This window comes from Kitasatospora humi, assembly GCF_020907985.1.
Lineage (GTDB): Bacteria > Actinomycetota > Actinomycetes > Streptomycetales > Streptomycetaceae > Kitasatospora > Kitasatospora humi.
In genome coordinates this window covers 1-57671 of sequence record NZ_JAJJPA010000007.1, presented here as the reverse complement: position 1 = coordinate 57671, position 57671 = coordinate 1, and the positions used below count along the sequence as shown (strand labels likewise).

Annotated in this window: 51 protein-coding genes and 1 tRNA gene (1 of these 52 running past the window's edge); 33 read left to right on the top strand and 19 right to left on the bottom strand. The window is 70.2% G+C overall.

From position 1 onward, the window contains the following. Positions 1-2286, top strand: the 3' portion of a protein-coding gene (locus LN042_RS09695) for a SpoIIE family protein phosphatase (RefSeq protein WP_230050780.1). The gene continues 339 nt to the left of window position 1, outside the view; the window shows 2286 of its 2625 coding nt (coding positions 340-2625); the start codon falls outside the window, past its left edge; it ends in the stop codon at positions 2284-2286. A gap of 97 nt (positions 2287-2383) precedes the next feature. Here LN042_RS09695 and LN042_RS09690 read toward each other — a convergent pair whose 3' ends face one another. From LN042_RS09690 to LN042_RS09645, 10 genes are all read right to left on the bottom strand, one after another. Beyond that, positions 2384-2692, bottom strand: coding sequence for an EthD family reductase (locus tag LN042_RS09690; RefSeq protein WP_230050480.1), 309 nt, complete (start codon positions 2690-2692; stop codon positions 2384-2386). 43 nt (positions 2693-2735) lie between these two features. Then, the gene (locus LN042_RS09685) at positions 2736-4394 is read right to left on the bottom strand and encodes an alpha-keto acid decarboxylase family protein (RefSeq protein WP_230050479.1); all 1659 of its coding nucleotides are present in this window, start codon (positions 4392-4394) and stop codon (positions 2736-2738) included. Between the two features lie 13 nt (positions 4395-4407). Further along, positions 4408-5223 (bottom strand): MBL fold metallo-hydrolase, encoded by an 816-nt coding sequence (locus LN042_RS09680; RefSeq protein ID WP_230050477.1) that lies wholly within the window; start codon positions 5221-5223, stop codon positions 4408-4410. A 41-nt stretch (positions 5224-5264) separates the two neighbouring features. Continuing rightward, positions 5265-6266, bottom strand: a complete 1002-nt coding sequence (locus tag LN042_RS09675; RefSeq protein ID WP_230050475.1) for a sugar phosphate isomerase/epimerase family protein — start codon at positions 6264-6266, stop codon at positions 5265-5267. Positions 6267-6368: 102 nt separating this feature from the next. Further along, positions 6369-7283 carry a myo-inosose-2 dehydratase gene (gene iolE / locus LN042_RS09670; RefSeq protein ID WP_230050473.1) on the bottom strand — a complete coding sequence of 305 codons (915 nt, stop codon included), beginning with the start codon at positions 7281-7283 and terminating at the stop codon, positions 6369-6371. Then, entirely contained in the window at positions 7280-7789 is a 510-nt protein-coding gene (locus tag LN042_RS09665) for a hypothetical protein (RefSeq protein WP_230050471.1), read from the bottom strand. The genes iolE and LN042_RS09665 overlap by 4 nt, the downstream gene beginning before the upstream one ends. Next, the gene (locus LN042_RS09660) at positions 7786-8898 is read right to left on the bottom strand and encodes a ferritin-like domain-containing protein (RefSeq protein ID WP_230050469.1); all 1113 of its coding nucleotides are present in this window, start codon (positions 8896-8898) and stop codon (positions 7786-7788) included. The genes LN042_RS09665 and LN042_RS09660 overlap by 4 nt, the downstream gene beginning before the upstream one ends. Further along, on the bottom strand, positions 8895-10820 hold the full coding sequence (locus tag LN042_RS09655) for a GMC family oxidoreductase (protein WP_230050467.1): 1926 nt from the start codon (positions 10818-10820) through the stop codon (positions 8895-8897). Before LN042_RS09655 ends, LN042_RS09660 begins: the two co-directional genes overlap by 4 nt. Positions 10821-10901: 81 nt before the next feature. Further along, positions 10902-12182, bottom strand: a complete 1281-nt coding sequence (locus LN042_RS09650) for a glycoside hydrolase family 15 protein (RefSeq protein WP_230050465.1) — start codon at positions 12180-12182, stop codon at positions 10902-10904. A gap of 1175 nt (positions 12183-13357) precedes the next feature. Then, complete coding sequence (locus LN042_RS09645; protein WP_230050463.1) at positions 13358-15241, bottom strand: potassium transporter Kup; 1884 nt, start codon at positions 15239-15241, stop codon at positions 13358-13360. A gap of 624 nt (positions 15242-15865) precedes the next feature. Between LN042_RS09645 and LN042_RS09640 the strand changes: the two genes are divergently transcribed. The 3 genes from LN042_RS09640 (at position 15866) to LN042_RS09630 (ending at position 19016) form a co-directional block, all read left to right on the top strand. Beyond that, complete coding sequence (locus tag LN042_RS09640; protein ID WP_230050461.1) at positions 15866-16687, top strand: hypothetical protein; 822 nt, start codon at positions 15866-15868, stop codon at positions 16685-16687. After that, positions 16684-18159, top strand: coding sequence for an NADH-quinone oxidoreductase subunit NuoF family protein (locus tag LN042_RS09635; RefSeq protein ID WP_230050459.1), 1476 nt, complete (start codon positions 16684-16686; stop codon positions 18157-18159). Before LN042_RS09640 ends, LN042_RS09635 begins: the two co-directional genes overlap by 4 nt. Before the next feature lie 233 nt (positions 18160-18392). Continuing rightward, complete coding sequence (locus tag LN042_RS09630; protein ID WP_230050457.1) at positions 18393-19016, top strand: SMI1/KNR4 family protein; 624 nt, start codon at positions 18393-18395, stop codon at positions 19014-19016. A 221-nt stretch (positions 19017-19237) separates the two neighbouring features. Here LN042_RS09630 and LN042_RS09625 read toward each other — a convergent pair whose 3' ends face one another. Further along, positions 19238-19789, bottom strand: a complete 552-nt coding sequence (locus LN042_RS09625) for a hypothetical protein (RefSeq protein ID WP_230050455.1) — start codon at positions 19787-19789, stop codon at positions 19238-19240. Positions 19790-19977: 188 nt separating this feature from the next. Continuing rightward, positions 19978-20490, bottom strand: coding sequence for a MarR family winged helix-turn-helix transcriptional regulator (locus tag LN042_RS09620; protein ID WP_230050453.1), 513 nt, complete (start codon positions 20488-20490; stop codon positions 19978-19980). 72 nt (positions 20491-20562) lie between these two features. On the opposite strand from LN042_RS09620, the gene LN042_RS09615 reads away from it, so the two are divergent. The 6 genes from LN042_RS09615 (at position 20563) to LN042_RS09590 (ending at position 28827) form a co-directional block, all read left to right on the top strand. Then, positions 20563-21798, top strand: a complete 1236-nt coding sequence (locus LN042_RS09615) for an MFS transporter (protein ID WP_230050451.1) — start codon at positions 20563-20565, stop codon at positions 21796-21798. A 374-nt stretch (positions 21799-22172) separates the two neighbouring features. Continuing rightward, positions 22173-23000 (top strand): FAD binding domain-containing protein, encoded by an 828-nt coding sequence (locus LN042_RS09610; RefSeq protein ID WP_230050449.1) that lies wholly within the window; start codon positions 22173-22175, stop codon positions 22998-23000. Continuing rightward, positions 22997-25717: a molybdopterin-dependent oxidoreductase gene (locus LN042_RS09605; protein WP_230050447.1), complete on the top strand. Its 2721-nt coding sequence runs from the start codon at positions 22997-22999 to the stop codon at positions 25715-25717. The genes LN042_RS09610 and LN042_RS09605 overlap by 4 nt, the downstream gene beginning before the upstream one ends. A gap of 230 nt (positions 25718-25947) precedes the next feature. Beyond that, positions 25948-26709, top strand: coding sequence for an antibiotic biosynthesis monooxygenase (locus LN042_RS09600; RefSeq protein WP_230050445.1), 762 nt, complete (start codon positions 25948-25950; stop codon positions 26707-26709). A gap of 439 nt (positions 26710-27148) precedes the next feature. Then, positions 27149-27547 (top strand): nuclear transport factor 2 family protein, encoded by a 399-nt coding sequence (locus LN042_RS09595; protein ID WP_230050443.1) that lies wholly within the window; start codon positions 27149-27151, stop codon positions 27545-27547. A gap of 383 nt (positions 27548-27930) precedes the next feature. Continuing rightward, a complete protein-coding gene (locus LN042_RS09590) occupies positions 27931-28827 on the top strand; it encodes an aminoglycoside phosphotransferase family protein (protein WP_230050441.1) in 897 nt (298 codons plus the stop codon). Between the two features lie 320 nt (positions 28828-29147). On the opposite strand, the gene LN042_RS09585 is transcribed toward LN042_RS09590, so the two are convergent. Then, the gene (locus LN042_RS09585; RefSeq protein ID WP_230050439.1) at positions 29148-29327 is read right to left on the bottom strand and encodes a hypothetical protein; all 180 of its coding nucleotides are present in this window, start codon (positions 29325-29327) and stop codon (positions 29148-29150) included. Positions 29328-29867: 540 nt separating this feature from the next. Here LN042_RS09585 and istA point away from each other — a divergent pair. Together istA and istB are read left to right on the top strand one after the other, a co-directional pair. Next, complete coding sequence (gene istA, locus LN042_RS09580) at positions 29868-31136, top strand: IS21 family transposase (protein ID WP_230050437.1); 1269 nt, start codon at positions 29868-29870, stop codon at positions 31134-31136. Continuing rightward, positions 31136-31975 (top strand): IS21-like element helper ATPase IstB, encoded by an 840-nt coding sequence (gene istB, locus LN042_RS09575; protein ID WP_230050436.1) that lies wholly within the window; start codon positions 31136-31138, stop codon positions 31973-31975. Before istA ends, istB begins: the two co-directional genes overlap by 1 nt. Positions 31976-32585: 610 nt before the next feature. On the opposite strand, the gene LN042_RS09570 is transcribed toward istB, so the two are convergent. Beyond that, positions 32586-33794 (bottom strand): MFS transporter, encoded by a 1209-nt coding sequence (locus tag LN042_RS09570; RefSeq protein WP_230050434.1) that lies wholly within the window; start codon positions 33792-33794, stop codon positions 32586-32588. A gap of 23 nt (positions 33795-33817) precedes the next feature. After that, complete coding sequence (locus LN042_RS09565; RefSeq protein ID WP_230050432.1) at positions 33818-34036, bottom strand: DUF397 domain-containing protein; 219 nt, start codon at positions 34034-34036, stop codon at positions 33818-33820. 232 nt (positions 34037-34268) lie between these two features. Between LN042_RS09565 and LN042_RS09560 the strand changes: the two genes are divergently transcribed. After that, entirely contained in the window at positions 34269-34688 is a 420-nt protein-coding gene (locus tag LN042_RS09560) for a hypothetical protein (protein WP_230050431.1), read from the top strand. Beyond that, complete coding sequence (locus tag LN042_RS09555; protein ID WP_230050430.1) at positions 34685-37039, top strand: tetratricopeptide repeat protein; 2355 nt, start codon at positions 34685-34687, stop codon at positions 37037-37039. The genes LN042_RS09560 and LN042_RS09555 overlap by 4 nt, the downstream gene beginning before the upstream one ends. A 197-nt stretch (positions 37040-37236) precedes the next feature. Here LN042_RS09555 and LN042_RS09550 read toward each other — a convergent pair whose 3' ends face one another. Beyond that, a complete protein-coding gene (locus LN042_RS09550; protein WP_230050427.1) occupies positions 37237-37467 on the bottom strand; it encodes a DUF397 domain-containing protein in 231 nt (76 codons plus the stop codon). Beyond that, complete coding sequence (locus LN042_RS09545; RefSeq protein WP_283843655.1) at positions 37468-38340, bottom strand: helix-turn-helix domain-containing protein; 873 nt, start codon at positions 38338-38340, stop codon at positions 37468-37470. 268 nt (positions 38341-38608) lie between these two features. On the opposite strand from LN042_RS09545, the gene LN042_RS09540 reads away from it, so the two are divergent. The 4 genes from LN042_RS09540 (at position 38609) to LN042_RS09525 (ending at position 41227) form a co-directional block, all read left to right on the top strand. Continuing rightward, positions 38609-39097 carry an ATP-binding protein gene (locus tag LN042_RS09540; RefSeq protein WP_230050423.1) on the top strand — a complete coding sequence of 163 codons (489 nt, stop codon included), beginning with the start codon at positions 38609-38611 and terminating at the stop codon, positions 39095-39097. Positions 39098-39214: 117 nt separating this feature from the next. Beyond that, entirely contained in the window at positions 39215-40210 is a 996-nt protein-coding gene (locus LN042_RS09535) for an NAD-dependent epimerase/dehydratase family protein (protein WP_230050421.1), read from the top strand. Positions 40211-40304: 94 nt separating this feature from the next. After that, positions 40305-40721, top strand: a complete 417-nt coding sequence (locus tag LN042_RS09530) for a 6-carboxytetrahydropterin synthase (RefSeq protein ID WP_230050419.1) — start codon at positions 40305-40307, stop codon at positions 40719-40721. After that, entirely contained in the window at positions 40718-41227 is a 510-nt protein-coding gene (locus LN042_RS09525) for a hypothetical protein (protein ID WP_230050417.1), read from the top strand. Before LN042_RS09530 ends, LN042_RS09525 begins: the two co-directional genes overlap by 4 nt. Here the strand turns inward: LN042_RS09525 and LN042_RS09520 are convergent. Then, positions 41192-41276 (bottom strand) — tRNA-Leu (locus LN042_RS09520). The two genes, LN042_RS09525 and LN042_RS09520, sit on opposite strands and share 36 nt — an antisense overlap. Positions 41277-41725: 449 nt before the next feature. Here LN042_RS09520 and LN042_RS09515 point away from each other — a divergent pair. Next, a complete protein-coding gene (locus LN042_RS09515; RefSeq protein WP_230050778.1) occupies positions 41726-42154 on the top strand; it encodes an ATP-binding protein in 429 nt (142 codons plus the stop codon). 14 nt (positions 42155-42168) lie between these two features. Here the strand turns inward: LN042_RS09515 and idi are convergent, their stop codons facing one another. Then, complete coding sequence (gene idi, locus LN042_RS09510; RefSeq protein ID WP_230050415.1) at positions 42169-42885, bottom strand: isopentenyl-diphosphate Delta-isomerase; 717 nt, start codon at positions 42883-42885, stop codon at positions 42169-42171. A 435-nt stretch (positions 42886-43320) separates the two neighbouring features. Here idi and LN042_RS09505 point away from each other — a divergent pair, with 435 nt between their 5' ends. From LN042_RS09505 to LN042_RS09440, 14 genes are all read left to right on the top strand, one after another. Continuing rightward, positions 43321-44076 (top strand): phosphocholine cytidylyltransferase family protein, encoded by a 756-nt coding sequence (locus tag LN042_RS09505; protein WP_230050413.1) that lies wholly within the window; start codon positions 43321-43323, stop codon positions 44074-44076. Further along, complete coding sequence (locus LN042_RS09500; RefSeq protein ID WP_230050411.1) at positions 44064-45125, top strand: iron-containing alcohol dehydrogenase family protein; 1062 nt, start codon at positions 44064-44066, stop codon at positions 45123-45125. The genes LN042_RS09505 and LN042_RS09500 overlap by 13 nt, the downstream gene beginning before the upstream one ends. 85 nt (positions 45126-45210) lie before the next feature. Next, positions 45211-45948 (top strand): CDP-alcohol phosphatidyltransferase family protein, encoded by a 738-nt coding sequence (locus LN042_RS09495; RefSeq protein WP_230050776.1) that lies wholly within the window; start codon positions 45211-45213, stop codon positions 45946-45948. Then, a complete protein-coding gene (locus LN042_RS09490) occupies positions 45945-46859 on the top strand; it encodes a glycosyltransferase family 2 protein (protein ID WP_230050409.1) in 915 nt (304 codons plus the stop codon). Before LN042_RS09495 ends, LN042_RS09490 begins: the two co-directional genes overlap by 4 nt. A 135-nt stretch (positions 46860-46994) precedes the next feature. Continuing rightward, positions 46995-47930, top strand: a complete 936-nt coding sequence (locus LN042_RS09485) for an ABC transporter permease (RefSeq protein ID WP_372495703.1) — start codon at positions 46995-46997, stop codon at positions 47928-47930. A gap of 76 nt (positions 47931-48006) precedes the next feature. Beyond that, entirely contained in the window at positions 48007-48783 is a 777-nt protein-coding gene (locus LN042_RS09480; RefSeq protein WP_230050774.1) for an ABC transporter ATP-binding protein, read from the top strand. 299 nt (positions 48784-49082) lie between these two features. Further along, positions 49083-50033: a squalene synthase HpnC gene (hpnC, locus tag LN042_RS09475; RefSeq protein WP_230050405.1), complete on the top strand. Its 951-nt coding sequence runs from the start codon at positions 49083-49085 to the stop codon at positions 50031-50033. Between the two features lie 41 nt (positions 50034-50074). Continuing rightward, positions 50075-50932 (top strand): presqualene diphosphate synthase HpnD, encoded by an 858-nt coding sequence (hpnD, locus tag LN042_RS09470; RefSeq protein WP_230050772.1) that lies wholly within the window; start codon positions 50075-50077, stop codon positions 50930-50932. An 82-nt stretch (positions 50933-51014) separates the two neighbouring features. Continuing rightward, the gene (hpnE, locus tag LN042_RS09465; protein ID WP_230050403.1) at positions 51015-52421 is read left to right on the top strand and encodes a hydroxysqualene dehydroxylase HpnE; all 1407 of its coding nucleotides are present in this window, start codon (positions 51015-51017) and stop codon (positions 52419-52421) included. 104 nt (positions 52422-52525) lie between these two features. Beyond that, the gene (locus tag LN042_RS09460) at positions 52526-53596 is read left to right on the top strand and encodes a polyprenyl synthetase family protein (protein ID WP_230050771.1); all 1071 of its coding nucleotides are present in this window, start codon (positions 52526-52528) and stop codon (positions 53594-53596) included. Positions 53597-53771: 175 nt separating this feature from the next. Continuing rightward, positions 53772-55742: a squalene--hopene cyclase gene (gene shc / locus LN042_RS09455; protein ID WP_230050769.1), complete on the top strand. Its 1971-nt coding sequence runs from the start codon at positions 53772-53774 to the stop codon at positions 55740-55742. Next, a complete protein-coding gene (locus LN042_RS09450; RefSeq protein WP_230050401.1) occupies positions 55739-56410 on the top strand; it encodes a phosphorylase family protein in 672 nt (223 codons plus the stop codon). The genes shc and LN042_RS09450 overlap by 4 nt, the downstream gene beginning before the upstream one ends. Positions 56411-56412: 2 nt before the next feature. Next, positions 56413-57435: an adenosyl-hopene transferase HpnH gene (gene hpnH / locus LN042_RS09445; protein ID WP_230050399.1), complete on the top strand. Its 1023-nt coding sequence runs from the start codon at positions 56413-56415 to the stop codon at positions 57433-57435. Positions 57436-57521: 86 nt separating this feature from the next. Further along, positions 57522-57671: flavodoxin-dependent (E)-4-hydroxy-3-methylbut-2-enyl-diphosphate synthase (locus LN042_RS09440; RefSeq protein WP_504871022.1), on the top strand; the 150-nt coding region annotated here is incomplete at its 3' end.

The window sequence follows — 57671 nt, the reverse complement described above, 5'->3', positions numbered from 1 at the left end:
ACGGAGAGCGTGCACGGGCCGCTCGGTCACGAGGTCCAGGCGATCGTTCCCGTCAACGCACCCGACGGCAAGGTCGTGGGCCTGGTGTCGGCCGGACTCAAGGTCAACAACGTCACCACGGCCAGCAACCGGCAAGTGCCGGTCATCCTCGGGGCCGGCGCCGTCGCACTCGCTGTGGCGACGACCGGGACCGCCCTGGTGGCCAGGCGGCTGAAGCGGCAGACGCTCGGCCTGGGGCCGGCCGAGATGACCCGGATGTACGAGCACCACGACGCCGTGCTGCACGCGGTGCGGGAGGGCGTGGTCATCGTCGGGCAGGACGGGCGGCTGCTCCTGGCGAACGATGAGGCGAGGGAGCTCCTGGGGCTGCCGGCCGACGCGGAGGGCCGGCACCTGGGCGAACTGCACGACCTCGACCCGGACACCGCGGAGCTGCTGATGTCCGGCAGGGTGGCCACGGACGAGGTGCACCAGGCGGGAGGCCGGCTGCTCGTGGTGAACCAGCGGTCGACGGACCGCCACGGCAAGGGCATGGGAACGGTCGCCACCATCCGCGACTCCACCGAGCTGCTGGCGCTGTCCGGCAAGGCCGAGGTGGCGGCCAACCGCCTCGCGCTGCTCTACGAGGCCGGCGTCGGCGTGGGCACGACCCTCGACGTCGCGCGCACGGCCGAGGAGCTGGCCCGGGTCGCCGTTCCCGGCCTCGCGGACTTCGTCACCGTCGACCTCGCCGATCCCGTCCTGGTGGGCGACGAGCCCACCGGCACCGGGATGGACCTGCGCCGCGTCACGGTTCACGGGATCCGCGAGGACCATCCCTTCTACCCGCGCGGCAAGCTGATCGCCTTCGTCCCGTCCAGCCCGCAGGCCCGGGGTTTCGACAGCGGGCGTTCGCAGGTGGTGCCCGACCTCTCGGACGCCCCCGGCTGGCGGGCCCAGGATCCGGTCTGGACCGGGCGAATCGTCGACTACGGAGTCCACTCGCTCATCAGCGCTCCGCTGAAGGCGCGCGGCATCATCCTGGGCGTCGCCAACTTCTGGCGGGCGCAGAAGCCCGAGCCGTTCGACGGCGAGGACCTGGCGCTGGCCGAGGAGCTGGTCGCGCGGGCCGCCGTCAGCATCGACAACGCCCGCCGCTACACCCGTGAGCACGCCATGGCCGTGACGTTGCAGCGCAGTCTGCTGCCGCGCGCCCTCCCGGAGCAGAGCGCCCTGTGCGTCGCGCACCGCTACCTGCCCGCACAGTCCGGGGTCAGCGGCGACTGGTTCGACGTGATCCCGCTGCCCGGCAGCCGGGTCGCCCTGGTGGTGGGTGACGTGGTCGGCCACGGACTGCACGCCGCGGCCACCATGGGCCGACTGCGGACCGCCGTGCACAACTTCTCCGCCCTCGACCTCCCGCCGGACGAACTGCTCGGCTACCTCGACGAGCTGGTGGACCGCATCGACCAGGAGGAGACCGACGACGGCACCGGCACCGGGGTCACGGGAGCCACCTGCCTGTACGCGATCTACGATCCGGTCTCCCGGCTCTGCACCATCGCCCGGGCCGGACACCCCCCGCCCGCGCTGCTCAGGCCCGACGGCAGCGTCGTCTTCCCGGAGCTTCCGATCGGCCCGCCACTGGGTGCGGGCGGCGGGATGCCGTTCGAGACCGGCCGGGTCCACCTGGACGAAGGCACCCAGATCGCCCTCTACACCGACGGGTTGATCGAGGACCGCACCCGGGACTTCGACGTCGGCATGGAACTGCTGCGCCAGGCGCTCTCGGCCCAGCACCACCGGCAGCCGGACGAGAACTGCCAGGCCGTGCTCGATGAACTCCTGCCGGAGCGTCAACAGGACGACGTGGCACTGCTGATAGCGAAGACGCGGGTGCTCGGTGCGGAACGGGTCGCCGACCGCGAGGTCCCGTTCGATCCGGCCGCCGTCGCCGAGATACGGGCGTGGACCGCCGCGAAGCTGGACGAGTGGAACCTGGCCGAGCTGGAGTTCAGCACCGAGCTGGTGCTCAGTGAGCTGGTCACCAACGCCATCCGCTACGGCACGCCGCCGGTGCGCCTGCGGCTGCTGCGCGATCGCGGTCTGATCTGCGAGGTGGCCGACGGCAGCAACACCTCCCCGCACCTGAAGTACGCGGCGACGACGGACGAGGGCGGCCGCGGGCTGTTCCTGGTGGCGCAGCTCACCAGGCGCTGGGGCACGAGGTACTCCCCGCAGGGCAAGATCATCTGGGCGGAGCAGCCGCTGCCCCCCTCGGCCACCGAGCCGGACGGGAACGGCTGACGGACACGCAACCGCATCTGACGGACCGTCAGGAATCCCGCCCTCCAAGCGGAACGCCCGGCCGGGAGACCCCGGCCGGGCGTTCCGCGTCGGACCGTCAGGCCTCCTCGACGTCCGCGAAGAGGAGCCGCACACCGCCGGTCGCCAGCTCGAAGACCTTGGAGACGAACGCCGACGCCTCCTCGGTCGTCACGGCCCTACTGGCCGCGTCGTAGTCGGCGAAGTACAGGTCGAGCACCCGGTAGGCCGGGGTCGGGCTGCCGTCCTCCTTCGGCCACACCTTGGCGCTCTCCACCCGCTTGACGCCGGGGATCTTCTTCGCGAGCGCGACCTGGTCGTCGTGACCGGCCTCGAAGGCGTCGGGGTCCTGCGGGTTCTCGAAAATCGCTGTGATCTTCGTCGGCATCGTTCTTGTCCTTTCCTCGGTTTTACCGTCGATATTCGTCCTGCTACCGGGTCTTCCAGTTCGCGTTGTCGGGGATCGACTTGTCGGGCACCCGGACCTGGATGATGGACGGGCTGCCGGTGTTCGCCAGCGCAGCCGTCACGGCAGCGCCCAGTTCTCCGTACGTGCTGACTTCCCATCCCTGGCAACCGAATACCTCCGACAGCCTGCTGTAGTTCCACCGGTGGAGGACGCAGGACCGGTAGAAAGGCTTGTCGGTGTGGAAGACCGTCGAATCGGCGAGCCACTGCTCCACGCCGTAGACTCCGTTGTCGATGACGAAGATGATCGGATCCAGTCCGAAACGGGTCTGCGTCGAGAGGCATTGGGCGGTCATCTGGAATCCGCCGTCACCGGAGAAGACCATGACCCGCTGGTCGTGTTTCTTCGCCAGGCAGACACCCGTCGCGGCCGCTGAGATGTAGCCGATCGACGAGTAGGACGACTGGACGATGAATCCGCCCGGAGCGGGCACATCGAGCAGCAGGCTACCGAAGTAGTTCATGCTCGCGTCACTGCCGACGATGGTGTCCCGGTCGACGTACTGCTGGACGAAGTTGTAGAAACCCTGGTACGTGATCACGTCGGTCGGTCCGACGGCCGGGATGCTCCGGGCCGGCCTCTCCGGCAGCTTCCGCGCCCTGGGCGTGATCTGCTCCGCGGCCAGCAGCCCGTCCAGCAGGTGCTCCAGGGCGACCTGCCCGCCGAAATAGGTTCCGAGCTTCACCGCGTCCAGCGACGCGAACGCGGACTTGTCGAAGTCCGGGGTCCAGCCCAGTGAGTTGATGTCCGTCAGCCACACGCCGAGGGCAAGGATGAAATCGGCCGCCCCGGCCAGGTCCGTCACGGCCGTCGATGACGCCTGGCCGTCGAGGACGCCGACGAACAGCTCGTCGTCCTCGGAAAGGACGGCCTTGCTCAGGAGTTCCGTGACGAACGGCACGTTCAGTTGCCGGATCAGCCGCAGGGCCTTCTCCTGCAGGCCGAGGCGGTCGACCTCCACCCCGATCCAGATGAGCGGGTTCTCGGCGTTCTCGAGCCTGGTGCGGATCCGTGCGACCGACTCCTCCAGGCTGGTCTGGTCCGACAGGATCCGGGTCGGCTTCAGGGTCCCTCGCGGGCGCTCGCACTCCAGGTCGACCATGTCCTGGAGGAGCTCGATGTACACCGGGCGCCGCTCGCTTATGCACCGGGTGAGTGCGTGGTCTATCAGCCCCGGCGCCAGGTCGGGATTCTCGATGCGCACGGCCGCGACCGTTATGTGCTCGAACGACTGGAGATCCGTCTCGCGGCCGCTGATGAAGTGGTGCGCACTGAACCCGGTCTGCTCGAAGGTGAGGGTCTTCTTGATGCTCGGTGTGCCATTGACGAGCACCAGCGGCACCTTCTCGACGTAGGCACCCGCGACGGCGTTCACGGCGCACAACGCGCCGGCGGAATACGTGACGCAGAGGGCCCCGATGCCCTTCAGTCTCGCGTACCCGTCCGCCGCGTACCCGGCGTTGACCTCGTTGACTTCCTCCACGATTTCGATGCTGCTCGGCGTGACGTACCGGTTCAACCATTCGATCGAATAGTCACCCGCGATGGAGAACAGGTGCTCCAGGCCCAACTGGCGGAGCCGGTCCACCAAGTACTGTCCTACCGCGTAGCGCTGGTTCACGGTGACCTCCGGGTCAGTAGTCGCTCGCGCCGCCGAACAGCCGGGGCAGGTAGATGTCGAAGATGCCCGGGCATTTGCGTTCGGGATACCGCTGGAGCAAGAAGTCCTTGAAGGCGTCGCCCGCCAGGCCGTCGCCCACCGCCTGCCGGGCGGCCGAAAGGTACTCGATGTTGCGGGCGACCTCGTTCTTGTCGGCCGGCAGGCCGTGGCCCGGCAGGAACAGTTCGTAGTCCTCCAGCAGCATTTCCTGCAGGACCCGGATCCAGTGGTCCATGTGCTGCGTCAGGTACAGGTGGGTGCCGCTGTAGACCAGGTCCTGGGTGAAGTAGACGCCCAGCTCGGGAAGCTTGATGGTGAGGTGGTAGTCGATTTCGGTCTCGGTCACCCGGTCGAAGACGTACCGGACCCCGTCGATCGTCTCCTCGCCCGGACCGGCCGCCTTCTGCGGGACGACTATCCGGTCCGGCACGAGGTCGCCGAGTTTCCAGTGGTCACTCCTCGAGGCTTCCCCGTGGTCCTGGATGAAGCCCATGGTCTCGGGCAGCGCGTGGACCGTGACGTCGCTGAACGCGGCTCCCACGCCGAACCAGTGGTCGGGGTGCCGGTGGGAGACGTACAGCCTCTCGATCGGCTTGCCGAGGCCGTCCGCGTACTCCCTGAACGCCCTCGCATAGGGCACGAGGAACTGCCCGTCGACGAGGACCAGTTGGTTCTCGGTCTCGATGACATGCGTGGCGTTGGCGATGTTGCCGTACGCGAAGGACGAGACGAAGGTGTGAATGCGGACACCGCCCGTCTGCTTCACGACCATGATGATGGGATCGGACACCTGAGCTGGCATGGGGGACCTCACTGACGTGACGGAGGGACTCAGGCGGAAGGGATCTGCTCCCGCACTTCCTGCAACGCCGCCAGGGCGACGTCGTAGGCACTGGCCACGCCGGGCACCGGGGCGTCCTCACCGGGCCGCCAGAAGCGCCGGCGGGCCATGCGCATGGAACTGTCGAACGGCGGGATCGCGTTGAACACCTCGACCAGGTAGGGCCCGCGGTACACCGGCTCGATCTCGTTCACCACGATGTCCCACGGGATCCAGCTGTCCCGCACCGCACCGCGGTCCGGAGCGGACAGGTGCACGTAGCAGAGCCGGTCCTGCCGTGCGGCCCGGGCGACGTTGTCCCTGAAGACCGACGGCCCCTGACTCTCCATCACCACTTGTGCCGTGTCGATCGTGACGCCGCCCCCCGAGGGTCCGAGTCCGTCGAGGAAGTCCAGCACCTCCGAGACCATGTTGGGCGGGGGAGTCTCCCAGCTCTTGACGGGCTCGATGGCGAGCTTCACCCCTTGCGCCGCGGCGTACTCCGCCAGCTCCTCGAAGACCGAACGCGCCGCCTGGTAGCGCGATTTCATCCAATCCTGGAGGGCGTCGCCCCACATCGGCTCATTGGCGTCGGTGACGGGAAAGACCCCGTAGGGGTAGAGGAACGGCCCTGACATGATCGAGTCGCCCCCCAGGACCCGGGTGATGTCCACGCGTGACTTGAGGTAGGACAGGGCTTGTCCGCGCTGCTCCGCATAGGGCGAGGTCGGGTCGAAGGTCCGCGTGGTCCCGACGTTGGTGGTGAACTTCACCTCCGCCAGCCCCGCCTCGTCGAACGCCTTCTTGAGACCGACGTAGGCCTCGACCTCGAGCCGATGGTCGACGGTCGCGGCCCGGGAGGCGATGTGCAGGTCGAAACCGTCGTAGCCCATGTCGGTGAGGGCCTGCAGATGGTTGATCAGTACCTGGGTGTAATCCGAGTCCTGCGGCCTCAGATCGGCCGTGAACATGAAGAAGCTGAAGAACACGTCCCGCTTGAATGTCGCGTTCATCCCTGGTGTCCTCGCTGTTCTGAACGGGGTGCCGGTCCGAACCGGGTGATGCGGGCCGTCGGGCTCCGCGACCGGAACCCGACGGCGGTGCCGCGGCGTTCGCTACCAGCCCAGGACGTCGGCGAGGTAGGCGCGGGCCTTCATGGCGTACTCGAGCGGGACGGCCTTGTTCGGGTCCTGCTCGGCCTCCACGACGAGCCACCCCCGGTAGTCGGCCTCGGCCAGCACCTCGAGGATCGGCCGGAAGTCGATCGCGCCGTCTCCGGGCACGGTGAAGACACCGAGCTCGACGCCCTCCTGGAACGACAGGCCCTCGCCGCGCACCCGTTTCACGACCTCGGGCCGGATGCTCTTCAGGTGGACGTGGCCGATGCGGTCCGCGTGGGCCCGGGCCAGGTCCAGGGGATCGTCGCCGGCGAAGGCGATGTGGGCGGTGTCGAGCAGCAGATGGACCAGGGCCGGATCGGTCGAAGCCATCAGCCGGTCGACGTCGGCCCGGGTCATCACGCCGGTACCCATGTGGTGGTGGTAACTGAGCTTCATCCCGGCCGAGTTGGCGATCTTGCCGAGCTCCTCCAGGCCCGAGGTCAAGTCGTCCCACTGGGCGTCGGTGAAGACCGGGCGGTTGGCGAACACATCGACGGGCAGCAGGTGCGACGAAGCTCCGAACTCGGCCACGACCAACTCGGTGCCACCCAGCGCCTTGACCTGGCGCAGCGTCTTCTCGAAGGCGGCGATGGTCTTCTGCCGCATCCTGCCGATCGTGAAGTACGTGCTCGTCCAGGGCTCGGACACCCGCAGGCCGCGGAGGTCGAGAGCGGCCTTGAGAGCGGCGGCGTCGGAGGGGTACTTGTGCCCGATGCTGCAGCCCTGGAAGCCGGCGAGCGCCATCTCGCTGACGGCCTGGCCGAAGGAGATGCCGGCGTCAATGGTGGGGAAGTCGTCGTTCCACCACAGGGTGCAGCAGACGCCGAGCTTCACCTTGTCCGGGCTGAGGCGGTCACCCAGTTCCGTCATTTTGCTCCCCCTCGCAGGTAGCGGTCATCGATGCGGGGCGGCTGAGCCCAGGAGCCGTAGCCGGGCGCCTTGGCCCCCGGAGGGTTGGCCCCGATGGCCGGCCACAGCAGCCCCTCCTGGTAGGAGGCGGCGGTGACCGTGGCGGTCTCGGCGGCCGTGCGGGCCCCGTAACAGTCGGTCCACTCGGGTGGCAGGCCGTACCACATCCCGGCGTACCAGAGCTTGATCACATTGCGGGCCACCGGGCCGAGCCGGTCGTCGCTGAAGATCCGGTGGCGCAGGGCCCGGTCGAGCACGGCCGGGTCATGGCCTCCGACACCGTCGGCCGCGTCGGCCCGGGCCGCCCGGTGGGCGTCCAGGAGCGCGGAGACGACCTCGCCGCCGCAGGCGGCCCGCACCTTGGCCAGGTACTGGTGGGCCAGACCCGTGCCGAGCAGTTCGGTCTCCTCGAAGGCGGTGAGGTCGACCGACAGGTGGAGGAACTCCTCGAACGACTGGTCGGTCACCGCGTCACCGCCCGGGGCGTCCCGCCGACGGTCCGAGGAGCGTGCGGACCGGAGTCGACCGCGGTCGGGACCTCGAAGGTCGGCGCGGCGTTCAGGCCGCCACTGCCCGGCAGCGGGTTGCGGACCAGCCGGTTGAATCCGTCGCGCAGGCGGAACATGTACCAGACGGCGTCTTGCAGGAGGCCGGGCCTACCGTTGAACGCCTTGGTGAGCAGGGCCAGGAAGGCTCCGTAGTCGGCGTTGAACCCCCGGGCGGCGCGGGCGAGTTCGGATCCCGCCGGGTAGTCGGACAGCCGGGCGCTCACCTTCAGCCGGTACACGTCGTCCCAGCTGACGCCGAGCGGCGGCCCCGAGGGCGAGTCGGGGCGGTCGCCCACCTGGTAGTAGCGGCCGAGCTGCAGCTGCCGGAACCGGTAGTAGTGGGCCAGCTCCCCGTCCGCGTCGTGGACGCCCGAATCGAGGCCCTCGCCCTGGGCCGCGATGGCGCGCAGCGCCCGCCGGGCGGAATCCAGGTCGCGGACGGTGGTCACCGTGCCGCCTCCGGAGTAGAAGTACTCGGGGCCCACCTGCAGGGTCGGATCCCCGCAGAAGAGCCCGGGGTCGTCGGCCGCCACCTTCTCCAGCCCTTCGATGATCTCCTCGTAGAACTCACCGATGCTGTAGAAGCGCATCCCCTCGACCGTCGGGCTGGAGACCAGGACCGGCCTGGCGCGGTCCGCGGTGCGGACCAGTCGTGAGCCGGCGCCGGGGGCCTCGCCCGGCCGCTCGATCCTGCAGAACGTCTCCACCGCTTCGGGGGAGAACGGCCGCAGGTCGACGGTGAAGTCGTCCTCCCCGTCGGGGAGGTAGGCCGGATAGGTCGGCACGAAGCCCGGCAGGGTCAGGTCGGGTGTGCCGCCGATGGCGTTCAGCACGTTGGCGGCGAGGGTCAGGTGGAGCATCTCCTCCACCGCGACCACCCGGATGATGTGGGCGGCGTCGGAGTTGGTGCCGGAGCGTATGGAGTAGTACGCGGTCAGGTAGGGGGGAATGGTCGCGTGTTCCAGGGCCATCGCCGCGTGCAGGTAGCTGATCAGGTCGTCACGGTTGTCGATGGTCGACGCGGTCACTGGGCCACCTCCGGGGACCGGCCCCGGGCGGCGCCGTGAGAGGTCAGGTGGATCGGAGCGGTCTCGGACGCGAGCTGGGCCAGCATGACCCGGACGCTGCGCAGGCACAGGGCGGCGACGGTGAGCGTCACGTTCGAGGTGCCCACGGTGGGCATGCTGCCGCCGCCGACCAGGTAGAGGTTCTCGTGGTCCCAGCACCGCTGATCCGCGTTGACCACCGAGGTCGACGGGTCGCGGCCCATCACGTGGGTGCCGGCGAGGTGGTTGCCCCCGCGGATCTCGTACCCCTCGCCGGTGTGGACGGCGTAGCCCCAGAAGGCGGGATCGTACGCGGTGTGGTCCTCGGCCCCGAGGCGGGCGAAGATCCGTTTCGACAGCTGCCGGGCGTAGGCCACCCCCCGCATCGTGTACTCGGGGATGTCGTACGTGAGGATCGGCCGCATGTTCCCCAGGCTGTCGGTGATGGCCGGGTCCACGGTGACCCGGTTGCTCGGGTCGGCCGGCACCTCGACCATGAACGCCAACTGCAACTGGCGGGACACCCGGTCCACCAGGCCCTGGCGCAGGGACTCGCCGTAGCGACCACCGGCGTCCACCAGGTCGATCAGGTCGGTCATCGGCGCCCCGCGGGCCCAACCCCAGCCGTCGTTGTGGATGTCGACGCTGAACGCCGCCTGGCGGCGGCGGAAGCGGCCCCCGCGCAGGTCGGTGATGCCGCCGGTGCAGTTGGTGCCGCGGAAGGTGCCGGCCACCTCGGGTAGCAGGGCCCACGCCAGCAGGTAGGCGTGGTCCATGAAGTTGCGCCCCATCAGGCCGCTGGAGCTTCGCAGGCCGGAGGCCAGCATCAGCCGGGGGTTCTCCACCGCGTTGGCGGCCAGGACGAACAGTCGACCGCGGGCCCGCATGGTGGTGAAGCCGGGGCTGTCGGGCCGGTCGTAGCGGCGGTACTCGATCTCGGTCACCCGCCCGGTCCGCTCGTCGACGTGCACCTTGTGGGCCACCGCCTGGGCCACCAGGTCGACCCGGCCGGTCCGCAGGGCCGCGGCGAGGGTCTTGCCGGCGTTGTACTTCGCCTGCACCGGGCAGATGGGCACGCAGTTGTTGTTGCCCTGGCACCGCCCGCCCACCTCGACCTGGTACGTGCTCACGGCCCCCCGCGGCACGTAGCCCTTGCCGCCGTCGTAGGCCGGGTTCGGTATCCCGTTCCGCCCCTGGGGGAAGGGCCGCACCCGCAGCTCCCGCTTCTCCCCGTCGAGTTCGACCGGCATCCCGTCGATGTCCCCGGCCACCATCCGGTCCAGGTAGGACAGGGGCAGGCCCTTCATGGGGAACACGTAGCCCTCGTCGAAGGTGATCCCGAGGTAGGCCTGGTCTTCCACGTCGGCGGAGACACCGATCTCGCGTTCGGCCTCGGTGTAGTACGGCGCGAGGTCCTCGTAGCCGAGCGGCCAGTCGGCCCCCTCGCCGTAGAGCGTGCGCATCCGGAAGTCCTCGGGCAGCATCCGCAGCGTCTTGGCCTCCCAGTGCATCGTGGTGCCGCCGAGGACCCTCGTGTAGGTGGTGTCGGTGGCGAAGGGCCCGTTCTGGACGATGTAGGCGGAGGCGTCGGGCGCGCCCGGGAAGATGCGCCGGGCGTCGGTGCCGCGGGGCATCGGGGCGTTGGCGACGACCGGGTAGGGGGCCTGGTTGTCCTTGCTGATCGCCGAGTAGAAGCGGTCGAGGTAGGCCTCGTAGCCCCGCAGGGTGAGGTCCTCGGCCGGACCGGCTTCGAGGATCAGCACCCGCTTGCCGGCTTCTCCCAGCCGCGAGGCGACGATGGCGCCGGCGATCCCGCCACCGACGATCACGGCGTCGTAGAGCACCTCGGCCGCCGCCGCGGGGTCGGTGCGCCTCGCCGCCCCGTCGGGGAATTTCGCGTACATCGGGCAGTTACTCCTCTGCCAGGTCCCGGGCGCAGCCGGGACCGGAGCGGTGGTCGGGGTGGGAGTCGGTCGGCCACGGGGTCATACGGCCTCGGCCCGGGCGCGCATGGCGGACAGGTAGGCGGCGTAGCTCCAGGTCAGGTTGTGAACACTGCGTTCGAAGCCGCTGGTGCCGTCGAACTGCTCGGAGAGCTCCAAGTTGTCACTGTGGTAGACGACGGCCCGCACCATGGCGTCACCGGTCGCCGTCAGGGCGGCGGCGGCTGCCGCCGGGGCCGTCGACGCGTCGATGCCGGACTGGGCGAAGAAGGGCGCAGACAGGTCGTCCAGCGGCACCTTGCGGCTCGACTTGATCTCGGCGGCCAGCCTGTAGTGCAGCTCGGCGACGTTGCACGTGGACAGGGCCCAGGGGTGACCGCCGAGCACCGGGTGCGAGGTGTCACCGTCGTAGACGTCGCCCGGGTAGCGGCCGAACAGCGGCCCGATGCCGAACTGCTCCCGGTCCGCCTTGTTGACCGGGTAGCAGGCGATGCCGCCTTCCTCCCACTGAGAGCGCAACTGGGCCGCCGTGGCCAGCAGCTTGGTGTCGGTCACGGGAACGGCGCCGTAAACGGCCGACTGGACGATGTCGATGTTCGGGTCGTAACCGCTGACGACCGGGTTCTGCGGTGACGGCTGGGCCCCGTCGCCGGGGTCGGCCATCATGCTCACGTACTTGCTCCCGTCCCAGTGGCCCGCGAGCGCCTGGCGCAGCCAGTCGATGGCCGGCTGCAGCCCGACCGGCTTGTCGATCCCGACGACGGTCGAGGCCTGGATCTCCTCGAAGCAGCGCAGCTGGGCGGCGCGGGCGAAGAAGCTGAAGCCGCTGTGCTCCTCCCACAGGTTCGTGGTGGCGTCCCGGTAGACGTCGAGGAGGTAGGCCACGTTCGAGTTCACCAGCTCGACCGCCCGCTTCTGCGTGTCGAGGTCGAGCTGGTCGTAGGCGGCCAGGATGGTGATCGACTGCAGGGCCGGACCGTCGTTCTGCTCGGTCCACGGGCGGGCGTCGCCGGCGATGTTGAAACAGGCGTGACCCTTGGTCGGCACGGCGTTGGAGTGGCAGAGGTCGGCGAACTGCACGTAGTCGTTGAGCGTCTGCACCGTCCCGCCCGGGCGGGTGGGCAGGTCGGCCTTGGCCACCTCCATGGCCGTGATGGCTCCGTCGCGCACCCAGTTGAAGACGTAGTCCTCGTCGATGCCGGGCGTGTCGGCCGGGAAGGACGGGGCGGCGATGATGCAGCCCGGCTTCGAGTCCCGGGAAATGTCGCCCGGCGACTGCGGGTCGCTGAAAACGAAGCCGTCACTGGCGATGTTCCGGAACATGAACGTGTACATGATGGGAACGAGCGACGGGAGGTCGACCGCTCCCGGAGAAATGCTTTTCCGGACCTCCGCCCGGGCCCGGGAAGTTCCGTCGGGCCGGTTCGTGCGGGCGGGCATGCCGGACGTGCTGGTGGACTCGGTCATTGCTGAACCCCGTTATCCTACGAGCGGATTCATCGGACCCGATCGGCGCCTCGGCCGCGCCGATCGAAAAGCCTGGAACTGAGGCTGGCCAGCGGTGCGCGGGAACCGCCGAGATTGCCGAGTGGCCGTGGACGCGGTCCGGTCGGCTCGGCCGACCGGGGGCGCGACCTGCTCATATCCCGCGCCCTGGCGGCAGCACGGGCCTCGGGGACTCTGCGTGGAGAACGTCGCACGACCGCGCCGGCACGCCTGCGATGGCACTGCGAACCACGTGCCCGAGTCGATGACTTTCCCGGAGTCGTGCCAACAAGGAATGCACCCCCCTGCCCCCCTGTCCCTTGGTCTTTTCAGGAAGCGCGCGATGCTGCTGATTTCCGGCAGTGAGCCCCGTGGCGGCTTTTCACTGAACGGCGAAAGCTATGTCGAAGCACCGTGAGACGAGGCCGCTGAGCGATGATCACGCCCACTCGGCAGCTCCTTGCTTCCCGCGACGAAAGCTACAGGCAGCCCGTAGGTGCCGCAAGAGGAAAATCGAATGTTACGGACGGGGCTGGAGTAATCAGGCACAGCTCACCGTTGCACATTTGTGCGTCAAATTCTGATGATGCGGATGAGTGGCTCCCCGCATTCTGTTCCTGGTGGGCTCATCCCACCTCGATCCCCGGTGACTCCCGGTCACCGGGACGATCGGCGTCCGCCCCTGGCGGTACTGACGGGCGGTCAGGCCGCCCGCCCCCCGGGGGGCCTGCGCCGCGCCGGGCGATGGCCGGCCGCCCCCGTGCCCACCGGCTGAGCTGACCGGCGGCCGCACCGGGGCACGGCCGCCTCCGCTCGCAGACCACTCCGACCCGGCGTCAGGACGCGGCACCCCGGCCCGCCATCCGACGCGGTGCCGGGTGCTCCACGGACCGCGGTCCGGTACCGGTGGCCGTGCTCGCCGGCCGGAACCGGTCCGGTCGCCGCCCCCACCAGCGTCCGGGGTGCTGGATCCCAGGGCGGGGGCACCCGGCCCGCTGCCGGGTCCTACTGCCTCACACCGAGACCTGGGCGCCCATGATGACGCACCGGTCGCTGGGCAGCCCGAAGTACGCGACGGGGCTGCTCGTGTTGTTGGCGATGGTCAGGAAGAGCTTCTTGCGCCAGCGCCGCATGCCCGGCGCGTCGGTCCTGATGATGGTCATCCGCGACAGGAAGTAGGAGACCTCGTCCACCTGCAGACCGTGGATCTGGCCCGCCTCCGGGTGCTGCGCGGCGATCCGCAGGACCTGGGGGATGTTCGGGTCGTCCATGAAGCCGAAGCGCGCGGTGAGGTGCGTGATGCCGTCGTCGCTGTGGCCGAGGTCGTCGAAGACGCAGCGCTGCGCCTCGGGGATGTGCGGCACCCGTTCCACCACGACCGACAGGATGACCACGTTCTTGTGCAGGGTGTGGTTGTGCTCGACGTTGGCTCGCAGCGCCAGCGGAGTGGTCTCGATGTTGGCGTTGAGGAACACCGCGGTGCCGTCGACCCGGTGCACGGGCGGGTCCATCGCGTCGACCTCGTCGACGAACGCGCGCAGCGAACCCTCCAGCGCCGTCCGGTTCGGGGTGACGATCTGCCGTCCCCGCTGCCAGGTGATGAGGATCGTGAAGACCGTGAACGCGACCAGCAGCGGCAGCCAACCACCGTGCACGACCTTGGTGAGGTTCGCCGCGAAGAACGCGATCTCGGTGGTCAGGAAGACGACGGCGCCGAGCACGATCATCCAGACCGGCTTGCCCATCATGAGGCGGCCCACGGCCAGGAAGAGCACGGTGTTGAGCACGAAGGTGGCGGTGACCGCCACGCCGTACGCGGAAGCGAGCGCGGCGGACGAGCCGAAGCCCAGCACCAGGGCCACGACCGCGCCGAACAGACCCCAGTTGATCATCGGCGCGTAGACCTGGCCGACCTCGTGCTCCGAGGTGTGCCTGATCGTCAGGTGCGGGAGGACGCCGAGCTGCACCGCCTGCCGGGTGACGCTGAACGCACCGGAGATGACCGCCTGCGAGGCGATGACGGTCGCGACGGTCGCCAGGATCACCATCGGGAACTGCGCCCAGCTGGGCATCAGCAGGAAGAACGGGTTCGCGATCGCCGACGGCGAGCGCAGGATGAGCGAGCCCTGGCCGAGGTAGTTGAGCGTCAGGGTCGGGAAGACCAGGAAGAACCAGGCGCGGTGGATCGGCGCCCGGCCGAAGTGGCCCATGTCCGCGTAGAGCGCCTCGGCACCGGTCACGGCCAGCACGACCGAGGCCAGCGCGACGAACGCGACCATCCCGTGGTCCACGATGAACTGCAGGCCGTACACCGGCGACAGCGCCTTGAAGATCGCGGGGTGGCTCACCACCTCGCACGCGCCGGCGGCGCCGATGACGACGAACCAGACGGTCATGATCGGGCCGAACAGGTTGCCGACCAGATTGGTGCCGTAGCGCTGCAGCGCGAAGAGGACCACCAGCACCGCGATCGTCACCGGGATCACGAAGTCGCTCAGACCCGGAGCCGAGACCTTCAGCCCCTCGACGGCCGACAGCACCGAGATCGCCGGCGTGATCATCCCGTCGCCGTAGAACAGCGATGCCCCGAAGATCCCGAGCGCCACCAGGATCACCTTGGTGCGCACCGACTTGAAGGAGAGCTTCTGGACGAGGGCGGTCAGCGCCATGATGCCGCCCTCGCCGCCGTTGTCGGCGCGCAGGATGAAGGTCACGTACTTGACCGACACGATCAGGGTGATCGCCCAGAACACCAGCGAGATGACGCCGTACACCTGGTCGGGAGTCGTCCCGACCGCGCCGTTGTCGGCGGTGAAGACGGTCTGGATCGAGTACAGCGGACTCGTGCCGATGTCACCGAAAACGACTCCGAGTGCACCGAGAGTCAGAGCTGCCATGCCGGGGCGGAGGCGGCGGGATGTGTTGCCGTCGGACGCGCCGCCTGGTTCGGTGGCACCAGAGCTGTGGGGCGCGCCTTTGGCGAGTTCTATACGCATAATGAGCGAAGATGATACGCACGCCGTGACCGGGTGACGGGCCCTGGTGCCCAAGAACACATCGGACCGCCGGCCGCCCCGCGCCGGTCGTCACACGGCCGCGGGCCAGCGGCTTGCGTGCCTGGTCAGGCCGGACCTCCGGTGACTCCGGCGCCCGGGCGAGCCGTGCGTCCCGACCCCGGCCGGCGGGCCCGTCAGCGCGGCCGCCCGGGTCGGCCCCGACCGGCGAAGGGCATGACGGAACGGGTTCGCCCGGTGGCTTTGCGTGGCAGCGCGGGCCGGTGGGATGTGAGGCCAGTTACGCGGCTCTCGGCCTCTCCTACGGACGGTCGTACTCGATTCCACCCGGCTGTTCCAGCGGAGCCGGGTGTCCGCACCGCTCTCCTACGGTCGACGGTCGTACGCCCGTGCCGTTGTCCCCGGCAGGACACCCGCTAACAATGGGCCCTCTCGTGCCGCGTCGGCGGCTGCGCCCCCCGAGGTGCCGCAGCCGGTCGTGCGGCCGGATCCCACGGAAGGTGCCCCATGTCCAGCTTCGCCCCAGACGCCGCGGCCTCCCTCGGCAGCGCGTCGGCCGCAGTGGCCGACCGGACGATGGCGTTCCTGGACTACTTCGCCGGCGTGTTCACCCTGCTGTCGCTGACCGCCGTGGTGGTGTGCGGCCTCGCCGCCACCGACCGCCTGGTGCTCACCGCCCGGCTGCGGGTGGCCGTCCAGTCGGTGCACCGGGCCAGCGCCGTCGCGGCGCTCGGCTTCCTGGCCACGCATGTCGCCGTCAAGGTCGCGGAGCGGCACGCCGGTCCGCAGACCGCGGTCGTCCCGTTCACCGGCGGCACCGCCTTGGCGGTGAGCCTGGGCACGGTCGCCGCCGACCTGCTCGTCCTGGTGGCCGCCACCGGCGTGCTGCGCGGCCGGTTCGCCGGCAGCCGCCGCCCCTGGCTGTGGCGGGTGCTGCACTCGACCGCCTACGCCTGCTGGCCGGTCGCGCTGGCACACGGACTGACGGCCGGTCGCCAGGCGCACGCGTGGGTGCTGTGGGGCTACGGCCTGTGCGCGGCCCTGATGGCGCTCGCGCTCCTCGTGCGCGCCCTCGCCCACCTGGGTCGCCAGCACACCCGCACCCGGCGGCAGCGCGGCTCGAAGGCCTACCGGCCCGCCGCCGGGCGGCCGGCCGCGCTCGCCCACCTGACGGCGGCGCCCGCGCGGCGCGCTGCCCGGGGCCGGCCGATCACCCTGGCCGCCCGGTCCGGTACCGGCTCGACCCCCCAGCTGCCCAGGCAGCCCAAGCACGCCGCGCCGCCGGACTCCAGGCCGCTGCGCCTGGCCGAGCTCGGGAGGAACCGGTGAACGCCGCCGCGCTCGTGCTGCCGCAGGTGCGCTGGCTGGGCACCGCCCGGCTGACCGCGGGCCTCGACCGCCACCAGCGCCTCGACCTCGCCGCCCACACCCGCGTCCACCCGCCGCTCGCCCCGCTGGACCGGGACGCCCTGCTGACCCTGGCCGACGCCGTCGACCTGCGCGGGCGCGGCGGCGCCGGGTTCCCGTTCGGCCGCAAGGCCCGGGCCGCCCTGGCCACCGCCGACCGCACCGGCGCCCCGCCCGTCATCGTCGTCAACGGCACCGAGGGCGAGCCGCCCAGTGCCAAGGACAAGATGCTGCTCGCCCGCGCACCGCACCTGGTGCTGGACGGGGCGTGCCTCGCCGCGGCCGCCTTCGGGGCCGAGGAGATCGTGATCGGCGTCGAGGCGGGGGGCCCCGGCGAGCTCTCGATCCCGGCCGCGCTCGACGAGCGGGACCTGCCCTGCCCGGCCCGCACCGTCTGCCTGCCCGCGCGCTTCGTCTCCGGGGAGTCCGGGGCGCTGATCCGGGGCGTGAACGGCCTGCCGGCGCTGCCGGCGCCGCTGAAGGCACGCGCGGCCGACGGCGGAACGGGCGGCGTGCGCCGCCGCCCCACCCTGCTGTCCAACGCCGAGACCTGGGCACAGCTGGCCATCGCCGCCCGGCTCGGCCCGGACGGCTACGCCGAGATCGGCACCGCCGCCGAGCCCGGCACGATCCTGCTCACCGTCAATCGGCCGGGTGGCGAGCCGGTGGTGGCCGAGGTGCCCGCCGGCACCCTGCTGGGACCGGTGCTGGACGCCTTCGGCCTGGCCCCGGGGGAGGGCGTGCTGGTGGGCGGCTACCACGGAGCCTGGCTGCGACCCCTGGACGCGGTCGGCGCGCCGCTCTCCCGCGCCGGCCTGGCCGCTCTCGGAGCCACCCTCGGCGCCGGCGCGATCGTTGCCCTCCCGTCCGACACCTGCCCGGTCGGTGAGATCGCCCGGGTCGCGGCCTGGCTGGCGGCCGAGTCGGCCGGCCAGTGCGGGCCGTGCAAACGCGGGCTGCCGGACGCCGCCGAGGCGCTCGCCGCGCTGGCTGCGGGCGGAGCCGCGCCGACCGTCGTGGAGGACGCCCGGCGCGTCCTCGGCGCCGCCCAGGGCGGCGGAGCCTGCTCGCACCCGGACGGCACGGCCCGCTTCGTGCTCACCGCACTCGACGTCTTCGCCCAGGACGTCGACGCCCACCTGTCCGGCCCGGGCTGCGGTCGCGCGGTCCGAGGGGCGCTGCCCCTGCCACGCGCGGAGGGCGTGCACCTGGAGGTGGACTGGTCCCGCTGCGGCGGCCACGGCCTGTGTGCGGTGCTGGCCCCCGACCTGGTCCGGCTCGGCCCGCACGGCTACCCCGCCTCGACCACCATCCCGGTCGCCGACTGGCAGGAACACGGCGCCCGCCGCGCCGTCAACCAGTGCCCCGCACTGGCGCTGCGCATCCGCCCGTAACGCGCCCGGCGTCAGGCGCAGGCCTCGTGTCGACAGCAGGCTTCGGTCTGCTGATGCCGCCCGGGGCCGGCAAGCGCGCCTCCTGCCCCCGTCTCCCGGGGGAGTCGCTCAGTGGCGCGGTGCGGCAGCCCCTGGATCCGCTGCTCGACGGTGTCGACGGTCCGTCGGCCCCCACTGGAAGGATGAGGTGAGGAACGGAGTTCCGGTGCCGATTTCCCCGGTAGGTGGGGTTCATGGAAAGCGACATCACGGGAGTTGCCTTGGAAAGCGGTGTTCGGCGCCTTTGTGAGTTGGTATCAGTGAGGAAGGCCGACGGTGTCGATGCTGACTGGGTGGTGATCTCGGAAAGGCATGGCTTCGGTTTTCCGTCGGACTACCGTGAGTTCATCGCCACGTTCGGTGCGGGGAGCTTCGAGGACGCGATCTCAGTGATGGCTCCGAGGGGAGTCCCTGGACCGCCTGGGGTGAACACCGTGTGTCCCGTCGCGGACGAGGTTCGTGACGACAGCTCATTCTGGAGCTGGCGGGACGAGGACGGCAGGTCCTGGACCGAACGGCCGGCTCAGGTGCTGCTTTGGGGAATGAGCTCCGACGCTGACATGTTGGGCTGGTTGACCAGCGCGGAGGATCCCGACCAGTGGCCGGTGGTCGTCTGGAAGCACAGCCGTGTGCACTGGATGCTCTATAGGTGCACCATGACCCGGTTCCTCGTCAGGACCGTCACTGCCCAGTTCGCTGAGCGTCCGGTCAGTCCGAAGGGGATCTGGGGTGTCCAGTCGCCGAGATTCCTCAGCACGAAGGAGGAGGTGCGGCTCAACATGCTGGGCATCGACCCTTGGTGCGACGACGCCGGCTGATTCCGGCGGTCAACGGTGGCGGCCCCGCATCCATGCCGGGGCCGCCGCTGCCGTGCCGACCGGAGGTGCGGAGCGGGGCGATGCCCTGCCGCCGCACCCGGGAAGGCAGATGTCCCGCATCCCTCCACCCGGCGCCGCACTGTCAAGGACAGCGACGTGACGGCGCAGCTGCCGCGGTGGGTGGCCCGGTCTCGTCGGACGCCGGGACACCGGCGCTCCGCTCAAGCGGAAAGGCTTGCGGCGGTGGGGCGTTCGAGGGTCAGTCGGACGGCTTCGTCGTGAAGGGCGGCGGCGCTGACGACCGCGACCGTCGTCTCACCGATCTCGGCGGTGGTGAGCAAGTAGTCGCCGTACGAGAACCGGCTCGCGTCAACCGCCGTGCCGTCCACCACGAGTTGACCTGTTCCCGTGCTCAACTCGCCCGGCAGTCGCAGCCATTCGCCGGGCCCCAGGCGTTTCCCCTCGGGCAGGAGGAGCGCTCCTTCGGACAGGACCTGTCCGCCGGGCAGGGGGATCAGGCCGTGCGGCGAGGCGTTGACGAGGAAGTTGCGCAGGAACGACTCGGGATCCGGGGCCGAGAACACGCGAACAGGCGGGACCCGGTGGGTGATGACCTGCACCACGTTGTCGCGGTCCGCGTCGTAGTACCCGGCAGCCAGCTGGTGGAGCACGTCGTCGGCCGCCAACCAGCTTGACAGACGCCGCCACTGCGGCCGGGGTCGGGCGAGGACAGCCGCCGGTCGGCCGAACTTCCGCAGGCTCTCCGCCCACATGGGATCAGCAGAACCGAGACGGTCGAACCTGTCGGACATGACGACCCCTCAGGAAGCGCGCGGAAGCGGGGACGATCCCCGTCCATCATCTTCGGGCGTACCGGGGTGCCGCGTCGAGGGCGGCGGGCCTTGAGAACTGCCCCGGTGCCAGGCGGACCCCGCCCGGCACCGGGGCTGCGGCGGCACTGTCAGTCGGTGGTGGCCGCCAGCAGGCGGCGCAGCAGAGCGTTGAGGGTGGCGACCTCCTCGTCGGAGAACCCTGCCAGCGCCTGCTGTTGGACGGCGAGGCCGGCGCCGGCCGCGCGGTCGGCGATGTCCAGTCCCGTCGGGGTCAGGGTGACGCGCAGGCCCCGCCGATCGTGCGGGTCGGGGGAGCGGGTGACCAGGCCCGCTCGTTCGAGTTTGTCCAGGCGGCCCGTCATGCCGCCCGTGGTGAGCATCAGCGTCCTGGTGAGCTCGCGCGGCGACAGCGTGTAAGGCTCGCCGGCGCGCCGCAGCGTCGCCAGGACGTCGAACTCGCCGCGCCCGATGCCGAAGGAGGCGTAGCACTTCTCCACCCGGTCGCCCATCGCCCGGGAGAGCCGGTAGATCCGGCCGAACGCCGCCATGGCGTCGGTTCGCAGGTCGGGCCGTATCCGGCTCCACTGCTCGGTGATCGTGTCAACGGCGTCCGGCGGAACGGCGACGGTGTCGTGGTCCATGGAGGAAGTCTGGCACAGCTTGCTCGACGAAAAGTATCTTGACGGAAAGTAGCTTGGTGCTAAGTTAATCACATGCTTCCTAAGTCACCGCGTCGCTTCGACGGCGAGCGCAGCCTGCTGGCCGGACTGGCCATCGACGCGCTCGGCAACGGGATGTACATCCCGTTCAGCCTGATCTTCTTCCGTCACGTCACCGGACTGCCCCTCGCGGTGATCGGCCTGGTCCTCACCGCCACCGGCCTGGTTTCGATGGCTCTGCTCCCCTCCATCGGCACGCTCACCGACCGGTTCGGCGCACGGCGGATGCAACTCGCCCTCTACCTGGTCCGGGCGCTCGGCTTCGCCGCCTACCCCTTTGCCCACGCGCTGCCCGTGTTCGGCGCCGTCGCCCTGGTGACCACGATCGCCACCCAGGGCTTCCCCGCCGTCCAGCAGGCCCGCATCGGCGAACTGGCCCGTGGCACCGACCTGGAACGCATCAACGCACTCGCCCGCAGCCTCGCCAACGCCGGGCTCGGCGCCGGCAGCCTGCTCGCCGCCCTGCTGGTCAGCCGTGCGGGCAACGGCGGCTACACCGTCGCCGCCTGGCTCAACGGCGCGAGCTTCCTGATCGCCGCGGTCCTGGTCCGCCGGGTGCCGGCCGGCCCGGCCGCTCCCGGTGGCCGATCAGCCGAACCCACCAGCTACCGGGAGGTGCTCCGGGACCGCCCGTTCCTCAGCCTCACCACCGCCAACCTGCTGATCGCCCTGGGCTACGCCGCCCTGTCGGTGCTGCTGCCCGTGTACGCCACCGGCACCCTGCACACCCCGGGCTCGGTCACCGGGCTCGCCTTCGCGGTCAACACCGTGCTGTGCGCGGCCCTTGGCGTCCCGGCCGGACGGCTGGTCCGCCGCTTCGCCACCCGCAACCGAGCCGCCGCCGCAGGAGCGGCACTCTTCGCCGCCGGCTTCCTCGGCCAGGCGCTGCTGGTGCCGGCAGCCGGACGCTGGATCGCCGCGGGTCTGCTGGCGGCCGTGGCCGTCACCACGGTCGGCGAGGTCCTGCACAATCCGGCGGCCTCGGCGCTGGTGGCAACCGTCGCACCGGCCGCCCTGCGCGGCCGCTACATGGCGACCTACCAGCTCTCCTGGTCCCTGTCCAAGGCGCTCGCACCGTCACTGTTCACCGGTCTACTCACCGTCAACACCCGACTGCCCTGGCTGCTACTGGCCGCGGGCACCGTGCTCGGCGCGGGAATGCTGCTCCGCCTGGAACGCCGCCTCCCAGCCGAGGCCGTCCGGCCGCAAAACCTGGTGACGGCCGCCTGACCGGGCGTCAACCGCTCGAAGGGCCGGCGCGTCCCGGCCACCCCGCCTCGCACGATCCCGTCCCGTCCGGAACCCACGCGACCGAGGAGGAGTTCCTGATCGGGTGGTCGACGACCCGTCGGAGGGGCTGCGCCGGTAGGCCGCGGCAAGGGGCGCGGCGGCAGACGGCCCGAGATGCCGGTGCCGGACCGTTCTGCCTAGGCTGGTGAGGACGGAAGCTGCTGCCCGCCCGTTACCGCGGTGGCAGTTCGGCAGCGGCGCCCGGCTTCGACTCCGCAGCGCGAGGTCGCGCCGACCCCGGTGCGGCCACGGACGCGACCGACGGCACGGGCGGCCCGTTCGCGCGGTGGTCGTCGTGAGGGAGACCGGTTCTCGTGGATCTCAACACCATCACCGAGGTCGTCCGGCACCCGCCCGACCGGCCGGGCGCGGACTGGCGCGAGGGCGACGCCTGGCTCGCCGGGGGAACGTGGCTGTTCTCCGCGGAGCAGCCGGGGCTGCGCCGCCTGATCGATCTGACGGCGTTGAGGTGGGACGCGCTCGTGCCCAGCGACACGGGCCTCGAGATCGGCGCCACGTGCACCATCCGTGACCTGAACGCCTTCGTGCCGCCGGACGACTGGGGTGCGGGCGCCCTTTTCGCCACGTGCTGTGACGCGTTCCTGTCGTCGTTCAAGGTGTGGACCGCGGCGACCGTCGGCGGCAACATCTGCATGTCCCTGCCGGCCGGCCCGATGATCACACTGACGGTCGCCCTGGAGGCGACGTACGAACTGTGGGCCCCGGACGGGTCCGTCCGCGTGGTCGAGGCGCTCGACTTCGTGACCGGCGACAACCAGAACGTGCTGGCACCCGGCGAAGCCCTGCGGCGCATCAGCGTTCCGGTGAGTGCGCTGCGCAAGCGCACGGCGCACCGCCGCTTCGCGCTCACCCGGCACGGCCGTTCGACGGTCTTCCTCATCGGTACGCGGACGCCCGGCACGAACGACCTGCTGCTCACCGTCACGGCCGGCACCACGCGGCCGGTGCGCCTTGCCTTCGACACCATGCCCGACGCCCGCACCCTGGCGCAGAGCATCGACGTCGTCCCCGCCGACGTCTGGTTCGCGGATCCCAATGGGACGCCCGACCACCGTCGGCACCTGACACACCACTTCGCCGAAGAGATTCGTCGCGAACTCATGGCGGGGAGCCCGACATGACCTACCTCGTGAACGGCAGCCGGTTCGACGAAGAGCCGGCCCCCGGCCAGTGCCTGCGGACCTTCCTCCGCTCGCTCGGCCACCACGGCGTCAAGAAGGGCTGCGACACGGGGGATTGCGGGGCGTGCACGGTGTGGCTGGACGGTTCTCCGGTCCACAGCTGCATCACGCCCGCCTTCCGGGCGGAGGGCCGTGCGGTGACGACGATCGAGGGCCTGGGATCGCCCGGGCACCTGCATCCCGTGCAGCGGCAGTTCCGCGACGCCCCGGGGTTCCAGTGCGGCTTCTGCACCGCGGGGATGATCATGACATCGGCGGCGTTCACCGAGGCCCAGAAGGAGGACCTGCCACGGTCGTTGAAGGGCAACCTCTGCCGCTGCACCGGCTACCGGGCGATCGAGGACGCCGTGCGGGGGGTCGTCGGCGTCGAGACGGCCGCACCGGGCAAGGCCGTGGGGACGAGCGTCGCAGCCCCGGCGGCCGAGGACGTGGTCACCGGTCGCGCCGAGTTCACGATGGACACCCGCGTCGACGGCATGCTGCACCTCAAGGTGCTGCACTCGCCGCACGCCCACGCCCGGATCGTCTCGATCGACAAGAGCGCCGCACTCGCGGTCCCCGGCGTGCACCGGGTCTACAGCTGGGAGGACGTGCCGCGCCGACGTTTCACCACGGCGATCCACACCGACCATCTGGTCGATCCGGACGACACCCTCATCCTCGACGACACGGTCCGCTTCGTCGGCCAGCGGGTCGTCGCGGTCCTGGCCGACACGCCCGGGGCGGCGGAGGAGGGCTGCCGGCAAGTCGCCGTCGAGTACGAGGTGTTGCCGGCGGTGTTCGACCCCGAGGAGGCGATGGCCGAGGGGGCGCCGCAGCTGCACGGCAGGCACGACCCGTTCGTCCGTGACCCCCTGCGCAACATCCTGCTGGAGCTGCACGCGCACTTCGGCGACGTCGACGCGGGGTTCGCCGAGGCCGACGTGATCCACGAGGGCACCTACTCCTCGCCCCGCGTGCAGCACGCGCACCTCGAAACCCACGGCTCGATCGCGTGGATGGAGGACGGCCGGCTGAACGTCCGGACCAGTTCGCAGTCGCCGTCGATCGCCAAGAGCAAACTCGCCTACCTGTTCGCGCTGCGCCCCGACCAGCTCCGGGTGTTCTGCAAACGCGTGGGCGGCGGTTTCGGCGGCAAGCAGGAGGTGATCTCGGAGGACCTGGTCGCCCTCGCCACCCTGGACACCGGGCGGCCCGTCTGCCTGGAGTACACCCGCGAGGAGGAGTTCACCACGGCCTCGCCGCGGCATCCGATGACGTTGACCGTCAGGCTCGGTGCGACCGCGGACGGGACACTGACGGCGGTCCAGGTCCGCAACGTGTCGAACACGGGCGCCTACGGCAATCACGGCGGCGAGACGCTGTTCGCGGGCGGCGCCGCCATCATGGTCTACCGCTGCCCCAACAAGAAGTACGACGCGTATTCCGTCTACACCAACACCGTGCCGAGCGGGGCGCTGCGCGGGTACGGGCTGACGCAGCCGGCGTTCGCCGTGGAATCGGCGATGGACGAACTGGCCCGCGCCCTGCACCTCGATCCGCTCGAACTGCGACGACGCAACATCGTGCGGCCGGGTGAACCGCTCGTCGCCCTGCACGAGGGGCCCGACGACGTGCAGTTCACCGAGGACGGGCTAGCGAAGTGCATCGACCTCGTGGACGACGCCCTGGCCCGCACGGCCGGGCAACCGGTCCCGGCCGGCCCAGGGTGGCTCGTCGGGGTCGGCGTGGCGAGCTCGCTGCACGAGACCGCGCCCCCGACCGAGCACATCTCCGAGGCCTGGGTCACCCTCGGCGACGACCTCAGGTACGAACTGGCCGTGGGCACGGTCGAGTTCGGCGAGGGGACCTCCACCGCCCATGTCCAGATCGCGGCCCAGCAGCTGGGCACGACGCCGTCGCGGATCCGCCTGGTGCAGTCCGACACCGACCGCAACGGGTTCGACACCGGCGCCTTCGCCAGTGCGGGCCTGTTCGTGGCGGGCAACGCGGTTCTCCGGGCGGCCGGCGCCGTGCGCGACCGGATCCTGGAGTTCGCCGCCGCCCACACGGGCGTCCATCTCGTGATGTGCTCGATGGACGACGACGGTGTCAGGTGCGGCGACCGGAGGATCTCGCTGGCCGAGCTCGTCGCGCTGGCCCGGGCGCGCGGGATCCGGTTCACCGCCGCCCGCAAGGCCTACGGCTCCCCCCGCAGCGTCGTCTTCAACACGCAGGGCTTCCGGATCGCCGTCCACCGGGTGACGGGCGAGATCCGTGTCCTCTACAGCGTTCAGGCGACCGACGCCGCCACCGTCATCAACCCCGCCCAGGTCCGGGGACAGGTGGAGGGCGGCGTCGCCCAGGGACTCGGCTTCATCCTGACCGAGCACCACCAGGTTGGTGCCGACGGGGCGGTGCTCAACCCGAACTTCCGCAACTACCGGATCCCCGCCTATGCCGACGTCCCGCGCACCGACGTGCTCCTGGTGGCGTCGTCGGACTCCTACGGGCCCCTGCGGTCGAAGGGGATCGCGGAGTGCTGCATCAATCCGGTGGCCGCCGCACTGGCGAACGCGCTGCACGACGCCACGGGTGTCCGCTGCCGCGCACTGCCCCTGACTCCGGAACGGATCTACGACCGGCTGGGCGAGAGTCAGTCGGTGTCGGCGGTCTGAGCCCATGAACGCCGACGAACGCCCGAACACCGACCGGCAGCGGGACACCACGGCGACCGCGATCATCGGGCAGAAGGTCCTGCCCGAACACGAACGTGAGTACGAGGTGTGGCAGGGGGACGTCAACGCCGCCGCCGCCCACTACCCCGGGTTCGTCAGCGCCGAGGTCTCCCCGCCGACGTCCCGGCAACCCGACTGGGTCGTCGTCTACAGATTCGACTCGATCGCCCATGCAGGAGTGGATCAACAGCGCGACCCGGCAGCGTTTCCTCGACGCCGGCAGGAAGTACTGCGACGGCCCGGCGACCCAGCAGGTCGTCACGGGTGGCGCGCGACCAGTGGACGCGCTGGTGACCGTCGTGGTCACGCATCGCGTCCAGCCGCACCACGTCGACGACTTCCTCGCCTGGCAGCGCCACATGAGCCGGCAGGAGAGCAAGTTCGAGGGCTTCCGGGGCACCGAGCTCTTCCGCCCGATCGACGGCCTCCAGGACGAGTGGACCACGCTGTACCGGTTCGACACCGCGGAGCACCTCGATGCCTGGCTGTTGTCGGCCGAGCGGCGGGAACTCCTCGCCGAGGGCGAGAAGTTCAACTCCTTCAAAATGCGCACGATCGAAAACTCGTTCGGCAGCTGGTTCGCCTTCGAGGACCACGGCGAGGAAGCGCCGCCGCCGTCGGTTGCCAAGACCGCCATCGCGGTCTGGGTCGGCCTGTACCCGACCGTGGTGCTGTTGACCCTCGCGCTGTCGCCGCTGAGGCTCCCGCTGTGGAACGGGCTGCTGCTGGGGAACCTGCTGTCCAGCTTCATCATGAGCTTCCTGACGATGCCCTACTACGTGAACCCCCTGCTCAAGCGGTGGCTGCGGCCGTCCCCCGGGGCCGCGGCGGCGAGGACCAACCTGGTCGGCCTCGGCATCGTCGCCGCGGTGACCGCGTTCTGGGTCGCCGTCTTCTACCTGGTGACGACCGTGCTCTGGTCCCTTCCCTGACCGGACGCTCCACTCATCCGCCAGGAAGTGACTTGCTGTCAGCTTCCATGCCGCCGGTCGATGGCTCGGCCCAACCGGGTCCGGGCGTCGCGTTCGGGACATCCGCGACAGCAGCGCACCCGTGGCCCCGGCGCGCCCGCCCCGCGCCGCGATCGCATCCCGCGAAGGAAGCCATGAACGGCTCCCGCTACGTGCGTTCGCGCGTTCCCCCGCCGGTCCCGGTGGCCGAGCGCCACCATGTCCGGGTGAGCAGCCGGCTCACCGGGCCGGCCCGTTCCATTCGGCCGAGGACGGCCAAGTCGGAACGAATTGTGCGGAATTCTCAGGCGGCGGCGTCAATAAAGTGCTGTTGCGAAGTCGCCTGATCTCGCGGGTGTGACTGGATCGAATCCGCCTCGACGCCATGTCTATTGCCCGCCAACGGTGTTACTGTCGCGCAATGTCCAAGATCGAGATTGACGCGATTACCGCCGAGTTCTTTGGCGCCTTCGACAACCGCGGCGGCAGGTCCGCTGACGTCGACCGGATCCGCCGCCTGATGCTCCCGGGTGGCGTGATCGTGGTGACCCGCCCCAGCTACACCGTATACACGGTTGAGGAGTTCATCGCACCGCGCGAACTCCTGCTGTCCGACGGGCGCCTGGTCGAGTTCTCCGAGTGGGAGACCTCCGAGCGCACCGACATCGTGGGCGACCTCGCCACCCGGACCAGCGAGTACCAGAAGTCCGGCCTGTTCAACGGCGAACCGTACGAGGGCACGGGCACCCAGACCTTCCAGTTCGTCCGCACCCCGGACGGCTGGCGGATCGCCTCCTCCGCCTGGTTCGACCATCCCTGAGCACAGCAGCCCGGCAACAGCTGCAACCGCTCCACCAGCGACAACCCCGCGATGCTCTCGAGAACAGGCGACGTGGTCAGGCAGACAGTGGCAGACTGACGACACATCGAAGCTCCGGTGGTACGAGCCGACTTGGGAAGGTCACCCGGTTCAACCGGAGCTTCGTTGCGTTCGTGACGGCCCAGCCGGCGCTCCTTGGAACGCCGCGACCTCCAGGCTCACGTGATCACCGGGTCTTTGAAACGCCCCCTGGGGCCCGGCCTGTCCCGAGCCTCTGATCCGTAGCTCTCTGAAACCGAGTCGGTGAGGCCCGAGGGATCACAGTGAGATGTTCCGAAGAACGAGAGCCCGCTCCGACTGTCGCCTCAGTACTGTGACTTCGCATGACCGACATCGAGATCGAGATCACCGCGGGCCTGGTCCGCGAACTGCTGCAGGAGCAACATCCAGACCTTGCGGGGCTGGCCATCCGCGAGGTGGCGGGCGGCTGGGGCAATCAAATGTGGCGCCTCGGAGACGAGTTGGCAGTGCGCATGCAGCGCATGGACCCCACCGGGGAGCTCCAGCTCAAGGAACGGCGGTGGCTCCCCGTGCTGGCCCCGCGCCTGCCGCTCCCAGTGCCGACCCCGGTGCGGTTCGGCGAACCGTCCGAGCGCTTCCCCAAGCACTGGACCGTGATGACGTGGGTTCCCGGCGAGCCGCTGGACCACGGCTCGATCAGTCGCGGCGACCACGCGGCCGGCGCGTTGGCGGGCTTCCTCCGGGCGCTCCATGTGGAGGCGCCCGCCGAGGCGCCGATCGCTACGGACCGCGGTGGTCATCCCAGGAACTGCACGGAGGGCTTCGAGTACTTCTTCCGGGCCGTTGCCCCCGACGACATCGCTGCCGACGTCCGGGCCGTTTGGGAAGACGCCGTTGCGGCCCACGCCTGGGAGGGCCCGAAGGTGTGGGTGCACGGCGACCTCCATCCCGCGAACGTCGTTGTCTCGGACGGAACGCTCTCGGGCATCGTCGACTTCGGCGACATGTTCGCCGGCGATCCGGCATGGGACCTCGCCGCCGCATGGGTGCTGCTGCCCGCAGGCACGGCCTCACGGTTCTTCGACATGTACGCGCATGCAGACGAGGCGGCGATCCGGCGCGCCCGCGGGCTGGCCGCGATGAAGAGCCTCTTCCTGATGCTCATGGGGCAAAACGGAGATCGGGGTCTTCCCGGTGGCAAGCCGAACTGGGGGCCTATAGGCCGGGCGGCACTTGATCGTGTTCTGGAGGGCGTTTGACGCACGCTTTCTTTGAGCCCGTTCTCGATCTTGATTGAGGGCCATGCGGCCGCCCACCTTCCCCGCTGGGCGTTGATCGCCCGTCGATGGGCGATGTACGCCCGGTGGGCCTCGATCGTCTCGGCGGGGTCGACCGCCTTGTATCCGAACGCCCGGAACCTCCACCCCCGGCACGGTACCGCCCTGCGCGTCGAGAACGCCCGATCCACATCGCCGCTCTGGGAGCAGGCACCGCCCAACTCACCGCCCAGTGGATCGCCGAGACCCGGGCCGCCCGTGCCCGAGCAGAAGCCGAACTGCGTACGGCTCGGAATGGCGCATCAGCCGGGCTCACCGGCGACGACATCGCGGCCCTGACCCGCCGCCACTGCGGCCTGGTCGGCATCCTGCACGTCGTCGAGCCCGCCGAACGGGCGGAGTTCTATCGCCGACTGGGACTGATTCTGACGCTCGCCTCCGGAAAGCAAAAAGTGCTGGTCGAGATGGATCTCAACCAGCACTTTTCCGCAAGCCGTGGGCTTACGGTAGGTGTCCGAGGGGGGACTTGCACCACTGGCCAACGGGGAGTGGGCGTCCGGCGTCCTACGGTTGGACGATGTGACAGTGCAAGACTGCGGGGAGCATAGCTGACCCCCGCTCGCGCAGGGAGAACTGTCGCTCCCCGATCCGGCAAGGCCGAGGCATCGGTTGCCCTCCGCGCGCGGGGGCGGGCAGGAGACCCACATCATCCACAAAGGCCCCGGCTGGTCCCCCGCTCGCACGGGGAGGACGCACTCGAGCTGACCGGCCCGCACCAGCAGGACGGTTGACCCCCGCTCGCGCGGGGAGGAGTCCACGATCCGCCGCTACCGTGAGAGCGGGCGCGGCTGACCCCCGCTCGCGCGGGGAGGACCACCTCTTGGTGACGTTCTGTCGGGTTCTCGGCGACGGGCGAATTCTGACCGCTGAACGGCGGATGAAACGGGACCCACCGGGGTAAATCCGACCCTTCTTGCGATCGTCTGATCATCCTGATCCCTATCGAGGGTCAGGAGGAGAGGGTGATTCCCGTGGAGGACTGGGCTGAGATCCGTCGACTGCACCGGGCCGAGGAGATGCCGATCCGGGCGATCGCCCGGCACCTGGGGATCTCGAAGAACACGGTGAAACGGGCCCTGGCCACCGACCGGCCGCCGGTCTACCAGCGCCCGCTGAAAGGCTCGGCCGTGGACGCGGTCGAGCCGGCCATCCGCGAGCTGCTCAAGCAGACCCCGACGATGCCCGCCACGGTCATCGCCGAGCGGATCGGCTGGACGCGCGGGCTGACGATCCTCAAGGAACGCGTGCGCGAGCTGCGACCGGCCTACCTGCCCGTCGATCCGGTCTCCCGCACGGTCTACCAGCCCGGCGAACTCGCCCAGTGCGACCTGTGGTTCCCGCCGGTGGACATCCCGCTCGGCTACGGCCAGTGCGGCCGGCCCCCGGTCCTGGTCATCGTGGCCGGGTATTCGCGGATGATCACCGCACGGATGCTGCCCTCCAGACAGACCGGCGACCTGATCGACGGCCACTGGCGCCTGCTGGCCGGCGGCTGGGGCGCCGTCCCCAAAATGCTGGTCTGGGACAACGAGCCGGGCGTCGGCAAAGGCAAACTGACCAGCGAGTTCGCCGCGTTCGCCGGCCTGCTCGCGGTCAGGATCCATCTGTGCCGGCCCCGCGATCCGGAGGCGAAGGGCCTGGTCGAGCGCGCGAACGGCTACCTGGAGACCAGCTTCCTTCCCGGACGCACGTTCACCGGCCCCACCGACTTCAACACCCAGCTGACCGCGTGGCTGCAGATCGCCAACCGGCGCCAGCACCGCTCGATCGACGCCCGGCCGGTGGACCGCTGGGAGGCCGACCGGGCCGCGATGCTGACCATCCCGCCCGTCTCCCCGCCGCATTGGTGGCGCTTCCACACCCGCATCGGCCGCGACCACTACATCCGCGTCGACACCAACGACTACTCCGTCCACCCCCGCGCCATCGGCAAGACCGTGATGGTCCGCGCCGACAACGAGGAGGTCACCGTCATCGCCGGCAACGACACCGTGGCCCGCCACACCCGCTGCTGGGCCAGACATCAGAGCCTGACCGACCCCGAGCACGCCGCCGCGGCCCGGGTCCTGCGCGGCGAGGTCATCCACCAGCAGACAGCCCGAGCAGCCGCCGCACGCGCCCAGACGCTGGCCCCCGACAGCCTCGGCATCGACGTCGAGCAACGCGAACTCGCCACCTACGACCGCATGTTCACCCTCATCGAGGGCGGCGCCGGGAAAGAGGACAGCTGATGCCCCGCACCACCACCACTGCCGCCACCACGACCGGCCCGGCCGAGCCCGACGACCAAGCGGCCCGCACCGGCCGCCAGACCGCCGCCGACCTGGCCTTCTACGCCCGCGCGATGAAGGCACCCACACTGCTGGAGGCCGCCGAACGCCTCGCCGAACGCGCCCAGGCCGAGTCCTGGACCCACCTGGAATACCTGGTCGCCTGCCTGCAGCGCGAGGTCTCCGCCCGCGACTCCCACGGCGGCGAAGGACGCATCCGCGCCGCCCGCTTCCCCGCGATCAAGACCATCGAGGAACTCGACCGCACCCATCTGCGCGGCCTGACGCGCCAACAACTCGCCCACCTGGCAACATTGGACTTCATAGCAGCCAAGGAGAACGCCATCTTCCTGGGCCCTCCGGGCACCGGCAAGACCCACCTGGCCACCGGGCTCGCCATCCGGGCCTGCCAGGCCGGCCACCGGGTCGCGTTCGCCACCGCCGCCCAGTGGGTCGACCGCCTGGCCGCCGCCCACCAAGCCGGACGGCTCCAGGACGAACTGGTCAAACTCGGCCGCTACCCGCTGATCGTGATCGACGAGGTCGGCTACATCCCGTTCGAGGCCGAGGCCGCGAACCTGTTCTTCCAGCTGATCTCGAACAGATACGAGAGGGCCAGCGTGATCGTCACCTCGAACAAGCCGTTCGGGCGCTGGGGAGAGGTCTTCGGCGACGAGACCGTCGCCGCCGCCATGATCGACCGCCTCGTCCATCACGCCGAGGTCCACTCCCTCAAAGGCGAGTCCTACCGCATGCGCGGCCGCGAACTCGGCCGCGTCCCCACCACCGACAACGACTGAACACAACCACCGACGACGCAAAAGGGCGCAAAAGGGTCAGAACTCAACCGACCAAAGTGGGTCACGCTTCAGCCGCCGCCGACACGGGTCATCTCCGGCTGCCCCCCGCTCGCGCGGGGCGGACGCGGCAAGGGCGAACGACTGGGCGCCCATCAGCGGCTGACCCCCGCTCGCGCGGGGAGGACACTTCCTGGCCTGCGGTGTTGGAGCGGCTTTGCAAAGCCTTGGTGATTTGCGGGACACAGATCAGTGCCTATGTAGGGGGTATGCCCTGATGGTACGTCGGCTTCGCCATTTGCAGATCATAAGGGGAGTGGTGAAGCTGGCGTTCGCAGCACGAGCCGTCATGCCACTCAGCATCTCGCCATAGTCAAGGTCGGCGGGTTCCGGCTGATCGATGTGGCGACCGGTGTTGCGGGTGACGGTCAGCAAATCGTGTGCGCTGGTGTGAAATGACTGTCTTGGGTGTATGAGCAAACTGAGCACATCGGCGCGGTGCGTCAACTGGTCATGGGGTCTGTCGGCTGACACTGCGCGACAGGAGGTGGCCCAACCCGCGTTGATTGTGCTGTCGGTTGATCCGGCGCCCAGTGCGGCTGGGCGATGAAGCTCATCGCTGCCTACGCCATGGCCAGGTGACCGATGCAGCAATGCCCAGAATGATCGCGGCTATCCACAGCGGAGCACGGAGTCCTGCTGCACTGGCGATGGCGCCGCCGGTGAGGGCGCCGAGGGCGGCTGCTCCGACGCCGAAGAAGCGGAACACCGAGACGACGCGGCCCAGTAGGTGGTCTGGTGTCATCGCTTGCCGGCCCGAGCTGGCGGCGACGCTGATGAGAGAGGAAGCGGCTCCCAGGAGCATCAGGAAAACCCCTGCGGCGAAGATGTTCGGCAGTAGGGCGATGCCGAACCATACGACGCCCTGGGCGAGGCAGGCGATGGCCACGACCTGCCGGTAGGAGAGGCGGCGGGTGAGGGGGGCGGCGCGCCAGCCAGCCAGGATGCCGCCGACTGCGGCCGTGGCGAGCAGGAGACCGTACCCGGCGTCTGCCACGTGCAGGGTGCGCGTCGCGTAGAGCACGAACGTGGCGAAGGCGATGTTGTAGGCGTAGTTGTAGGTCGCCAGGGTGGCGGAAAGGACTCGTAGCTCCGGCGTGGAGCGGAGGTGCTGGAGGCCGGTACGGATCGCGGCGGTCAGTGGTTCCGGTTGCTTGCTCGCAGCGGGCAGTCGAGGGAGTCGGCTGATGCACAACGCGGAGGCGACGAACGAGAACGCGTCTGCCGCGAACGGCAGCAGCCTGTTCACCGCGAACGTTGCAGTTCCGAGCGGTGGGCCGGCCAGTGACCGGCCGACCGTGTCGATTGCCCAGTAGCGGCCGTTGGTCCGGGCGAGCGCCTCCTTGTTGCGTTCGATCAGCGTGGGGATGACGGCCTGTGACGCCGAGTCGAAGAAGCACTGCGCGACACCCACGAGCAGGATCGCGGTGATCAACAGGGGCAGGCTCGCGTGGCCGGTAGCGATCACGAGAGCGAGAGCGGACAGCACCGCCGCCCGGGTGAGGTCGGCACTGATCATGACGGCCCGCCGTGGCCAGCGGTCTGCCAAGGCGCCGGCGGGCAGGCCTGCCACGAGCCAGGGTGCGTAGAAGGCTGCCGTGACGCTGGAGACTTCGAGCGGGTTGCGGGTCAGCGAGGCGGCCAGCAGTGGGGCTGCGGCCAGGAAGGCTCCGTCTCCGGTGACGGAGATCCCGGTCGACGCGAGCAGCGGCGCCACCCCGCCGGTCGTGCGTGTGGGGCGCGCGTCCTCTACTCGCGTCATGGCCAGGCCTCCTGGATCTGTTGTCAGTCGGCGAGTTGGTCCAGCGCGAACTCGCCGTTGTGTGCGCCGTCGAGGAAGGTCTGCCACTCGTGTTCGGTGAACGCGAGCACGGGGCCGTTGCCGTTGCTCTTGGTGTCGCGGACGCCGATCCAGCCGTCCTGGTACGTCACTTCGACACAGCCGGTCTCGCCACTTCCGCTTGCCTTGCGCCAGCGTCCGGCGCTGAAGTCCGGGTTCCTCATACGTGCCTCCTGAATCGGTTGCATCGCAGATCGCTTCTCATCGAGAGCAGCGAGTGACACCCAACCCTTCACCGCGCGGCGTCGCAACCCTTATAGAGGTAGGGCATGAGGACCCGCCAGATTCGGCCAGAGTCGTTCGGCCTCCCGTGGATGGGGTAGGCAAAGCCCTAAGGTAGATCGGTAGCACCGGGTCGCGGCCTTGCCACATGCCGTGAGCAGATGTGGGGGATAGATGGATCCGCAGGTGGTCGACCTCGCCAGGACCGCGGGCACCACGGTGGTCACGTTGATGGCCACGGACACCTGGAACAGGGCTCGGGATGGACTGGTGGCGCTGTGGCGTCGCGTCCACCCGGAACGGGCGGACCAACTCGCGGACCAGCTCGATGCCACACGGGAGGAGCTGGTTGCCGCCCGCCATGCCGGAGACGAGCTCAGCGAGAGCGAGCTCACTGCGGAGTGGCAGAGTCGGCTGCGGCGGCTACTCGTAGCCGAACCCGCGCTGGCGGAGGAGTTGCGCCGCTTCTTGGAGGAACTCGCCCCCGCCGATGCCGGGCAGCCTGCAGCAGATGGAATCAGCATGCACGCAACGGCGTCCGGGCACGGTCGCGTGTACCAAGCCGGCCGCGACCAGCACATCACCGAGGGATGAGCCGCGACATTGAGAACTGGCGCGGTGCGGTCGGTCCGCACTTCGAGGGTGAAGCGTCCGGACAGGGACGGGTGTACCAGGCGGCCAGGGATCAGCTGATCACCGAACATCACCACCACTACGGATCCCAAGAGTTGCTGCCCTGGGTACAGGTGGGCCCTACCAGTGCCGGTACGACGCCGCGATGGCCGGGGCCCGACACGGTGCGCATGCCGCTGGTCGAACGCCCGCCTCGCATCCTCCGTGACCGGCGTGAGCTGATGCGTGAGCTGCGCGTGCCGCGATCCGGAGGCGACGGACTCATCCACCTGCTCCACGGCATGGGCGGCAGCGGCAAAACGGCGGTGGCCTACACGCTCTTCCAAGAGTCGGTCGGCAACGGCCGGATCGGTCTGTGGGTCAACGCGTCCGACCGGATGACCTTGCGCGCGGGGATGCTCGCCGTGGCGGCGGACCGCGGCGCTGATTCGGGTGAACTTGTCGCCGCACACAGTGGACAGCGCGCCGCCGCCGACCTGGTCTGGCACTACTTGGACCACTCGCCGCAGCCGTGGCTGCTGGTGATCGACAACGCTGACGACCCGTCGGTTCTGGACGAGGGTGGATGGCTGAGGACGAGCCCGATGGGCACGGTCGTCGTGACGTCGCGACACGCCACATCGCCGCTGTGGCACACGACCGTGCGGCACAAGATCGACGTCCTGCCGCTCGAAGCCGCCGCCGAGGTGCTGCGGGACCTCGCACCGGAGGCGGGCAACCGCGATGAGGCGGAGCAGGTTGCGCGCACCCTCGGTTGCCTGCCGCTGGCCCTGACCCTGGCCGGCTCCTATCTGGCCCACCAACTCCTGGAGTCATGGACGATGAGCGAGTACGACGAGCGGCTTCGTGAGGAAACAACCAGCCTCGTCGACGAGGGCGCCCCACCCGGCAGCACCTCGCGAGGGCACAGCCAACTGGTCAGCCGCACCTGGCAGATCACGCTGGACACGCTCGCCGACCGCGGACTTCCACAGGCCACCACGCTGTTGAGGCTGCTCGCCTGCTGGGGGCCGGAGCCACTGCCCCTCGCCGTCCTGGCCCGCACCGCCGTCAACGCCGCCGGCCTTGACCGCGCAGACCCCGCGCTGGACAGCACCCAGCTCGAAGCAAGCCTACGCGCCCTCCTCGACCATTCCCTGTCGAGCCTCGTCGAGATCCCGCTGGGCGACAACGTGCCGCCCACGCGTTGCATTCAGTCCCACGGTGTCCTGCTCGACAGCGTGGCTTCGGCAACTCCCGCCCAGCAGCACCAGATTCTGATCAAGGCGGCGCTCCAGCTGCTCAACTCCGCCTTGCCGGATGGGGCCTCGCCCGGTGGCGGCAGGGAGCGTCTGCGCCTGCTGGTGCCGCACGTCGCAGCACTACTGCGTCGCACGACCTCCGAGACCGCTTCTGGGGCAGCCCGCCTGGCAGTACGCGTAGCCGCTCAAGTCCACGACGCCGGCGATTATGAGGCGGCCCTGGCCCTGGCCAACGCGGCAGCCGACACATCGCAGCGCCTGGAAGGGCCCGACCACCCCGACACACTGGCAGCCCGTCACCAAGCTGGTGAATCACTGCAACGCCTTGGCCGGCTCCAGCAGGCCGAGGACCTCCTTCGGACGGTTCTCACCGACCGCGAGCGAGTCCTCGGGCCCGACCACCCGGACACCCTGCTGACGAGCGTCGCACTGGCCATGGTGCTGTTCCTGCTCAGCCGGTACGCGGAAAGCCTGACCCTCCTGCGACGCGCGATCGCAGGCCAGCAGCGTTCTCTCGGGGAGGGAGCCCCGGAGACTCTCCGCAGCCGCGCCCTGATCCTGGAGTTCCTGGCCCAGGCCGGGGAGTTGGAGGAGTTCACACGCGCCGGCCAGACGACGGTGGCCGACTGCGAGCGTTTCCTGGGCCCGGAGCACCCGGTCACCGTGATCGCCTACAGCAACTACGCGTTCGGGCTGCTGCACGCCGGGACCCCTCAAGACGCACGGGCGGCGGCCGAGCATGCGCTCGAAGGGCGCATCCGCGTTTTGGGGCCGGAGCACCCGCTGGTGTACTCGGCGAAGCTGGTACTCAGCTGGGCGTTGATGCTCTGCGGCAACCACGAGGAGGCGGTCCAGACCATGCGGGAGGCCGTCGAGGGCCGCGAGAGGCTTCTGGGAGTGGACCACCCCCTTGCCGTAAAGGCCCGCGTCCTGCTCGCCGAGCGCCTCGCGGCTGCAGGTCAGATTGACGAGGCGCGGCTGATGCTGAGCCAGAACCTGGCCGATTGCGTGCGCCTGTATGGGCCGAATGACTCGGATGTGGAGCGAGTTCGGCCGATTCTCGGTTCTTGACCGCGCTCGTGCATCAGCGTCCGGACGAAGTTGAGTCTCGCCGAATGATCAGCTTGGCGAGGCCGGGGCGGCGTGGTTTTCACCGGGCCCCGGACTGAAGCGGCCTTCTCTGGAAGGATGGCCGTGGCCGGCCCCACCGAGACTGGGACCGGCCACGGCTCTCTCGCGCTGATCGTCCGGGCGACGGCGCGCTGCCGTCAGACGAGGTGATCGAAGGCGCCGGCCTTCGCGCCGAGGATCATGGCCTTGATTTCGTCGCGGGTGTACACCAGCGGCGTCTGCTCAGGGCGCTTGGAGTCCCGAACAGCGATGAGCGTGCCGACGACGCCGAACTCCACACAGTTGTCGCTGCCCCCACTGAATGGGCTCTTCTCCCAGGTGACGCCGGAGAAGTCCAGCTCGGCCGGGTTGGGCTTGGTGGTGCTCACTTACAACTCCTCGATCATGCGGTAGATCCTGCTGCGGGTCTCGGGTGGACCGAGGGCACGGGCCCGCAGGTGGTCGAAGACCCCGGTGTACCGCTCCACGTCGGCTGACCCCTCGAAGTACACCGAGTTGGGGCCATTCTCCACCCACACGACATCCGGGTTCGGTGGTGCGAAGCCCATGAGCACGAAGGAACCGTCCAGGCCAGGGTGGAATCCAGCGCTGAACGGCATCAGCTGGATGGTGACGTTCATCCGGTCACCCATCACGATGAGATGCTCCAGCTGCCCCTTGAGGACCGCCGGTGAGTCCTCGATGCGGCGGATCGCCGCTTCGTCGATGACCGCCCACAACTTGCACGGATCGGCGCCGTCGAGAAGCTTCTTGCGCGCCATGCGGACCTTCACGAGGTCCTCGACCTGCTCGGGCGTGAGGTCCACGCGCATAGCGGTGATGACCTGGCGCGCGTACTCCTCGGTCTGGAGCAGGCCGGGCATCAAGGTGGGCTCGTAGTTGTGCAGCGAGATCGCGCTGGACTCCAACGCGAGGTAACCGCCGTAGCGGGTAGTGTTGATGACGGCGGAGTACTTGCGCCACCACTGCTGGCGCTGCGCGGCGTCTGCTCGGACCAGGTCCAGGACGTCGTCCCGGACGACCGGGTCGGTGACGCCGTAGCAGTCGAGCATGGCTTTGACGAGGACCGGGGTGGTGCCGCGGTCACCGCTCTCGATGCGGCTGAGTGAACCCTGGTTGACCTCGATCGCCGCTGCCACCTCAGCCATCGTCAAGTCCGCTCGCTCGCGCAACTCTTTCAGCTTCGACGCAAGTTGACGGCGATACACGGACTTGAGTGCGGGGCTTCGCTTGGGCGCCATGGGCACAGTCTGTCCTCCCCCAGGGGTCGAGTACAACCGAACTGAGGAATCTAGGCGGGACATGTTGTCCATTTCCCTCTCGGAGGGCATCCTGTCTATCGATAGCGAAGCGTGATGGAGTGATCTCGCTTCGTGTCATCCGCTGTGCCCTGCGCTGACCCGCAGGACTTGAACGACATCCCTTGGCCGCAACGCCTTCTGATCCGCCGCGAGAGCCACGCGCCTGAATCTCCGCTGTTCGCAGGCTCTTTCGAGTGGGGAGCACGTCATGATCGAAGAGCAGAACGAATCCCGGTCGGCGACGCCGGAGCTGGACCTCGCCACGCTCGGGTTCTACCTTCAGCCCCAACCGGACGGCTTCGTCCTCCACATGAGCGCCAGTCGCGAGCACGTTCAGGCGATGCGGAGCCACGTCTTCAAAGCGGTTACGGGCGCTGGCGTCGATGAGGACACCGCAGACAGCGCGCGGCTGGTTGCCAGCGAACTCGTGGGCAACGCCGTGCGGTTGTGCGGTCCGTGGGCCCCGGTCGTCGTGCGGGTCGTGAACGATGCCGAGGAGGTCAAGGTCCAGGTCCATGATCCTGAGCCCAGCGTGGTTCCCCGTCGAAGCCGGCAGCTGCCGGACAACGTGACGGCCGAGACCGGGCGTGGACTGTGGATCCTCGACGCCATCGCGCCGGGGTGGAGCGTTGAGCCGAGCCCCATCGGCAAGCAGATCAGCTGCATCCTGCCCCGTCCGCGTCCCGAGGCCAACTGAAGCCAACGGGCTCAACCAGGTTGTGAAGGCCAGCCCCTGGGCCGGACCTGTCCAAGAACGGAGACGGCTATGACGTCGCCTGCTGTGTTACCCCCTGCCCGCTCCTCTGCGCTTGCGGTGGCCTTCGAGCACCGCAGGGTCCTGGTTGCTGGGGCCGCAGGCTTCATCGGCTCGCACTTGTGCGAGCTCCTCCTTGCCCTCGGCGCGGAGGTCATTGGAGTCGACAACCTGACCACAGGGCGGATCGGGAACCTCTTCACTGCACTGCCCAACAGCCGGTTCTCCTTTGAATCGCACGACATCAGCACGCCGTTCGAGATCGCCGGCCCGCTCGACTACGTGTTCCATCTCGCGTCGCCAGCGTCCCCGCTGGACTGCGCGTGCCTGCCTCTGGGCGCGATCAAGGCCGGCGCCCAGGGCACGCTGAACATGCTGGACCTTGCCCAGGCGAAGCAGGCCCGGCTGCTGCTGGCCTCGACCTCCGCGGTCTACGGCGACCCGCAGGTCCATCCACAGCCCGAGTGGTACTGGGGCAACGTCAATCCCGTTGGGCCGCGCAGCGTCTACGACGAGGCCAAGCGCTATGCGGAAGCGCTGACCACCTGCTACCGGACGGCGGGGCGCGTGGACACCGTGATCGTGAGGATCTTCGACACGTACGGCCCGCGGATGCGTTGTGACGACGGCCGAGTGGTTCCCGCCTTCCTTCAACAGGCCCGCTCCGGCGAGCCGATCACGGTCGCAGGCGACGGCAGCCAAACCCGATCGCTGTGCTACGTGGATGACACCGTGGAAGGCCTGCTCGCGGCTGCGGCATGTGGATGCCCGGCGCCGGTCAACATCGGTAGCCCGAGCGAGATCAGTGTGCTGCGACTGGCCGAGGAAATCCGCGTCATGACGGCCTCATCGTCACCGATCACGTTCGTTACCCTGCCGACCGACGACCCGAAACGTCGCTGCCCGGATATCTCCGTGGCGCGGACCGAGCTGGACTGGGAGCCGCGCGTCTCGCTGGCGGAGGGCCTACGGCAGACCTTCGCGTGGGTGCAGAGCGCCGCCCTCATCGGGGGCTCCACGTCCGTCCTGACGATCGAAGAACTGAGACCTGAGTAACCGACTGCCTCTGCCCGACCGGAAATCGGCGGCAAGTCCATCGTCATCCGGCTGCCGTTGCTCCCCGTCCTGGCCTGACCCTGGCGCCCTCCGCGTGTTCGGGTGCCACACAAGTACCGAGAAGGAGAAGCAAATCAGGAAGAGCTTCGGGCCGTTCGCGGCCGCGCACCACCTCAACGGCCTGCCGGACGGCCACAAGTGTGCGAGCGTCCACGGCCACAACTACCAGGTGACCGTCACGTTGGCCTCTGACGAGTTGACCGTCCCCGGCTTCGTGACCGACTTCGGGGACCTGGCTCCGTTCGGTGCCTACGTGCGGCACCGGATGGACCACCGCGACCTCAACGAGGTCTTCGACTTCGAGCCGACCAGCGAGCTGCTGGCCAACCACCTGGCCGAGTGGTTCATCGCGAACGTGGAGCCGGCGGTGCCCGGCCGGCTGCTCTCAGTCCGGGTGTCCGAGTCGCTGTCGAGCTGGGGCGAGTTCGTGGTGCAGCGGGATGTGGCATGAGGGCACATCACGAGCTCCCCGCCGTCTCATCGGCGTACCACCTGCCGCAGCCCGCGCGCCTGCGGAACCACGGTGCCCAGGCTACCAGCAGCCCCGACCGAGCCGCCGCCGAATCAGCTCAACGCGACATCGAAGCCGCGACCGCCAGACTCGCCCGCTACCGCGCCACCCTCGACGCCGGAGGCGACCCGGCCACCGTCTCCCAGTGGATCAACGAAGTCCGACTCCAGCAGGCCGCCGCCCAGACCCGGCTCAACCAGCTCACCTCCGCAGCCCCACTCACCCTGACCCGCCAGCAGATCGAACAGCTGATCGCCGAGCTGGGTGACCTCACCGACCGGCTCCTCCGGGCCGAGCCCGAACGCAAGGCACCGATCTACGAGGGCTTCGGTCTCAACCTGGTCTATGACATGAAAAAGCGGATCGTGACCGTTGAGTCGCGACCCGCCAATTTCATGTACGCAACGAAGTGTCCGAGGGGGGACTTGAACCCCCACGCCCGATAAAGGGCACTAGCACCTCAAGCTAGCGCGTCTGCCATTCCGCCACCCGGACTGGGTGTGTGCCTTGGGGGTTTTGCGTGGTCCCCGTGGCGACAGAGAGAACATTAGCAGGCTTTTGGAGTGGGTCTCACCTGCGGGTTCCCGGGTGGGGTGGTCCGTGGGGGTGGTCCATGGGGTGGCGGGGGCGCTCAGGGCTTGAACGGTTCTGCGGGCGGGATGGGGGCCCAAGTGGACACGGGGTGATCGGAAGGGGGCGCAGTCGGGCGGAAGCGGTCTGGCGGGGGCAAGTTGCTCGACCTTGCTCGGTCCGCAGGGCGGCTCTCCTAGCCTCGGGGGGCGAAAGGGGAGCCTTGAACGGAACGCCCCGTTCCCTGGCGACCCGAGTTCCTCAGAAGGGTGGCAGGCGTGGAGCGGACCAGCGTGACGGCGATCAGCCTCACCGAGGTCGAGCAGTGGGACGGCGAACGGGTCGGTCGGGTCGGCGCCGGCGAGCCCGACGGCGTGTGGCGGCTGGCGGCCGCGGCTCACGAGTCGGCGGTGCCCCGGATCAGGCATGCGGTGCGGGACCTGCTGCGGGCCCGCGGGCTGGTCGGGGAGCGGTACGCGGACGTCACCGACGGAGTGCTGCTGATCGTCTCCGAGCTGGTGACCAACGTGGTCGCCCATGCCGCGCTGCTCACCCCGGAGGTGGTCTGCGAGCTGGCGATCGGGGGCGGCCAGGTGCGGGTGGCGGTGGAGGACGGCCACCCGCACCGGCCCAAGGCGGTGCAGAGTGACGAGGAGCAGACCGGCGGGCGCGGGCTGATGCTGGTGAAGAGCATCAGCCTGGCTTCGGGCGGTTCGTGCGACGTGGAGCGGACGGGCAGCGGCGGCAAGGTCATCTGGGCTTCGCTGCCGCTTCCCGCCCCCCGCGAGGCGGACGGCGACTAGCTAGGAACCGGCCCTCACCAGCCGTGGCCCGCGATTTCACGGATCCCCGGCAGCGCCGCCTCGAAGACGGTGTCGAACCAGACCGAGAACGGCTTCTCGGCCTGCAGCTGCTTCAGTTCCGCGGCGGTCACGAAGCGGGTCGAGTCGACCTCGTCCGGGGCCGGCCGCAGCTCATCGGTCATCAGGCCAACGAACAGGTGGTTCCACTCCCGCTCGATCAGCCCGGAGGCCTCGTCGGGCAGGTCGTAGCGGACCGTGCCGGCCGCGCAGAGCAGCGCGGGGGCGGCACCGAGCTCCTCGGCGACGCGCCGGGCCGCGGCGACGAACGGCGGCTCGTCGGGGTAGGGGTGGCCGCAGCAGGTGTTGGACCAGACGCCGGGGGAGTGGTACTTGCCCAGTGCCCGGCGCTGCAGCAGCAGGCGGCCCTGCTTGTCGAAGAGGAAGACCGAGAAGGCCCGGTGCAGACGCCCGGGCTGCTGGTGCGCCCAGAGCTTCTCCGCGGTGCCGATGGTGGCGCCCTGGTCGTCCACCAGCTCCAGCAGGATCTCGGGCGCGCCCGTGCCGCCCCCGCCCGCCGAGGCCGCTGCGGCCGGGGAGGCGGCAGAGGACGCGGAGGCGGCAGAGGACGCGGAGGCCGGGGACGGCACGGCAGCCGCGGTGTCTGCGGTGTCTGCGATGTCTGCGGAGTCCGGGGCGGCGGTGGCCAGGCTGGTCGGTCGGCTCTCGGGCATTGGACCTCTTTCGGCACGGGGACCGGCGCCGCCACCCGGGCGCGGGCGCGTCGGACGCACCACCCGGGCAAGCCCCCGGTCCTATGAACGGCAATGAGCAAGGACATCACCACGCGCGCCCCCAGACCCGGACCGGACCGGGTACGGAGGGCTTCGGATGCCCCAGTCTGCCGCATGCCCGGCGTGCGCGGACGGATTCCACGTAGCTGCCGGGTACCTGGGCGCTTCCACAGGGCGCACGCCCGCGCGCACGCCCCCCGGGCTCGAAAATCCGTCCACAGATCGTGCACCTGTCGGTCACTCGGCGTGCGGCCCGCCCGACCGGCGTTCGGGCAGGTCGAGCGAGTCGCCTACCATCACTGATGGCATTTGCCCCGGCCCGTGACGGCACCTCCCCGCCCCACCTCCGGCCCGACGAACCACAGGAGACCCCGCATGATCGGCCTCGTTCTGGCAGCCGGAGCCGGCCGCCGGCTGCGCCCGTACACCGACACGCTCCCCAAGGCGCTGGTGCCGGTGGACGGCGAGAAGACCGTGCTGGACCTCACCCTGGGCAACTTCGCCGAGGTGGGCCTGCGGGAGGCGGTGATCGTGGTCGGTTACCGCAAGGAGGCGGTGGCCGAGCGCAAGGACGCCCTGGAGCAGAAGTACGGCGTCAAGCTCACCCTCTGCGAGAACGACCGCGCCGAGGAGTGGAACAACGCCTACTCGCTCTGGTGCGCCCGCGAGTACTTCCGCGAGGGCCTGCTGCTGGCCAACGGCGACACCGTGCACCCCGCGTCCGTGCAGCGCACCCTGCTGGACGGCAATGACCGCCTGATCACCGAGGGTCGGGCGCCGGGCGTGCTCCTGGCCCTGGACACCGTGAAGAAGCTGGCCGACGAGGAGATGAAGGTCGTCGTCGATCCGGTAAAGGGTGTGCAAAGGATCACCAAGCTCATGGACCCGGCCGGGGCGACCGGCGAGTACATCGGCCTGACCGTGATCAATCCGGCAGCCGCCGACGACCTGACCGACGCGCTGCGCACCACCTACGAGCGCGACCCGCAGCTGTACTACGAGGACGGCTACCAGGAGATGGCCGACCGCGGGCTGCGGATCGACGTGCAGCCGATCGGCGAGGTCGCCTGGGTCGAGGTGGACAACCACGAGGACCTCGCCAAGGCCCGGGAGATCGCATGCCGGTACTGACCAGGCTGGTCCCCTCCCCGCTCTTCGTGGAGATCCGGCACGGAGCCCTGGACGCGCTCGCCGGCATCCTCGCCGACCAGCGGCTCTCCAGCGCCGGCCGGATCGCGGTGGCGATCAGCAACGGCACCGGGGTCCGGCTGCGCGAGCGGCTGGAGCCGCAGCTGCCGGCGGCCGACTGGTACGAGGTGGACGACGGCACCCTGGACGCCGCGGTGCGCCTCGCCGAGGCGATGCGCGGCGGCCACTACGACGTCCTGGTGGGCCTGGGCGGCGGTAAGATCATCGACGCCGCCAAGTACGCCGCCGCCCGGGTCGGACTGCCCGTGGTGTCGGTCGCCACCAACCTGGCGCACGACGGCATCTGCTCCCCGGTGTCGATCCTCGACAACGACGCGGGGCGCGGCTCCTACGGCGTGCCCTCGCCGATCGGGATCGTGGTCGACCTGGACGTGATCCAGCAGGCCCCCGAGCGGTTCGTGGCGTCCGGGATCGGCGATGTGGTCTCCAACATCTCCGCCTGCGCCGACTGGGAGCTGTCGCACCGGATCACCGGTGAGGCGGTGGACGGACTGGCCGTCGCGATGGCCCGTTCGGCCGGGGAGAACATCCTGCGGCACCCGGGCAGGCTCCCGGAGACGGACCTGCTGACGGCGCTCTCGGAAGCACTGGTACTGTCCGGCATCGCAATGAACATCACGGGCAGCAGCCGGCCCTCGTCGGGTGCCTGCCACGAGATCTCACATGCCCTGGACGTGCTCTTTCCCAAGCGTTCCGCCCAGCACGGCGAGCAGGTCGGCCTCGGGGCCGCCTTCGCCAGCCACCTGCGGGGCGATCGCGAGCTGACCGGGCTGATCGTCGCGTGCCTGCGGACCCACGGGCTGCCGGTGACCGCCGATCAGCTCGGTTTCACCGAGGCGGAGTTCACCGAGGCGGTGCACTACGCTCCGAATACCCGTCCGGGTCGCTTCACCATCCTTGAGCACCTCGACCTCTCCCCAACAGACATCAGGGACGCGTACGCCGACTATGTCCAAGCCGTCAACTGCTGAGTCCCGCTCAGCCACCCGCCCCCCGGTCGACCTCACGGTGCGGCCCTCGATCGAGGAACTGCGCGCCGTCATCCATCCCGAGGGGATGCTGCAGCGCCGCAGTGCCGAGCACTGGGCGGGGCGGCTGTACATGCGGAAGATCTCGCTGCGGATCACCCGGGTGCTGTCGACGGTCACCGCGATCACGCCCAACGGCCTGACCTACCTGATGATGTTCACCGGCATCCTGGCCGGCATCGGGCTGGTCGTCCCGGGCATCGCCGGCGCGGTCGTCGGTGCCCTGCTGATCCAGGTCTACCTGCTGCTCGACTGCGTGGACGGCGAGGTGGCCCGCTGGCGCCGGCAGACCTCGCTGACCGGCGTGTACCTGGACCGGGTCGGCCACTACATGTCGGAGGCCGCGCTCCTCACCGGCCTGGGCCTGCGGGCCGCCGACCTGTTCCACCGCGACGGCGCGGCCAGCCACTGGGCGTGGGCGTTCCTCGGCACCCTGGCGGCGCTCGGCGCGATCCTGATCAAGTCGGAGACCGACCTGGTGGACGTGGCCCGGGCCCGCAGCGGCCTGACCGCCGTGGAGGACAGCGCCTCGGTGCCGCGCTCGGCCTCGGTGGCCAAGGCGCGCCGGGCGGCGTCCTTCCTCAAGTTCCACCGGCTGGTCGGCGCCGTCGAGGCCTCGCTCTTCGTCCTGGCGGCCGGGATCGCCGACCAGGTGCACGGCGGGCTGTTCTTCACCCGCCTGGCGGTCGTGGTGCTGGCGGCCATCGCCATGCTGCAGACCGTGCTGCACCTGCTGAGCATCGTCCTCTCCAGCAGGCTGCGATGAGCACGACCACACGGACCACCAGCACCTCCGCCGACGAGTTCAAGCTCGGCGCGGTGATCATCACCATGGGCAACCGCCCGGCCGAGCTGGCCGCGCTGATCGACTCGGTGCTGGCCCAGGAGGGCCCGGCGGTCGAGCTCGCGGTGGTCTCCCAGGGCGTGCCGATGCCGCCGGTTCCGGCGGGCGTGCGCACCGTCGAGCTGCCGGAGAACCTCGGCATCCCGGGCGGGCGCAACGTCGGCATCGAGCTGTTCGGCCCGAACGGTCGGGACGTCGACGCGGTGCTCTTCCTCGACGACGACGGCTGCCTGCCCCGCACCGACTCGGCCCGGCTGCTGCGCGAGGCCTTCACCGCCGACCCGGAGCTCGGCATCGTGAGCTTCCGGATCGCCGACCCGCAGACCGGGCAGACCCAGCGCCGCCACGTGCCGCGGCTGCGGGCCAGCGACCCGTTGAAGTCCTCGCGGGTCACCACCTTCCTCGGCGGTGCCAGCGCGGTCCGTTCGACGGTGTTCGAGCAGGCCGGGCAGCTGCCCGCCGAGTTCTTCTACGCCCACGAGGAGACCGACCTCGCGTGGCGGGCGCTGGACGCCGGCTGGTCGATCGACTACCGCGCGGACATCGTGCTGCACCACCCCACCACCTCGCCGGCCCGGCATGCCGCCTACTTCCACAACGTGGCGCGCAACCGGGTCTGGCTGGCCCGGCGGAACCTTCCGGCCCCGCTGGTGCCTCTCTACTTGTGCACCTGGATTCTGCTCACTCTGGTCCGTCGGCCCTCGGGGGAGGCTTGGAAGGCCTGGCGGCAGGGGTTCCGGGAGGGCTGGCGCACACCTGCGGGTGAGCGGCGGCCCATGCGATGGCGTACGGTATGGCGATTGACCAGGCTGGGCAGACCGCCGGTCATCTGATCGCCCGATCGGCGGATCATCACACCGCCGCTCGGGCACCACTCGTGATCCGCTGGGACTCCGGTTCCAAGCCCGTTCCGGACCCGGCGACTGCACCCGGCCAGCTGCCGGACTTCCGATTCGTGAAGGACGAATGTGTCGACAGTGAGTGAACCAGTCAACCTCTCCCTCCCCGGAGGTGTTGATACCGGGCTGACCCCCAAGCAGCTCGCCGATAAGTACGGCCTGACGGTCAGTGGGGCCCGGCCCGGGCTGTTCGCCTACACGAAGCAGCTGTGGGGGCGGCGACACTTCATCATGGCGTTCGCCACGGCCCGCCTGGTGGCGCAGTACACCACCGCCAAGATGGGCCAGGTCTGGCAGGTGGTCACCCCGCTGCTCAACTGCGCGGTGTTCTACCTGGTCTTCGGCGTGATGCTGAAGAACCGCGACATCCCGGAGTACATCCCGTGGCTGTGCACCGGCGTGTTCATCTTCCAGTTCAGCCAGAGCGCCATCCAGTCCGGCACCGGGGCGATCTCGTACAACCTGGGCCTGATCCGCGCGCTGCACTTCCCCCGCGCCTGCGTGCCGATCGCCTTCACGGTCATCCAGCTCCAGCAGCTGCTGATCTCGATGGTCGTGCTGATCGCGATCCTGCTCGGCTTCCAGATCCCCGTCGGCCCCACCTGGCTGCTGGTCATCCCGGCGCTGCTCTTCCAGAGCCTCTTCAACACCGGGCTCGCCCTGATCATGGCCCGGATCGGTGCCAAGACCAGTGACGTCTCGCAGCTGATGCCGTTCATCCTGCGCACCTGGATGTACGTCTCCGGCGTCATGTACAGCATCGCCGGCAGCGTGCACACCTGGAACCCGGTGGCGCAGTTCATCATGCGGGTCAACCCGGCCTCGGTTTACATGGAACTCATCAGGCACTCCCTGATGCCGCAGATCTACGACAAGCACAAGTACGCGAAGTACCAGGTCCTCCCGCCGCACATCTGGGCGCTGGCCATCGGCTGGGGCGTCGTGATGTTCGTCATCGGCTATGTTTTCTTCTGGAAGGCTGAGGAGGAGTACGGCCGTGGCTGACACGATCACCGACCTGACCGAGACCGAGGCCCAGGCCCAGGCCGAGGCGTTCCGTGCCGGGCGCGACGAGCGGGCGATCGCCGCCGCCAAGGAGACCCGGACGCCGACCGTCGTCGTGGACGACGTGCACATCGTCTACAAGGTGCACGGCGCCTCCGCCGGCAAGGGCAGCGCCACCTCCGCACTCTCCCGCCTGATCTCGCGCAAGCGCTCGCCCGCCATCACCGAGGTGCACGCCGTCCGCGGTGTCAGCTTCACCGCCTACAAGGGTGAGGCGATCGGTCTGATCGGATCCAACGGCTCCGGCAAGTCGACGCTGCTCTCGGCGATCGCCGGCCTGCTGCCGACCGAGAAGGGCGGCATCTACACCAATGGCCAGCCGTCGCTGCTCGGCGTCAACGCGGCGCTGATGGACGACCTGACCGGTGAGCGCAACGTGGTGCTCGGCTGCCTGGCGATGGGCATGAGCCCGGCCCAGGTCAAGGAGCGCTACCAGGGCATCGTCGACTTCTCCGGGATCAACGAGAAGGGCGAGTTCATCAACCTGCCGATGCGCACGTACTCGTCGGGCATGGCGGCGCGCCTGCGGTTCTCGATCGCGGCCGCGAAGACCCACGACGTGCTGCTGATCGACGAGGCGCTGTCCACCGGTGACCAGGCCTTCCAGCGGCGCAGTGAGGCCCGGATCCGGGAGCTGCGCAAGGAGGCCGGTACGGTCTTCCTGGTCAGCCACAACAACAACGCGATCCGGGACACCTGCGAGCGGACCATCTGGATCGAGACCGGCAAGCTGATAATGGACGGTCCCACCGACGAGGTGGTCGGCATGTACGAGCGCGGCGAGCGCCCGTAACACGGCGAGCGCCCGCAACACACAGAGGCACGGGGCCCAGCGGCCCCCGGCACCGCGCGGAGCCGGTGCCCGGACGTCACCAGGACGCCCGGGCACCGGCTCCGGCGCGTGCCGCCGAGGAGTGCTCCGGGGCTGTGAGCCGCGCGAGTGAGCACGATCGGCGCGCCGGGGGGCGGTCTTTTCGACGGGTGACCGAAAGTGAAAGGGTGGGGGCCCAGGCGGGGTGTGGTTCTGCGCCCGGGGGAATATCCGAGTCGATTCCATGGTCAAGACCGGTGTAGAACGGGGGAGTGACGGAAGTGACGGTTTCGGCTCAGACCTCGGCGCGGGCGCAGAGCGCCGCGGTGGGGGGCACGCTCGACAAGGCGGCGCGGGAGAACTTCCCCGTGGCTCCCGGCTTCCTGCCGGCGGCCTGGCGGGACGCCCTGATGGCGGTGTACGGCTTCGCGCGGCTGGTGGACGACGCCGGCGACGGCGATCTGGCCGACCCCGAGCAGACGGCCCGGCTGCTGGGCGCAGCCACCCCTTCGGAGCAGTCGGACGATACGACTTTCAGGCTCGGCCTCCTGGATGCCATCGAACGTGATCTCGACCGCGCGTTCGAGGCGGCCCTGCCCGGCGCCGCCGGCGAGGCCCCTGCCCACCCGCTGCTGGGTGCGCTGGTGCCGGTGATCCGCGATCACGACGTCACCCCGGAGCCGTTCCGCAAGCTGATCGAGGCCAACCGGGTGGACCAGACCACCACCCGCTACCCGACCTTCGACAGTCTGATCGGCTACTGCACGTTGTCGGCCGATCCGGTGGGGCGCCTGGTCCTCGCCCTGGCGGGCGTCGCGAGCCCCGAGCGGATCGTCCTGTCGGACCGTATCTGCAGCGCACTCCAGGTGGTCGAGCACCTACAGGACGTCGCCGAGGACCACTCCCGGGGGCGGATCTACCTGCCCACGGAGGACCTGGAGCGGTTCGGGGTGGCCGAGGCCGACCTCGGGCGCCGCACCGCGAGTGGCAGTATTCGGGAGCTGGTCGCGTTCGAGGCCGCCCGGGCCCGGACCCTGCTCGACCAGGGAGCGCCGCTGGTCGGTACCGTTCGTGGCAGGCTTCGGCTGCTGCTGGCGGGCTTCACCGCCGGCGGGTACGCCGCCCTGGCGGCCATCGAGGCCGCCGGGTACGACGTGCTGGCCCAGCAGCCCAAGCCCGACAAGCGCCGCCTCGCGATGAAGGCGGCGGCCATCTTCGCGAAGGGAAGGTGAACGCCCGAGTGGCGGCATCACCACTGGCGTCGGCACCGGTCATGGCGGCGTACCGCTACTGCGAGGCGGTCACCGCCCTGCAGGCACGCAACTTCAGCTACGGGATCCGGTTGCTCCCGGAGCCCAAGCGGCTCGCCATGTCCGCGCTCTACGCGCTCGCCCGCCGGGTCGACGACATCGGCGACGGCGAGCTGGCGGCCGACCGCAAGAAGGAGCAGCTGCTGGCCACCCGGGCACTGCTGGACGAGATCCGGGCCGGCAGCGTCGCCGAGGAGGACACCGACCCGATCAAGGTGGCGCTGGCCGACGCGGCGCGGCGCTTCCCGATCCCGCTGGACGCCTTCGACGAGCTGATCGACGGCGTCGAGATGGACCTGCGCGGCGAGGAGTACCAGACCTTCGAGGACCTCAGGGTCTACTGCCGCTGCGTGGCCGGCTCGATCGGCCGGCTGTCGCTGGGCGTCTACGGCTGCGAGGACCCCAAGCGCGGTGCCGAGTACGCGGACACCCTGGGCCTGGCCCTGCAGCTCACCAACATCCTGCGCGACCTGCGGGAGGACGCCGGCAACGGCCGCACCTACCTGCCCGCCGACGACCTCGCCCGGTTCGGCTGCGAGCAGGGCTTCGCCCGGTCCACCCCGCCGGCCGGCGCCGATTTCACCGGTCTGATCGCGTTCCAGGCGGCGCGGGCCCAGGGCTACTTCGAGGACGGCCTGCGGCTGCTGCCGATGCTGGACCGCCGCAGCCGGGCCTGCACCGCCGCGATGGCGGGGATCTACCACCGGCTGCTGGGACGGATCGCGGCCGAACCGGAGTCGGTCCTGCGGGGCCGGGTCTCACTGCCGGGCTGGGAGAAGGCCTACGTGGCGCTCTCCGGCCTGGCCGGAGGTCGCTCGTGACTTTCCACGCCGATCGGCAGCCAAGCCGGTGGGATAAGTGGGAAGATCACGAACGAACCACGTAGCAGCTTAGGGAGGCGAGATGACCGGGGAAACCGGGAGCGGCGGCACGGCCGTGGTGGTCGGCGGCGGCCTGGCCGGGATCACCGCCGCACTGCGACTGGCCGAGGCGGACGTCGAGGTCACCCTGCTGGAGGCGCGACCGCGGCTCGGCGGGCTGGCCTTCTCGTTCCGCCGCGGCGAGCTGACCGTGGACAACGGCCAGCACGTCTTCCTGCGCTGCTGCACGGCCTACCGCGGCCTGATCGAGCGGCTCGGTGCGGTGGACCAGGTGGAGATCCAGCCGCGGCTGGACGTCCCGGTGCTCTCGGGGGGCGCGTCCGGCCACCGGCTCGGCCGGCTCAGCCGTACGGAGCTGCCGGTGCCGCTGCACCTGGCCGGCGGCCTGGCCGGCTACCCGCACCTGGGCGCCGCCGACCGCCTGCGGGTGGTTCGCGGCGCGCTGGCGCTGCGCCGCCTCGACCTGGCCGACCCGGCGCTGGACGCCGTCTCGTTCGGCGCCTGGCTGCGCGCCCACGGGCAGAACGACCGGACCATCGCCGCGCTCTGGGACCTGGTCGGGGTGGCCACCCTGAACGCCCGGGCCGACGAGGTCTCGCTGGCCCTGGCCGCGATGGTCTTCAAGACCGGCCTGCTCACCGAGCGCGGCGCCGGCGACATCGGCACCGCCAGGGTGCCGCTGGGCGCCCTGCACCACGACGCGGCCGGCCGCCGGCTGGCCGCCGCCCAGGTGGCGGTCCGGCTGCGGACCAAGGCGGTGGAGCTCAAGTCCGACGCCGACGGCCGGCACACCGTGCGGCTGGAGAGCGGCGAGCTGCTCAGCGCCGACACCGTGGTGCTGGCCGGCGCTCAGGACACCGCGGCGGCCCTGCTGCCGCCGGACGCCGTCGCCGGGCAGGAGCGGTTCGGCGAGCTGGGTTACGCGCCGATCCTGAACGTCCACGTGGTCTACGACCGCCCGGTGCTGCGCCGCCCGTTCTTCGCGGCGCTGGACTCGCCGGTGCAGTGGGTCTTCGACCGCACCGAGCACTCGGGCGTGGCGGCCGTCCACCCCGGCGCCCAGTACCTCGCGCTGTCCCAGTCGGCCGTCCGGGACGAGATCGACCTCCCGGTCGCCGAGCTGCGGGCCCGCTACCTGCCCGAGCTGGCCCGGCTGCTGCCACCGGCCCGGGGCGCCGAGGTGCTCGACTTCTTCGTCACCCGGGAGCGGACCGCCACCTTCGACGCGGCCCCCGGCACCGCGGCGCTGCGCCCCGGCCCGGCGACCCGGGTGCCCGGACTGCTGCTGGCCGGCGCGTGGACCGCCACCGGCTGGCCCGCGACGATGGAGGGCGCCGTGCGCAGCGGCCACGCCGCCGCCGACGCCGCACTCGCCGCCGCGGGCCGCCCCGTCCCGGTGGACCGCGGTGACGGGCGGTGGCCGCGATGACCGCACCACCGGTCGGGCCGACCGGCGCCACCGTCAGCACGTCCACCAAGAACACCAGCACTACGGCCCATGGAGAGGGAACACTCGTGGAGGCACGTCCCAGCATGTTCGCGGGCGCGACGGCCCAGGCCGAGCCCGTCTCGGTACCGGAGCTGCTGGCCAGAGGCCGCACGCTCTGCACCCCGCCGCTGCGCGCGGCAGTGGCCCGGCTGGCGTCCCCGATGGACGCGGTCGCGGCCTACCACTTCGGCTGGACGGACGAGGCCGGCAACCCGGTGGCCGGGGACGGCGGCAAGGCGATCCGCCCGGCGCTCGCCCTGCTCTCCGCGGAGGCGGCCGGAGCCCCGGCACCTGCCGGAGTACCTGGTGGCGTGGCCGTTGAGCTGGTGCACAACTTCTCGCTGCTGCATGATGATCTGATGGATGGTGACGAGACTCGTCGGCACCGGGCCACCGCTTGGACGGTCTTCGGACCGGCGCAGGCGATCCTGGTCGGCGATGCGTTGGCCACCCTCGGCACCGAGGTGCTGCTGGACGCCGGGCGCGGCGGCGCGGCCACCGACGTGGACGCGGCCCGCGCCGTGGCCCTGATCACCACCGCGACCCGCAAGCTGATCGACGGCCAGGCCCAGGACCTCTCCTTCGAGCACCGCGACGCGGTGACCGTCGCCGAGTGCCTGGAGATGGAGGGCAACAAGACCGGTGCCCTGCTGGCGGCCGCCTCGGCGATCGGCGCCGTGCTGGCCGGCGCGGACGACCGCACCTCGGACGCGCTGCAGCGCTACGGACACCACCTCGGGCTGGCCTTCCAGGCCGTCGACGACCTGCTCGGCATCTGGGGCGCCACCGAGGTCACCGGCAAGCCGCACTGGGGCGACCTGCGGCAGCGCAAGAAGTCGCTGCCGGTGGCCGCCGCACTGGCCGAGGGCGGCGCCGCCTCCCGCCGCCTGGCCGAACTGCTCGCCGACCCGCAGGGGCGGGGCGAGGAGTCCGAGGAGGTGCTGGCCGCCCGCGCCGCGCTGATCGAGCAGGCCGGCGGCCGGGCCTGGACCCAGGAGGAGGCACGTCGCCAGCACAGCACCGCGCTGGACGCACTGGACGAGGTGCCGATGGCCGACGACGTCCGTGAACGTTTCGTCGCCCTCGCCGAATTCGTCGTGGTACGAGAGAGGTGACACCAAGTTGACAGCAACCGCGAACGGCCGGCTCGACCCTGAGTACGATTCCGAGCCGGTCGCGGTGGAGGAGCGGTCCCCCGGGCCGGCCGATCCGGTCGGAGCCTGGCGGGGACCGGACAGCGCGGCGGCCGTAGGGGGGCGCGCCGCGGAGCCGGGTGAGGAACCGTCACCCCTGGACCGCGCGACGATCGAGGACAGCCTGCGCCGGGCCACCGAGCACCTGCTGTCGCTGCAGGACGACGAGGGTTGGTGGAAGGGGGACCTCGAAACCAACGTCACCATGGACGCCGAGGACCTGTTACTGCGGCAGTTCCTCGGAATCCGCACCGCGGAGCAGACCGCGGCCACCGCCGAGTGGATCCGCTCACAGCAGCGCGAGGACGGCACCTGGGGGACCTTCCACGGAGGGCCGCCGGAGCTCTCCACCAGCGTGGAGGCGTACGTCGCACTCCGCCTGGCGGGGGACGACCCCGAAGCCCCGCACATGCGGGCCGCCGCCGAGTACGTACGCGGGGCCGGCGGGATCGCCGCCACCCGGGTGTTCACCCGGATCTGGCTGGCCCTGTTCGGCTGGTGGCCCTGGGAACGGCTGCCGGAGATGCCGCCGGAGATCATGTTCCTGCCCAAGTGGCTCCCACTCAACATCTACGCCTTCGGCTGCTGGGCCCGGCAGACCATCGTGCCGCTGACCGTGGTCTCCGCCCTCCGTCCGGTCCGGCCGGCGCCCTTCGCCCTGACCGAGTTGCACACCGACCCGGACAACCCCTTCCCGCTGCGCCCGCTGGCCCCCCCGACCACCTGGGACGGCTTCTTCGAGCGCCTCGACATGGTGCTCCACGCCTACCACAAGCGCGCGGTGCGCCCGCTGCGCCGGCTGGCGCTCAACCAGGCCCGCCGCTGGATCGTGGAACGCCAGGAGGCGGACGGCTGCTGGGGCGGCATCCAGCCCCCGGCGGTCTACTCGCTGATCGCCCTGCACCTGCTCGGCTACGAACTCGACCACCCCGTCATGCGGGCGGGCCTGGAAGCCTTCGAGCGGTTCACCGTGCACACCGAGGACGGTGCCCGCTGGCTGGAGGCCTGCCAGTCCCCGGTCTGGGACACCTGCCTGGCCACCATCGCGCTGGTCGACGCCGGGGTGGCGCCGGACCACCCGGCGCTGGTCAAGGCGACCGACTGGATGCTCGGCGAGGAGATCACCACCAAGGGCGACTGGGCCGTGCAGCGGCCCCAACTCTCCCCGGGTGGTTGGGCGTTCGAGTTCCACAACGACACCTACCCGGACATCGACGACACCGCCGAGGTGGTGCTGGCGCTGCGCCGGGTGGCTCCCAGCCACCCGCACCCCGACCGGGTGGCGGCGGCCGCCGACCGCGGGGTGGCCTGGAACCTCGGCATGCAGTCCAAGAACGGTGCCTGGGGCGCCTTCGACGTGGACAACACCAGCACCCTGCCCAACAAGCTGCCGTTCTGCGACTTCGGCGAGGTGGTCGACCCGCCGTCGGCCGACGTCACCGCCCACGTGGTGGAGATGCTGGCCGACGTCGGCATGGCCGACGACCCGCGCACCCGGCGCGGCGTCGAGTGGCTGCTGGCCAACCAGGAGGAGGACGGCTCCTGGTTCGGCCGCTGGGGCACCAACTACATCTACGGCACCGGCTCGGTGCTGCCGGCCCTGGTCGCGGCCGGGGTGCCGGTCTCCGACCCGGCGATCCGGCGCGCGGTGCGCTGGCTGGAGGAGCGGCAGAACCAGGACGGCGGCTGGGGCGAGGACATGCGCTCCTACGAGGACCCGGAGAAGTGGTCCGGCCGCGGCGACTCCACCGCCTCGCAGACCGCCTGGGCGCTGATGGCGCTGCTGGCGGCCGGGGAGGGCCCGGACCGTGCGTCCGCCTCCGGCGACGGCCCGGGCAGCGCGCCGGACGACGGCCGGGGCAGCGCCGCGGTCGAACGCGGGGTGCGCTGGCTCGTCGCCACCCAGCTGCCCGAAGGCAGTTGGGACGAACCGCAGTTCACCGGGACCGGGTTCCCGTGGGACTTCTCGATCAACTACCACCTGTACCGGCTGGTCTTCCCGGTCACCGCGCTCGGCCGCTACCTGCACGGCAACCCCGTGCTCGGGCAGGCGGGGAGGGCCACGTGACAGCTCCAATGCTGGTGCTCTGCGCGCTGGCGCCCGAGGCTTGGGCGCTGCGCGGCGGGGACTGGGCGAACGGGCTCGGCGGCCGCCCGGTGCTCGCGCGCACCGGGATGGGCCCCACCAAGGCGGCACGGACCGTCAGCAGCCTGCTGGCAGCGGGCTCCGGGGCGTACAGCGCGGTGGTCCTGACCGGATTCTGCGCGGCGGTGGCTCCCGGAACAAGACCGGGAGAGGTCTTTGTTGCCGACAAGGTGCAATCCGCATCGGGCCGTTCGACTGCTACCCGGCAGCCCGACGCGCTCGCCCGGGCCCTGCGCGGCCTGGGCCTCGACGTGCGCGTGGGCGCGCTGCACTCGGCGGACCACGTGGTGCGCGGCCCGGAGCGCCGCGCGCTGCACCGGGCCGGGATGACCGCGGTGGACATGGAGTCGGCCGCGGTGCTGGAGCGGCTGCCCGCCGGCCTGCCAGTGGCGGCGGTCCGGGTGGTGGTCGACGCTCCCGAGCGCGAACTGCTCCGCTGGGGAACGCTCCCGTCCGGGCTGCGCGCCTTCCGCACACTGCGGGCCGCCGTGCCCGCCCTGCTCGGCTGGCACCGCGCGGTGGCCGCCGAGCCGCACCTCCCCCATGCTTTCGATACTTCCCTGCCGACGATCTCTCAGGAGGCGAGCTAGCCATGGCCATGCCGCTGCGCCAGACCTTGCGAGTCAGTTCCTATCTCTTGCAGCAGAAGCTCATCAAGCGGGCCGAGAAGTTCCCGCTGATCGTCGAGCTGGAGCCGCTGTTCGCCTGCAACCTCGCCTGCGAGGGCTGCGGCAAGATCCAGCACCCGGCCGGGGTGCTCAAGCAGCGGATGCCGGTCGCCCAGGCGGTCGGCGCGGTGCTGGAGTCCGGCGCCCCGATGGTCTCCATCGCGGGCGGCGAGCCGCTGATGCACCCGCAGATCGACGAGATCGTGCGTCAGCTGGTGGCCAAGCGCAAGTATGTCTTCCTTTGCACAAACGGCCTCCTGCTGCGCAAGAAGTTGGACAAGTTCACTCCTTCGCCGTACTTCACCTTCACGGTGCACATCGACGGGCTGCGCGAGCGGCACGATGAGTCGGTGGCCAAGGAGGGGACCTTCGACGAAGCGGTGGCCGCCATCAAGGAGGCCAAGCGCCGTGGATTCCGGGTCAGCACCAACAGCACCTTCTTCAACACCGACTCGCCGCAGAACGTCATCGACGTGCTCAACTTCCTCAATGACGACCTGAAGGTCGACGAGATGATGCTGTCGCCCGCGTACGCCTACGAGAAGGCCCCCGACCAGGAGCACTTCCTGGGCGTCGAGCAGACCCGGGAGCTCTTCCGCAAGGCCTTCGCCGGCGGCAACCGCAGGCGCTGGCGGCTCAACCAGAGCCCGCTGTTCCTGGACTTCCTCGAAGGGAAGGTGGACTTCGAGTGCACCGCCTGGGGGATCCCCAACTACTCGCTCTTCGGCTGGCAGCGCCCCTGCTACCTGATGAGCGACGGCTACGTCCCGACGTACCGCGAGCTCATCGAGAAGACCGACTGGTCCAAGTACGGACGGGGCAAGGACCCGCGCTGCGAGAACTGCATGGCGCACTGCGGGTACGAGCCGACCGCGGTGCTGGCCACCATGGATTCGCTCAAGGAGTCCCTGCGGGCGGCTCGCGAAACCGTGATGGCCTCGCGCTGAGGCGGCGGCCCGGCGCGCGTGCAGGAGTGCGCGCCGGGCTCGATCATGGCATCAGGACTACCGCACAGCAAGGATGTGTCGAACCCATGACCGCGATCTCGCTCGGCATTCCGTCCGTGCCGCATCTGCCGCTCGCCACTCGCCGGGTGTCCCGGCAGATCATGGTGGGCAATGTGCCGGTGGGCGGTGACGCGCCGGTGTCGGTGCAGTCGATGACCACCACGCTGACCGCCGAT

Bases quoted from the DNA above. Each gene is read 5' to 3' on its own strand.
- LN042_RS09615 (WP_230050451.1), top strand. From the start codon at position 20,563: ATGCTTCCTAAGTCACCGCGTCGCTTCGACGGCGAGCGCAGCCTGCTG.
- iolE (WP_230050473.1), bottom strand. From the start codon at position 7,283: ATGACGGAACTGGGTGACCGCCTCAGCCCGGACAAGGTGAAGCTCGGC.
- LN042_RS09545 (WP_283843655.1), bottom strand. From the start codon at position 38,340: ATGGCGCCCAAGCGAAGCCCCGCACTCAAGTCCGTGTATCGCCGTCAA.
- LN042_RS09460 (WP_230050771.1), top strand. From the start codon at position 52,526: ATGTTCGCGGGCGCGACGGCCCAGGCCGAGCCCGTCTCGGTACCGGAG.
- LN042_RS09625 (WP_230050455.1), bottom strand. From the start codon at position 19,789: ATGTGGGCGGAGAGCCTGCGGAAGTTCGGCCGACCGGCGGCTGTCCTC.
- LN042_RS09570 (WP_230050434.1), bottom strand. From the start codon at position 33,794: ATGACGCGAGTAGAGGACGCGCGCCCCACACGCACGACCGGCGGGGTG.
- LN042_RS09655 (WP_230050467.1), bottom strand. From the start codon at position 10,820: ATGTACGCGAAATTCCCCGACGGGGCGGCGAGGCGCACCGACCCCGCG.
- LN042_RS09560 (WP_230050431.1), top strand. From the start codon at position 34,269: ATGGATCCGCAGGTGGTCGACCTCGCCAGGACCGCGGGCACCACGGTG.
- LN042_RS09500 (WP_230050411.1), top strand. From the start codon at position 44,064: ATGCCGGTACTGACCAGGCTGGTCCCCTCCCCGCTCTTCGTGGAGATC.
- LN042_RS09645 (WP_230050463.1), bottom strand. From the start codon at position 15,241: ATGGCAGCTCTGACTCTCGGTGCACTCGGAGTCGTTTTCGGTGACATC.
- LN042_RS09630 (WP_230050457.1), top strand. From the start codon at position 18,393: ATGGAAAGCGACATCACGGGAGTTGCCTTGGAAAGCGGTGTTCGGCGC.
- LN042_RS09590 (WP_230050441.1), top strand. From the start codon at position 27,931: ATGACCGACATCGAGATCGAGATCACCGCGGGCCTGGTCCGCGAACTG.
- LN042_RS09600 (WP_230050445.1), top strand. From the start codon at position 25,948: ATGCAGGAGTGGATCAACAGCGCGACCCGGCAGCGTTTCCTCGACGCC.
- LN042_RS09555 (WP_230050430.1), top strand. From the start codon at position 34,685: ATGAGCCGCGACATTGAGAACTGGCGCGGTGCGGTCGGTCCGCACTTC.
- hpnH (WP_230050399.1), top strand. From the start codon at position 56,413: ATGGCCATGCCGCTGCGCCAGACCTTGCGAGTCAGTTCCTATCTCTTG.
- LN042_RS09505 (WP_230050413.1), top strand. From the start codon at position 43,321: ATGATCGGCCTCGTTCTGGCAGCCGGAGCCGGCCGCCGGCTGCGCCCG.
- LN042_RS09620 (WP_230050453.1), bottom strand. From the start codon at position 20,490: ATGGACCACGACACCGTCGCCGTTCCGCCGGACGCCGTTGACACGATC.
- LN042_RS09640 (WP_230050461.1), top strand. From the start codon at position 15,866: ATGTCCAGCTTCGCCCCAGACGCCGCGGCCTCCCTCGGCAGCGCGTCG.
- LN042_RS09595 (WP_230050443.1), top strand. From the start codon at position 27,149: ATGTCCAAGATCGAGATTGACGCGATTACCGCCGAGTTCTTTGGCGCC.
- LN042_RS09525 (WP_230050417.1), top strand. From the start codon at position 40,718: ATGAGGGCACATCACGAGCTCCCCGCCGTCTCATCGGCGTACCACCTG.
- LN042_RS09650 (WP_230050465.1), bottom strand. From the start codon at position 12,182: ATGTTCCGGAACATCGCCAGTGACGGCTTCGTTTTCAGCGACCCGCAG.
- LN042_RS09565 (WP_230050432.1), bottom strand. From the start codon at position 34,036: ATGAGGAACCCGGACTTCAGCGCCGGACGCTGGCGCAAGGCAAGCGGA.
- LN042_RS09540 (WP_230050423.1), top strand. From the start codon at position 38,609: ATGATCGAAGAGCAGAACGAATCCCGGTCGGCGACGCCGGAGCTGGAC.
- LN042_RS09490 (WP_230050409.1), top strand. From the start codon at position 45,945: ATGAGCACGACCACACGGACCACCAGCACCTCCGCCGACGAGTTCAAG.
- hpnE (WP_230050403.1), top strand. From the start codon at position 51,015: ATGACCGGGGAAACCGGGAGCGGCGGCACGGCCGTGGTGGTCGGCGGC.
- idi (WP_230050415.1), bottom strand. From the start codon at position 42,885: ATGCCCGAGAGCCGACCGACCAGCCTGGCCACCGCCGCCCCGGACTCC.
- istB (WP_230050436.1), top strand. From the start codon at position 31,136: ATGCCCCGCACCACCACCACTGCCGCCACCACGACCGGCCCGGCCGAG.
- LN042_RS09690 (WP_230050480.1), bottom strand. From the start codon at position 2,692: ATGCCGACGAAGATCACAGCGATTTTCGAGAACCCGCAGGACCCCGAC.
- LN042_RS09605 (WP_230050447.1), top strand. From the start codon at position 22,997: ATGACCTACCTCGTGAACGGCAGCCGGTTCGACGAAGAGCCGGCCCCC.
- LN042_RS09495 (WP_230050776.1), top strand. From the start codon at position 45,211: ATGCTGCAGCGCCGCAGTGCCGAGCACTGGGCGGGGCGGCTGTACATG.
- LN042_RS09675 (WP_230050475.1), bottom strand. From the start codon at position 6,266: ATGAACGCGACATTCAAGCGGGACGTGTTCTTCAGCTTCTTCATGTTC.
- hpnD (WP_230050772.1), top strand. From the start codon at position 50,075: ATGGCGGCGTACCGCTACTGCGAGGCGGTCACCGCCCTGCAGGCACGC.